Genomic DNA, 57,671 nt, shown 5'->3' with positions numbered 1-57,671 from the left:
TACGATCACTGAAGGAACTGGTACGAATGCGCAAATCGCTGGGTTATATCAAGCCGGTAAGACTGGAACATCCAATTACACAGATGACGAGTATGCAAAACTTGGTATTTCTTCTGGGGTGTATCCAGATATCTTATTTGCGGGCTATACGCCAAATTATTCGATTTCCGTGTGGACAGGTTACAATAAAAAAATGACACCTGTCACTTCAGAATCGTCACACGTAGCCTCTGATGTTTATCGCGAGCTTATGCAGTATGTTTCAGCTAACGTGACAAATACAGACTGGGAGATGCCAAGCGGATTAATTCGTGTGGGCGGTGAACTGTACTACAAAGATCAATATACAGCTAGATCGAATGCAGTTACACCATCAACAACTATTCCATCTTCCAGCTATGTCCAGACTCCTGGAAGCTCAACAACAGAGACAACGACTCAAAGCTCTAGCTCTACTAGTCAAAGTGAATCAACTGCTGAGTCCTCAAAAGAAAGCACGACAGCAGAAACAAGCGAGCCAGCGTCTTCAACAACGGTTCCTTCTTCTTCATCCGAAGAAAGCTCGACACCGTCTTCATCTGCTCCTCCTGCTTCTTCCAGTGAGCCAGCAACTAGCGGAGCGGATGCTGCAAATGACCATACACCATCCAGTAGCACCTCAGCTTCTGGAAACAGATAGTAAAAAAGAAACCACACTTTTAGACGTGGTTTCTTTTTTGTGTCTATGTAAAAAACAGCTACAAATAAAAATCATGTACCAAGCTGTATTACATGATTTTTTTATAAGACTATCCAGCGTATACATGTGTGATCTAACATTTAGCTTAAAATTAGAAAATCCATTTTTCTTTTATCATTTACATATACTTTATCCATTTACTTGTTTATAATTAAATTGGCTAAATACACACTAGTCTTTTATTTAGCGCCACTTCTTAATAATTCCATTGTTATTATCAAATAAAAAATACAATATATGGTTTTGAATAATTTTTTGAAAGAAGGCTTCATTTTGAGTTATCTAATAGTATGCTTAATTATCATAATTTGTCTGCACCATCTTTTTTTATCGAAAACAATACCTCGTTATTCCAAGAATAAAAAAGCTGAAAAATTTAGTTTATTATTAAATAAATTTACTTTAATTGCACCTATCCTTGCATTTATTATTTTTTCTGTACTTTTAAGCACTACTCTTAAAGGAAAATTTATGGAAAGAAGCTCTCATGCAATGATTCTCACTTTTTTATGGTTGTTGTTCACCAGAATCTATATTTTTCTGATGAGCCTGAAACCGCCCAAATCCATTAGTTTATGTTTAGTTATAAATGGTATTTTTTTATTATCACTTATCATTTTTATTACACCTTTAGATAGATACGTCACTTATTTATATAATCCTTTGGAATACTGGACTTATTTTATAGGTATATTGGAAGGCATTATTTTCTACATCGGGTATTTTCCCAAGAAAAATAACAACATTTATTTTTATCGCAATAAATTGTAATAAGTTACCATCCTAGCTACTGAGTATGTACATTTACTTTTTCATGCAAAAAAGATAAACGAAACAGCTTTTCTCCATAATAACAAGATAATTCATACATTTATTTGCAATTAAAGAAACCACGTCTACAGGCGTGGTTTCTTTTTTAGCGCCTTTTCTTTTAGACGCATCCGATTTTTCCCATCTTGACATATTGATAGCAAAGGACATACCTCGCACTTGGGATTTCTTGCCGTGCAATGATATCTACCGAAAAAAATCAGTGTATGATGTGTCTTTACCCATAATTCTTGTGGTACTTTCCGCATCAGTGTTTCTTCTACTTCCATGACCGTAGCATCTAGTTTGCAGATCCTCAGGCGTTTTGAGACACGTTCCACGTGGGTATCTACTGCGATTGCTGGTATCCCGAATGCATCCCCCAATACGACATTTGCTGTCTTTCTGCCTACACCAGGAAGAGACATCAATTCTTCTCTTGACGTTGGCACTTGCCCATCGAAACGTTCAATCAGCTGCTGTGCACACGCTTTGATGTTTTTTGCTTTATTTCGATACAAACCAATCGTTTTTATTTTAAGAATGATTTCATCGATTGAAGCTTCTGCTAACGCATCGGGTGTCGGAAAAGAGGCAAACAAATCTGGCGTTGCTTTATTCACTGATACATCTGTCGCCTGGGCACTTAAGATCACTGCAATCAATAACTCAAATGGATTATTGTGCTTGAGTTCTCCATGTGCTTCGGGAAACATTCCATACATCGTTTCTAGAGCTTCCATTGTTTTTTGTTTGCTTAACATATTCCGCTACTCCTCCAACCAATTTTTCAGTGAGACTTTCGGCAATTCTTCTTGTTGAGCTGACTGTTCTACTTCTCTTTGAAGAAGCTGTTGTTTTCTTCGTTTTTGGTCTTCTTCCACTTGTTGTTTTGTACGTAGATTTTTTCTTTCCCACGATAGCAAAATGCGGTCAACGTAATTAAAACTATAAGCCTGATTTAATACGGCTTCCCGCAGTGCTAGCTTCAAAATTTCCGGCTGATAATGGTCTTCTTCTAGCCATTGACCGATTCGCTGGAACTCGATCGAAGAAAGCGGGCGTCCAAATTCTTGTTCAAATAATTGATACACTGACTGGATTTCTTTTTCTTGTGTTTTTTCTTCGTATTTTTTTTCTTGTGTTTTTAAATACTCACCTAATAGATCATAGATGGGGTAAAGATTATATCGATCTGCTTTTTTACCGTTGACAATCGTCGTTTCTATCTTGATAAACCCATTTGTTACGAGACGATCCAGTATTTGAAAAATCTGATCTTGCTTGATTCCCATATCCATAGCAATCATCTGCAAATCAGGGAAAGTATCTCCTTCAAGCTGTGCCATATGCAACTGTAGAACAAATAAAAATTCTTCAGATTGTAGACCGATCCTATGGTAATTTTTAAGTAAAAGATTAGATATAACTGTTTGTCCAGCGCTTAAGTAATTTTCTAAATTCAACATGATTTCTCCTCCGCTCAATCACAGTATACGTAAAAAAAACATGGGAAGCAAGAACAGGTTTCTTTTCTATTTACTTCACTGATCGGTCAGATTTACAATGTCGTCTACTTGATTTTTGTTTGTTCATGTTTTTGATGCGCATCTTCACTTTTCGGAATAAATAAATTAAGTAGATTTCGCTGTTCCTTAGAATGTTGACAAGGAAACAAAATTACCATACACTATTTTTGTTTCCTTGTCAACATTATTGCATAAAGGAGTTTTTACATGTACAGTTTCACAAATAAACATTCTAAAGTTTTTGGATACGTCTCTGTCTTATTCACTGGATTAGGATTTACTATCGTCAGTCCTGTACTTCCGTTTTTAACGCTGCCTTATTCTCACTCCATACATCAGCAAGCTTTCTATATCACTTTGCTCATGTCTGTTTATGCTCTAGCTGCCTTCTTATCTGCCCCCATTCTCGGTAGCTTAAGTGATCATTTTGGGCGTCGTCCGATCCTTATTATCAGTTTATTAGGATCAAGTATCGGATATTTGCTTTTTGGTTTAGGAAATTCGATATGGATGTTGTTCCTTGGTCGTATCATTGAAGGATTGACGGCAGGAGAAATCTCCACCTTATATGCTTACTTTGCCGACATCACGGAACCTAATGAAAGAACCAAAGTTTTTGGATGGATGGGTGCTTTAGTCGGTATAGGAACAACGCTGGGTCCTATTATAGGGGGTCTATTAGCTGAGTTGGGGAATTCTGTTCCTATATTTATTGGAGCACTCTTTACTTTCTTAAATGCCGTTTATGGCTACACATTTATGCTAGAAAGCCTTCCAATAAAAAAACGTTCAGTAGATTTAAGTTTCTCCCATGTAAGACCTTTTCACCAATTACAACAATTATTCAAGATTTCATCCGTTATTCCTTTATTGACAGCAGGTTTTGCTGTTTGGTTGGCAGCTGGCTCTCTTCAATCTATCTTTTCTCAATTTTCGATTGACGCCTTTCAGTGGAAGGCTGGGTTGGTTGATTTAAGCTTCTCTTTGATTGGAATCTTGGATATTGTCTCGCAATTGTTCATTATGCCTCGATTGCTCAAAAAATTTTCAGAACAGCAGATCACAAGAATAGGGATGTTCAGTAAAATCCTCGCCTATCTATTCATCACATTATCTGGAATTCTTCTACTGCCGATTTTGTTTTTATTTAGGATTATCTGTTATGGTTTCGGTGATTCTATTTTTACTCCTGTATTCAATGGCCAACTATCCAATTCTGTCTCAGATAACCAGCAAGGTCTTGTAATGGGCGGTACCCAAAGTATACAATCTCTATCGCGCGTCATCGGCCCGCTAATCGCAGGACAGCTTTATGCTGCAGCACCATTTCTTCCAACGGTATTCGGATTTTTGCTTATGATTTTTGCCTATTATCACTACAATAAAAAATAGTAGCTTCATTTGCTACTTCGTATAAATTCTCTGTATCGACCGATAAAACGAAATACTGTGTCAAATTCTTCTTTTGACATATTTTCAAATACAGCAGCATCTCGCTGTACCCATTTTTGATGGAGTTGCTCGTGTCTATTCCTTATTTTTTGTCCGATTGGCGTCAATTGAAAATAGATTTCTTTTTTATTCTCTTCGCTTTGATAAGTATTTATGATCCCTCTAGCTATCAGTTTTTTTGTTAGCTTACTGATGGCTCCTCTAGTCATATAACTAGCATTCGCTAATTTTGTCACGTTAGGATCAGGGATTTTCCCGATATGTTCAATCACTTCTAGTTCATTTAGAGTAAATCCTGCAAATTCTTTTTCCATTTCTGGTTTATTACGATGAATAATCTCATTAGCTAAATCCAGATATTCTTCTATTAGCAGCTGTCTTTTATCCATTTCTACACCTTCTTTTTCTTTCATTATATTGTTTTTTTGTTTCCTATTCAACAAAGATAAAAATATTTTGCAGGAAAACCCAATCTGAAACCAAGAAAAAAAGGGGTTGACAAAGCTTGTCATAACCCCTTTTTCTGATTAAAAGATAGTAAAGAGACAGTCATCGGTAATTGTGATGATTTTTTGTCATCACTTAAGGATGAGCAGCCTTTTCAAAAACTGTCTTTAAAGATCATCATCAGTTTCTAGCACATACGGCTGACCTTCATATGTGTACTCTGTATTCAATGTGCCGTCATTTTCATCTGAGTAGATGCGTCTACTGAAAGGAAAACGATGAGAAACATTATCTTTGGCGTCTTTTGCTGGCATCGTGTAATATTCCTCTTGCGTTTCATTCAACTGAGAGAGTACTTGATCTGCCAACTCATCAATATTGATCGTTGATTTCTTCGAAGCACTTTTATAATCTTCTAAAAATGCATCTTGTTGGACAAAATATTCTTTATTCATCTTCTTTCTCACCTTTCTTTTCAAAATCAAATAAAGCTGCTTGTTCTTTTATGTAACAGCTTTATCTTTGCTGCTTATTGTGACAAAAAATGCGAAGAAAGACAACTAATTGTACTTTTCACAAAAAAAGACAGAGGGTCGTGACAAAATTGTGTCACAACCCTTTTTCTTTATTGTGCAGTTTCGATTTCGCCTAGCGCTGCTTGTGCAAGTAGGTTCAAGTAATTCCAAGGGCGGTCAAAATGTGGTTGGAAGAAGAAATCTGAAAGTGCGAGGTCTTCTACAGTCATTTTATTTTGAACAGCTAAAGACATGGTATTTGCTGATTGTGTAATGTCGTATTTGGACATGAACTGAGCACCTACGATACGATTCGTTCCTTTTTCATAGACTAGCTCCATCATTACTTTTTCAGTAGTTGGCATGAACTCTGGACGATAATTATCTTCAAATACAGTCGCTTGGACTTCTAAATCGTTCAAAGTTGCGCTTTCTTTGGTCACACCTGTCGAACCGATCGTCCAGCCAAATAGGTAAAGTCCTGAAGTTCCTTGAGTACCACGATACGCCATTTTATGATCTGTCAAGTTATTTCCTACAAGCAAACCTTGACGCACGGCATTTGTTGCCAAAGGAATATAGTTTTGCGTGCCACTTGGATTGTAGTTGACTACTGCAGAGTCTCCAGCTGCAAAAATGTCTGGATTACTTGTCTGCATGTATTCATTCACTTTGATTGCCCCGTTTGGCAGTGTATCTACTTTTCCTTCGATCAGTTTTGTATTTGGACGGAAGCCCACACATAAAATGACCATATCTGTATCAAATGTATCTGTTGGTGTAGCTACTTGTTTCACTTTTCCTTCTTCATCTGTGATAAATTCAGTAACATTTTCGCCTAGCGCAAGAGTAACACCGCGGTCTGTCAATTCTTTTTCTAAGATATCTGTGAATGGTTTATCTAGATATTTATTCAAGATGCGATCTAATCCATCAATCAATGTCACTTGTTTTCCAGATTCGACAAAAGCTTCTACTAATTCAATACCGATATATCCACCACCAACAATTACTACACGTTTTGCTTCTTTCGCTTGTGCAATAATTTCATTTGCTTGATTGTAGTTTTTGCATAGGAGTACATTTTTCGCATCGATTCCACTAATCGGTGGGATAATAGGCCATGAACCAGTTGTCATCACTAATTTATCATAAGAAACCGTTTCTGTTTCTCCTGTTTTCAGATCTTTTGCCGTTACTGTTTTATTTTCTGTATCGACGTCTGTTACATCGTGTTCCATTTTAACTGTTGCTCCTAATGAAGATAATTCTTCAGGATTTGAGTAGAACAAGCCTGCTGGGTCCTTTACTACTCCGCCGACATAAAGTGCGATACCGCAAGATAAGAAAGAAATATTGTCATTTCTTTCATATACTGTCACTTCTGCTTCTGGATGATTTTTTAAAATACTTTTTACAGCTGCAGTACCTGCATGAGTACAGCCAATTACTACTACTTTCATTTATGGTCCCTCCGATTAACATTTTGTCCTTCGACAAAACTACTATAACAGAAATAAAACGGATACAACAGTTTAATGCTTGTGAATTCACAAAGGTTTGTTTGTAGTTTCATTCCTTTTCAAGCATAAGAACCCAATATCTACAAGATTCTTATTGTGATAATATTCACTTTGATATCTAAGATTGTGAATAAAAGACAAAAAAAATAAAAAAGCTAGCGTTTTTTTTACACAGCTAGCTTTTTTTAGGTATAACACTTGTAGAAACTGTTTTTACATTTGCGCCTTTTTTGCTGACTCTTTACAATCCGGACAGAGTCCATACAATTCCAACCGATGTTCATTAATCTCAAAATCAGTCAGTCTGCTCGCAGCCATTTCTATATCTTCAAGCCCTGGGTAATGAAAATCAACAATCTTACCGCAGTTTTCACAAATTACATGATAATGACGCTTTGAACTGAAATCAAATCGGCTAGAAGCATCGCCGTACTTCATTTCTTGAACAAATCCAATCGAAGTAAATAAGCGAAGGTTATTGTAAACAGTCGCAACACTCATATTTGGAAACCGATGTTCAAGTGCTTTATAAATCTCATCAGCCGTTGGATGGGAATGATGTTCAATCAAATATTCTAAAACTGCGTACCGTTGAGGTGTGATTCGAATGTTCTCTTTTTTTAACTTTTCGATAACCTCTTCGACTAACTTATTTTCCATGTAAACACCCCACGTTGTTATTCTCGTCTTATCATACTATTTTTACATTTTAAAATCCACTTAACATGAAAAGAAAATTCAATTTTATTGTATTTTAATGAAAAAAGACGTAAAACAGTCGCGTTCACTATTCTACGTCTCTATTCAAATAATTTTTCTCATCATAAATTTTTGTGTGTTCTTTTCATCTTTAAAAGTTTTTTACATAAACCTATCTGGAGAAAAACCAAGTGCCTTATATCTCTTGGTAAAGGGCTGTAGATAAATAACGTTCACCATTGTCGGGAACCACAGCTAATACCTTCTTGCCTTTTCCTAATTCTTTTGCGACTTTTAGCGCGGCAGCAATTGCAGCGCCAGATGAGATGCCTACTAAAATCCCTTCTTTTCGCCCAACTTCTCTAGCTGTTTCCATCGCTTCGTCTCCACTAATAGAAAGGACTTTATCATACACAGAAGTATCCAGTGTTTTAGGAACAAAACCTGTACCGATTCCTTGGATTTTGTGAGGTCCCGCTTCTTTCCCTTCTAAAATAGCAGATTCTGCTGGTTCTACCCCGATTAATTCGATTTTCGGATACACACGTTTTAATTCTCGGCCAGCGCCAGTGATCGTTCCTCCTGTACCGATACCTGCAACAAACGCGTCCAAGCCATTTACTCCAAATGCTTGATGTATCTCAGGACCAGTCGTCTTCTCATGCACAAGAGGATTTGCTTCATTTTCAAATTGTAATGGTAAAAAGTAGCCGTTTTCTTTTGCCAAACGTTCTGCTTCTCTGATTGATCCAGAAATACCATCCGCACCAGGAGTCAAAATCAACTCTGCGCCGTACCCTTTCATCAATAAACGTCTTTCGATACTCATCGTCTCAGGCATCACGATGATTACTTTATATCCTTTTGCAACTCCTACCATCGACAATCCGATTCCTGTATTTCCAGAAGTAGGTTCAATGATAGTATCACCTGGTTTCAGTAGACCATCGTGTTCTGCTTTTTCTATCATACTTAAAGCAATACGATCTTTTACACTTCCTCCTGGATTAAAAAACTCAAGCTTTACAAAAACATCTGCTGAATCTTCTGGTACGATTTTATTTAATTTGACGATTGGCGTTTTGCCAATCAATTCGGTGACTGAGTTATAGATAGCTGTCATCTTCAATTCCTCCTTGTCTTTGCTCTTCTTACTTATCATAATACAATCTGTTCATTTATGGCGAGTGATTCGTCTTTGACTAGCAAAAAAAAGACAAAGATATACCATATATGGTAGTTTCTTTGCCTTTTTATCTAAATCAAACGTTTAGTTCTTGACCAACTAATAAAGAATAATTGGACATAGACATGCCATTTTTCGCCATTAGATCATCAACAGACATGCCAAATTTTTGTGCAATATCCCATAGCGTATCACCTGACACGACTGTATATGTCTGACCATTATTTGTATTTACATCTGTTGTTGAAGATGATGACGTTGAAGTCGTCGTAGTAGTCGTTGTTGTTGTACTTGTGGTTGTTGTAGCCGAACCTGTTGATGGCGTATCAAAACGGGTTAAATTATAAGTATTAATCAATGAGTTCAATTTGGCCCCATAATTTGGATCGGTAGCATAACGACCTGTCAAGTACGCTGTTGCATCATAAAAACTTGTTGTATTGCTTTTCCACACGCCAGCATAATGATAATCGCCCGTGGAAAAACTGGTTGAACGAAGAACATTCGCATGGTCTTGGAAGGATTCCCAATAAGAAGAATATTTTCGGAATGGTTCATTCATCGTTACCCATTGTCCGTTTACATATTCTTTGGTTGCCATATAAACGACCTGTCCGTTATAGCTTCCTTTCACACCGAATAGATTATAATTTGGCGCACTAGCTAATCCGGAAGTGCCATATGCACTTTCCAACAACGCTTGAGCGATCATGACTGAAGCATACAAGTCATTACTTGCAGCAACTTCTGACGCAGACCAGCCGATTTGATCGATAAACGCTTGAGGATCAGCGACTGTTTGAGATCCTTGTTCATCTGCATGAACATGTTGCGGTACCGCTGTAACCATCATCGGCCCAACTAAAAGACTCGTTCCAATTAAAGGAGCAATCGCTTTTTTATTGATCACCATTTTTCTTTTAGGTCTATGGTGTCGGGCACTGCGGGTCTTCAGCTCTTGCATTCAAATTCCTCCTCAAAATAAAAAAACTTAATAAAAAGTTCTCTTCTTAAAACAAACTTAATTAATTAAATTATACTTTTAATTCTCAAGAAACACAAACTAATCCGAAGAATTCTTTGTTTTGTCATTTAAATGTAACATAGCCGAAAACGAAAAGTAATATTGATTTATTCTTCTAACACATAAAGAACAGCTGTCTCCAACTTGCAGACAGCTGTTCTTATCAGTCAAACAATTGCTTGGATCTATGATAGTTGATTGTACGTATTCACGACATTTTCTACTGTAAATCCAAATTCTTCTAAAATTTTAGTGCCAGGGGCAGATGCACCGAAATGATCGATTGTAATCGTTGCGCCCTCTGTTCCTACGTAGCGTTCCCATCCAAATGATGCAGCAGCTTCGATAGCCACACGTTTCTTCACTGATTTAGGAAGTACGCTTTCTTTATATTCAGAAGATTGTTTTTCAAAGAGGTCAAAGCTTGGCATAGAAACAACAGAAACATCTTTGCCTTTTTCAGCCAATTCTTTTTGAGCTTTCACAGCCAAATCAACTTCAGAACCTGTTGCAATCAAAATACCTTCTGGTGTTTCTCCTTGTGATGGAGAAAGAACATACGCGCCTTTTTTCACCATTTCATCTGCTACTTCTTTTGTAGAAGGCAATACTGGAAGGTTTTGGCGACTCAATACAAGGATAGTAGGCGCATCTGTTGTCTCCATCGCTACTTTCCAAGCAGCACGTGTTTCATTTCCGTCTGCCGGACGAATCACTTGAACACCAGGCATGCAGCGAACAGATGCTAGTTGTTCAATCGGTTCGTGCGTTGGTCCGTCTTCTCCGACAGCAACCGAGTCATGTGTTAAGACGTAAACAACAGGAGTATGTTGGATTGCTGCTAAACGAACTGCTGGTCTTAGATAATCGACAAAGACAAAGAATGTTCCACCGTAGATACGAGTTCCTCCATGAAGTTGGATACCATTCATAGCCGAAGCCATTGCAAATTCGCGGACACCGAACCAGATGTTGCGTCCTTCATAATGTTCAGGAGTGAAATCTTTATCTGCAGCCACCATTGTATTATTGGAACCTGACAAGTCCGCTGAACCACCCCAGAAGCTTGGTATAGCTTTCGATAATTCTTGGATGACTTCTTTACTTGAAACACGGCTTGCTTGACTGCTTCCAACTTCATAAGTTGGCAATTCTGCATCCCAGTTTTCTGGTAGTTTGCCATCAAAAGCATCTTCAAATTGTTGTGCTAATTCAGGATAAGCTTTTTTATAATTGGCAAACATTTCATTCCATGCATCTTCAGCTTTTTGTCCTTCTTCTATCATCGTTTGATGGAAGCGGGCAGCTACTTCTTCTGGAACAGTGAAATCTGGATACTCCCAACCATAAACTTCTTTAGCCATCTTGATGCCATCTTCACCAAGAGGAGCACCATGAACAGCAGATGTTCCTTCTTTAGGAGCACCATAGCCGATGACTGTTTTTACTTCGATCAATGTTGGTTTGTCTGTTTCAGCTTTTGCTTCTTCAATCGCTTTAGAGATTGCTTCTAGGTCATTTCCGTCTTTCACTAAGATATGTTGCCAGCCATATGCTTCATAGCGAGCACCAACGTTTTCTGTGAAAGCTTTTGAAGTTGGACCATCTAGTGAAATATCGTTTGAATCGTATAAAACGATCAATTTCCCTAGTTTCATATGACCTGCCATCGAACTTGCTTCTTGAGATACCCCTTCCATCAAGTCTCCGTCACCGCATATTGCATACGTATAGTGATCCATCACATTAAAGTTTTCTTTGTTATACGTTGCTGCAAGGTGCGCTTCTGCCATTGCCATACCGACAGCCATTGCAATCCCTTGTCCTAATGGCCCTGTAGTGGCTTCTACACCATCTGTATGATGTACTTCAGGATGTCCTGGTGTTTTAGAATTCCATTGACGGAATTGTTTCAAATCATCGATTGTCACTTGATAGCCAGCTAAATGAAGCAAGCTATACAACATTGCTGACCCATGTCCTGCCGAAAGAACGAAACGGTCGCGGTCAGCCCAGTTTTTTGATGTCGTTGGATTTACTTTCAGGTGTTTTGTCCATAACGCATATGCCATAGGTGCTGCGCCCATCGGCAATCCAGGATGTCCTGAGTTTGCTTTTTGGACTGCTTCAATACTTAATGTACGAATTGTGTTAACGCCAAGTTGGTCAATTTTGTCAAACAAAATAACCCCTCCTATTAATTTAGGTTTTTTTTACCTTTATTTCTTACACTTTCATTCTATAAGATGTCACACGAAAAAGCAATCTTTTTCAGTATTTTTTACTAAAAGTTGTCATTTCGGTTGTGTAAGCCTTTTTTCTTTTGAATTTCTTTTAATTTTTCCGGGGTCACGTCATTGCCCTCGGGATCGACGACTTTCATTCCTTCGATATGATGACGCATACCGGAACGAAAAGCTTCCAAATACTCTTTGCGCAAGTTGATTTGTTCTTGTTCTTCGGCTTTTGAGAGACCATTTTCCTTCTTTTTACGTGCAAGTTCATTGATCCGCTCTATTTTTTCAGGTGACAGCATGCTCAGCCCTCCTTTTACTCTCCTTCATATTATATAAAAACTGAAAAAAAAACAACTAGATAAACTAAATAAAACACGAACATTCGTTTGATTTAGCGCTTTTTATATGGTACTATTTATTTATCAAGTGAAAGAAGGTGTACCTTGTGGCCCGACAAACTGAATCAAGACAAATCGAAGTCTTACGATATATCCATGAACAAGTAACCCAAAAAGGATACCCGCCGACTGTCCGTGAAATCGGGGAAGCTGTTCAGCTTTCTTCTACTTCTACTGTTCACGGTCATCTTGCACGGCTTGAAAAAAAGGGGTTTATCCAAAGAGATCCGACGAAACCTCGTGCAATCGAGTTGACAAAACAAGGTTTAGAAAAGATTGGGATTCGTCCAACAACTATTCCAGTACTTGGCGTCGTAACAGCTGGAGAACCCATTTTAGCAGTAGAGGATGCTTCAGACTTCTTTCCAATCCCTCCTAATCTTTCTTCCGAAGAAGGCAGTCTCTTTATGCTGACAATTCGTGGAGATAGTATGATCAATGCTGGAATCTTGGATGGTGACAACGTGATCGTTCGGAAGCAAGAAACTGCTCAAAATGGCGATATTGTCATTGCAATGACTGCCGAGGACGAAGCGACTTGCAAACGATTCTATAAAGAAAAAAACTTTTTCCGTCTGCAGCCTGAAAACGACTTGCTCGAACCAATCATCTTAGATCAAGTATCTATATTAGGACGAGTAGTAGGACTTTATCGTAGTCATATCTATTAATTGCTACTAATAAAAGAAAACTTTTTAAAAAGAGTTTGAGACGATGGTCTCAAACTCTTTTTTCGCCCAGGTTCTTCTTCTTTCAAATTTTTATCACTTCCCTCTTTACAAACCGAACAAATATTCGTATACTAAATATACGAACAATTGTTCGCATAAATTAACGAGGTGAGAATTCATGAAATCAATGAGACGTCTTGGCTTAGTATTAACTGTTTTGTTTTTAGGTATTATTATTGGTAATTTCGGCATACGTCCAGCTTTACTTGTGTTTGTTCCGTTATTTACTTTGTGGTTCATGTTGTGGGATGAAAAGAAGTACCGTCAATCTGAGCGGCGCAGAATTCATGAAGATCATTTCTATCATGAGCCCTACTACAGATCCAGGCAATCATAATAAGGATTGACTGCTAATTATTTAAAAGACAAGAAGTTAAACTTTTACGGGGGTGTGACAAAAATCGGTCACATCCTTTTTTCGAATAAAGGGTGTTCTAAAGTCAGTTTTTCGGTATTAAGTCAAATTGCGGAAAAAGTGATTTTTTAAACTTCTACTGGTCTTTGCTTGTTTCCATTTATAAAAAAATAGCGACCCTCAAAAGTCAGATTCTCTATCTGACTTTTGAGGGTCGCTTTAAAATCGCTTCTTTAAGAATAACATCAAGAATAGCTTCTTTTTTCTGCTTAATATTCCATTAATGTAATGATGTCATATCCTTTGATTTTGTCGCGTCCATGGAGATCCATCAATTCGATCAAAAATGCGCAGCCTACGACTACACCGCCTAATTGTTCGATCAGTTCGATCGTCGCTTTGATTGTTCCTCCAGTAGCTAGCAAATCGTCACAAATCAGCACACGTTGACCTGGTTTAATGGCATCCTTATGCAATGTCAATGTATCTGTTCCATATTCTAATCCATAAGTCACTTCGATGGTTTCTCGAGGTAACTTTCCTTTTTTTCGGACTGGGGCAAAACCGACTCCTAACTCATAAGCAACAGGACATCCTACGATGAATCCACGGGCTTCTGGCCCAACTACCATATCAATTCGTTTTTCTTTTGCATAATTTACGATTTGTTTAGTAGCTTCCCGATAAGCGTCACCATCTGCCATCAGTGGGGAAATATCTCGAAACACAATTCCTTTTGACGGATAGTCGGGAATACTGGCAATATAATCTTTTAAATCCACTCTTTGTTTCCTCCTAGGTTGTTAACCATTTCTTTATGGTAGGAATATCGCTCAAAAGCAAAAATTCCTCAACTTTGATTTTATTGAGCCGCCGCTGGTATAATCTGCTCTCAGTCAAAGGATGACTTTCTGGGCTAGCGACTTTTTGTAAAACACCGTTCTCTATTGTAACAAATTTCAATTCAAAAAACACCTGTATCATAAAAATTAATAATTTTTCAGGGATACGCAAATATTGAGCTATTGCTTTTATTTTATGACGTATATCAATTCGTTCTTGAGAATGGATCAATTTAAACAATTTTGCGTACTGTTCTCTTGTGCCTACCCCATTCAAATAGGCCTCATCAGGTGAAATCCCCATCAGACAAACACGATTGAATGAATAAGACCGAAAAACTTCTTTCAGATCCGCTAAATCATCTGGACAATCCATAATAACTAGAGAGTTCGGTTTTCTTTTTTCAATTATTGCCTTTACAGAATCTAGTCCTTCGAAAACAATCGCAGCTTCCTGGATAATCTCAGGCACGAATTTCAACGTCGAAGAATCAAATGCTAAATAAAGGCTACCTTCCGACGTTCGGCTCTGTTCACGGAAACGTTTTGCCCGCCAATCAAATACTTGCAGACCACCCACAGAAAAATCAGATACCATCAGCTGCGGTTTCTTACGCCCGTTCCATTCATTGATCGAAAGCTTTCCTACCACATCTACCTGATTATTCAGCAGTTCTTCTTCTTGAGTACCAAAACCAAAAGCGACCGCATCAAGCTGACTCGATGCATCGGAAAGGACAAATTTCAGATGCTGTTGGTTTGCTCCGATTCTTTTGATATTTTCTGCTTGGACTTGTCGAAATAAAAACTGAGGCAAAGGATTATCCGTACCAAATGGCGCCAATAGTTTCAGCTCATCAATTCGCTCTACTGTTACTTCATTTGGCAGCAATACTTCATCAATTCTCAACTCAGGCCCTCTCATCAAATCAATTTGATGATCGACTATATATTGGTTCATCTTCTCCTGTAGTATAGTTACATTTTCACTTGGCATCGTTAAACCGACTGCTGCATGATGTCCTCCGAAGTAAGTAAATAAATCTCGCATCTGGTCAAGCATTTCAAAAAGATTCAAGGCTTCAATACTACGTCCAGATCCTTTAGCTGATCCATCTTCTTTTAAAGTAAGGACAAGCGTTGGTTTACCCGTTTCATTCATTATTTTCCCAGCAACAATGCCCAAAACGCCTTCATGCCATCCTCGGTTTACCAATAGATGGATATGATTCTCCTTATTGACCATCGCTAATGCTTCTTGTGTTATCTGCTCTACGATTGCCTTTCTTTCTTCATTGATCTCATTCAATTTTTTTGCTTGAACGGATGCTTCCTCTTCATCAAACGTCGCAAGTAACGAGACGGCAGGACGTGGATCGCCCATCCGACCGATTGCATTTAGTCTGGGAGCAATCGAAAAACCGATCGTTGTTTCGTCTGCGTCCCTCATTTTTACGCCGCTTTCTTCAAATAGCGCCTGAAGTCCTATCCGTTCTGAATGATGAATGGCATCGATTCCTAATGAAACAAGGATTCGATTCTCATCAGTCAATGAAACTAAATCGGCGATCGTTCCTATCGCTACTAAATCCAAAAATTCTACAGGCGGTTCTTCCAATAATGCAGAAGCTACTTTGAATGCTACTCCGACTCCTGCCAAATCTGGAAATGGATAGTGCCCCGCTGGATGACGAGGGTGAACAATCGCATAAGCGTCTGGTAAATTCTCAGGTAGTTCGTGATGATCTGTAATGATCACGTCTACACCAGCTTGCTGAGCGTATGCTACCGCATCATTTCCTGCTACCCCGTTATCAACAGTGATGATCAACTGGATTCCTTCTTCGATCTTTTCTTGGTATACCGATTGGTTTGGTCCATACCCATGCTCAAATCGATTTGGCAGGAATACTTCTACTTCTGCACCAAGTAATTCCAGTGTTTCTTTCATTACCGTTGCACTGGTGATCCCATCTGCGTCATAATCACCGTAAACGAGGATTTTTTCTCCACTGATTACAGCTTCTTGGATTCTGCTGATTGCTTTATCCATATCGTGCATCAGATACGGATCATGTAATTCTTGTTCCTTTGGATGTAAAAATCGGTTGATATCCTTTTCCTCATGGTAACCTCTTTGCCACAGTAACTTACCGACAAATGGAGATAATTTCAGTTCACGGATCATTTGGAGAAAGGATTCAGAAGGCTCTGTCTCGCTTAACTTCCAATCAAAATTTGCTTGTCTCACTTTCTCACTCCTAACTTAGTTATTATAGCAAAGGAAATCAGCAAAAAAAAGCAGAAAGAAAGAATAAAAACAGATCAGATCCGCTAGACAGATGTTCAGCAGGACCTGATCTTTTGTACGACCATTTATGAAATATCCCTATTAGTCAAAATAATTGAAGCTTTGTTTGGGCGATTGAGTTTTTTGTTCTTCCGGTGCTTTCAATTGACTGATTTGTGCGGTTTTCGCTTGTAACTCCGCCTGATAAGCAGCTTCCAACTCCGCACGTTCGTTTCTAAACTCGCGTTGCTGTTCTTCTTTTGCTTCTTCAATTTTCTTTTGAAGTTCTGTTTGATATTCTGACATTTCCTGAGTCAGCTGTTTGATTTGCTTTTTTTGCTGCCATAGTGTTGCCGAAGCAGTCAAAAATACAATCAGCGCACCAATCAGCGCAGAACCGATGATCACTAAGATCAACGGCGCAGAAAAGGAAGTGAAGCCAAAACTTACAGGAACATTTTTATTGTTCAATACAGCAAAAAGAACAATAATCAAAACTAAAACAAATCCAAGAATCACATTGGTTTGCTTTTTCAATTCCTTCACCTACTTTTTGTTAAAAATTCCGCTGGCTAAATAATCACCAATCGTTGGAAACAGCGTATAAAATTTTGATGCAACTTCTAAAATAAACGGTTGATTGATTTCCCGTTTTGGATGTCTCATATTGCGGACGATCATTTTTGCCAACTTGGCAGGTTCTAAAACGATTTGTCCGACTTTTTCCAAATAGCTTCCGCTTGGATCAGCCTTATCGAAGAAATCTGTCTCGATTGGACCTGGATTCACTGTCGTAACAGCTACGCCAAGTGGTTTCAATTCTAATCGCAAAGCGTTGGAGAAGCCAAGGACTGCAAATTTCGTGGCAGAATAAACCGTTGATTTTGCAGTTGCCATCTTTCCAGCCATAGAGGCGATATTAATGATATGACCTTGTCTTCTTTCTGCCATATCGATCGCAAATTTTTGTGTCAAAACCATCATTCCTAAGATGTTGACTTCAAACATATCGTATGCTTTTCCAAGGTCGAATGTAAGGAAGTCTTCGAAAATCCCAAAGCCCGCATTGTTTACCAGAATATCGACGCGCCCGACTTCTTCCATCACCTTTTCATATAATTCGTCCACGCTTTCAGGATTGCTGACGTCTACCTTGAAAGCATAAGCCTCTTTGCCGCTCAAGCGTCTGCACTCGTCTCTGACACCTTCTACAAATGCCATTCTTCGTGCGCAACTTATAACGATTGCTCCTTGCTTTGCTGCTTCATAACAGATTTGTGCGCCCAGACCGCCTGAACTACCTGTTACTAAAACAACTTTATCTTCTAAATTCATGCCTCTTCCTCCTCGCGAAATGGAATCTCAATGCTATCAAAATCTTTCATGATCGTCGTGTTTTCAAACACTTCTTGTGCTTCTTTTTCAAGCTCTAAAGCTGCTTTTCCTAAATATCTCGCACTGATATGAGTAAGTAGCAGCCGTTTTGCCTGCGCTTCTTTTGCAACTTCAGCAGCTTGATGAGTCGTGGAATGGAAATAGTTGTGCGCCATTCTTGCTTCATCTTTATTAAATGTGCTTTCATGTACCAGAATATCGCTATTTTCCGCAAGCACAACGGAATTATGTGTTTTTCTCGTATCGCCTAAAATAGTCACGATTCGTCCTTTTTTATCTGGACCTACGAAATCTTTTCCATTGATCGTCCGCCCATCTTCTAGTTGGATCGTTTCACCTTTCTTCAGTTTGCCGTACAGTGGTCCAGCTGGAATACCTAATTCTTTTAGACGATCCACCTGCAATTCTCCTTTATGATCATGTTCAACCACACGATAACCAAAACTGTCGATCCCATGATTTAGTTTTTTTGTATAAACAGAAAATTGCTGATCAGTAAAAATCGGGGCTGTTTCATTTAGCTCAATGAATTTCAGCGGATAACTTAAACGCGTTTGCGAAATACCTAAAGAGACTTTTATGTATTCCTCTATCCCTTTTGGCCCGTAAATCTCTAATGGCGTATCCCCACCTTGAAATGACCGGCTGCTGATGAGCCCGGGAAGTCCAAAAATATGATCGCCGTGTAAATGTGTAATGAAAATTTTACCGATTTTTCTCGGACGGATAGTCGTTCGCAAAATCTGCATTTGCGTGCCTTCGCCACAGTCGAACAACCAAACTTCATTGCGCTCGTCTAAAAGTTTCAATGCTATACTTGTCACATTTCTATGTTTTGCAGGAACACCTGCACCTGTTCCTAAAAATTGTAATTCCATAATCTACCTGACTTTCTTTAAGTTCCTCTTTAATTTTAGGGTAAAAAGAAGGGATAATCAACCGTAAGTCGAGAATGGGTTCAAATTAAAAATAACGTTCTAAAGCGATAGCGTTTTCTTTGAAAATTACTATAAAAACAGCAGCGAACCCGTTTGAGATCCTCTGCTGTTTTTTATTAATTTGAAGATCCAGAACTTTCATTGTCGTTGGAAGTTTGCGGATGTTTGTCCTTCCAAGTCTTTTGTGCAGCTTCTTTCGCATGATTTTCAGCTTCTTTCGCATCATGCACATCTTTTTCGACATCTTCATAATCCAAGCGGGTAATTTCTCCGCCTAATTCCATCATTACCAATTGATTCAGTGGGCGATTGTCCTCTTCATCAGCAATCAAGATCAGTCCTGTAGCTCCTTCACCGATTTTATTTCCTACAAAGTCGAACACGGTCTGGGCATCTTTTATTTCTTTGGCATCTTGTGTCGCACCGATCATTCCTCCGGCAAACCATCCTAATAAAATCCCTAGCGGACCACCTAATACACCAACCAGCATTCCGATTAATCCACCCGTAGAAGATTTGTTATTACCGGTAAAGTCGATAAAATCTTCTATTTTGAATTGATGTGTCCCATTAGGATCATGGCTGACAACTGCCATCTGTTCTCCTTTAATCGAACGAACAGCATGTAACTTTTTGATTTCTGAAAATGCCTGATATGCCTGGCTTTCTACTTGAAAATTTAAAATGATTACTCGTTTGCTCATTAAAAACGCCCCTTTCATACCTTCTTGTTATTTATTTTACCTTTAATTGTAAAATAAGAAAAGAAAAGCACTCTTTTTTTTCCAATAAAATAGGGCTGTGACAAAAGTCGTGTCACAGCTCCTTTTTCCGAATAAACGGCGTTCTTGAAGCTGACCACTTCTGTCACAACCTCCCTTAAATCTGAATCTATATTTTTTGGTATTTGTTTTTATTTGCTTGCCTATTCGACAAATTCAAATTCAAACTCACCGATACGTACAAGGTCGCCATCTTTCGCACCGCGTGCCCGAAGAGCTTCATCCACACCCATACCACGTAATTGACGAGCAAAACGCATCACTGTTTCATCATGATCGAAATTTGTCATTTGGAATAATTTTTCGATCTTCTCACCAGATAAGATCCACGTTGCATCTGAATCACGATCGATTTGGAACTCAGGACCTTCTGGATTGAATCCATAGTGTACAGTTTCTTCTTCCAGTTCTTCTTCGTACAATGGGAATTCTGGCGTTACTTCTAACAAATCTGCTGTAGCATTCAATAACGCGTCCAATCCTTGTCGAGTCACTCCAGAAATTGGAAATACTGGGATGTCATCAGCAAATTCATCTTCTTTTTCCTTGTTCAGCTGTTCTTTGAATTTCACTAGATTTTCCTGTGCATCCGGCATATCCATTTTGTTTGCCACGATGATTTGCGGACGCTCTAGCAAGCGTAAGTTATAAGTAGATAATTCTTTGTTGATGGCAAGATAGTCTTCATAAGGATCTCGTCCTTCCATCCCACTCATATCGATCACATGTAAAATTACTCGTGTTCTTTCGATATGACGAAGAAATTGTGTACCCAGCCCAACACCTTGCGAAGCTCCTTCAATCAAACCTGGCAAGTCTGCTGCGGCAAAACTTCTGCCATCACTTGTAGTAACCATTCCTAGATTAGGGACGAGCGTCGTAAAATGATAAGCGCCGATTTTTGGACGAGCAGATGAAATAACGGATAGTAAAGTCGATTTCCCGACAGATGGAAAACCTACAAGTCCAACGTCTGCCAATACTTTCAATTCTAGTTCGATTTTTCGCTCTTGTCCTGGTTCACCGTTTTCAGCAATTTCCGGTGCAGGATTCCGAGGAGAGGCAAAACGGATATTCCCTCGTCCACCGCGTCCACCTTTTGCCACAACTAGTGTTTGACCATTTTCAATCAAATCTCCTAAAAGAGCACCAGTCTCCGCATCTCGGACAGTGGTTCCTTGTGGTACTTTAACATAGGTATCTTCTGAACCACGACCGTGCATCCCTTTACTCATCCCATTTTCACCTGGCTGCGCTTTGAAATGGCGATTGAACCGAAAATCCATCAATGTACGTAACCCTTCATCGACGATCAAGATGACATCGCCGCCACGACCACCGTCTCCGCCAGCCGGTCCGCCGTCAGGAACGTATTTTTCGCGACGAAATGCAACCATTCCGTCTCCGCCCTTGCCAGCTTTCACATCGATCGTTACTTGATCTAAAAACATGGACATAATTAAGTCCTCCTATTATTCATTTATTTATTTGACTGCCTGAATTTCCACAATAAACAAAAGTCTTACTTATTTTATCGGTGAAATCTGATTTTGTCTATCATTTCAGCAAAAAGATTGTTTACCTTCTTCTTTTTTTATCATTTGGTAAGGTTTCCAACCTTTTTTCTGCTACCAAGTATAATTTTTTGACAAAATATTCTTTGCGTAGCAGAATAACAGTGTATTAATTGTATTAATTGAGGATGCCGTTTCACAGCACCCCTAATAAAGGAGGAACTTTTGATATGACAGTAAAAGTAGGTATTAACGGATTTGGGCGTATTGGCCGTCTGGCTTTCCGCCGCATCAAAGAAGTCTCAGATGATATTGAAGTAGTAGCAATCAACGACTTAACAAGTCCAACTATGTTAGCACAATTATTGCAATTTGACTCTACTCATGGTACTTATCCTGGCACAGTTACTGCAACAGAAGACTCAATCGTAGTGGATGGCGAAGCAACTCGTGTTTATGCAGAACCCGACGCAAGCAAAATCCCTTGGGCAAAAGAAAACGGTGTAGATATCGTACTAGAATGTACTGGTTTTTATACATCTGAAGAAAAAGCAAAAGCGCATTTAGATGCTGGTGTCAAACGAGTAGTTATTTCTGCCCCAGCTGGTGCTATGAAAACCATCGTCTATAACGTCAATGATGATACATTAGATGAAAACGACAAAATCATCTCAGCAGGTTCATGTACAACAAACTGTTTAGCACCTATGGCTTATTTCTTAAATAATGAATTTGGGATCGAAGTTGGTACAATGACAACAGTTCATGCCTACACTTCCACACAAATGCTCTTAGATGGACCTGTAAAAGGCGGTAATTTGCGTGCTGCTCGTTCAGCTGCTGACAATACTATCCCACATTCTACTGGTGCTGCGAAAGCAATCGGCTTAGTTATCCCAGAGCTACAAGGAAAATTACAAGGACACGCACAACGTGTTCCAGTCGTTGATGGTTCATTAACTGAATTGGTTTCAGTGTTGAAAACAAAAGTAACTGCTGATCAAGTAAACGAAGCAATCAAAAAACACACAGTTGACAATCCTTCATTCGGGTATGATGACCGTCAAATCGTTTCTAGTGATGTCATTGGAACAACTCAAGGTTCGATCTTTGACCCAACGCAAACAGAAGTAACAACTGCTGGTGATTTCCAACTTGTTAAAACTGTTGCATGGTATGACAATGAGTATGGATTTACTTGCCAAATGATTCGCTTACTAGAAAAATTCGCTAACTTGTAATTTGATAGATCAATCGATAAAAGAAGCCTTTGACTGGATCCAGTCAAAGGCTTCTTTCTTTTCATCCCCTACTTTTAAACTCGTTCAATGAACATATTGGCTTAAAAATTGTTGGACTACTTGCTGATATTTTTCAGGATCTGTCTTGTATGCTTCCGCATGCTCGGCTCCTTTTACAACATACTTTTCTTTTGGCCCCTTCGTTGCACGATAGACCTTATCTAACATTTCAAATGGTACAAATGTATCTTCGTCTCCATGTATAAAGAGCATTGGGCGCTGGTTTTTCTTCAATTGTTCCACTGCATTTGCTTCACCGAAAAAGTAGCCAGCACGGACTTTTGTCACTAGACTTGTTACTTGCATAAGCGGAAATGCTGGAAGACTAAACATATCGTCTAGCTGATAGGCAAGCTCATCATGGACGGAAGAATAACCGCAATCTTCAATGATTGCTTTCACATTATCTGGTAGTTTTTCTCCGCTAGTCATCATAACTGTTGCTGCTCCCATGCTGACACCGTATAGAACGATTTCTTGCGATTTTCCATTGTTTTCTAGCACTTTGTTTATCCACTGTACATAGTCTTTACGCTCTGGCCATCCAAATCCAATGTAATCCCCTTCGCTTTTTCCATGTCCTCTTGCATCAGGAACAAGGACATTGTAACCCATATCATGAAACATCTTTGCGTAATTGGTCATCGTTTCAGCGTTTCCCATATAGCCATGAGCCACAAGAGCTGTTTTTTCACTTTTCGTTTCAGCAGGAAGATAAATCGCTGATAATTTCAGACCGTCTTTTGAAGTGATGGTCCAATCGCTTCGGTTTTCTTTTGAACTAAACCATTTATGTGCATCCGTTTCTTTGGATGTCTGTGTTGTACCAGGTGTATCTTCGTCTAAAAAGTCTTTCTCAGAAGGCACAACAGCATAATTATAAAAATAATTCCCTGCAAACACTAACGCAACAATCAGAGCTAAAGCGACGCCTAAAAGGATTTTCATCCAAAGTTTCATAAATCATCCATCTCATTTCTCTTTTTTCATATAACCTTGAATTAGTATAATCAAAGAATCTCTACTATGCAATGTTCATTTTTATAACCTATAAAAAAACAAAATAAAAAAGCAGAAATAACTGGCTATTTCTAGCGGATTATTTCTGCAATAACTAATTATCTATTTTTTATTTTCAATTAATTTAAAGCTTGACCATGGTTTCAAAAAGTCAAGGAGGAATAATTCGTCATCGGAGATTCTTCCTACAACATTGACACGTCCGTCGTTTTTCATATCCTTCAAGGCGATTTGTGTTTCTCCTTTGTATTGACCGTACCCTTCATTGTCAATCAGTACATCCCCATGATGCATATCTCGCGTATTATGAGGCGGGAAATCTTTATCTTTGTAGTATACACGAGTCATCGTTGAACGAAGGATATATTCTGAGCGATCCCCTCGATAACTATGAAGGTTATCAAACAAGCAGATTCGTTCGTTTTCTGTAATACCTTCTTCCGTATCTACTTTCAATGTTGGATAATCCGCGTTAAATGCTTCTGCCATTTCTTTCAATTCTTCTTCACTTGCGTACGCATTTCCAATAGAAATATCATCAATCAATCCTGTAAGGATTAAATGCTTCACTTGTGTCGCAATTTCAAGATCTCGGTGGTCTTCCAGCGTGCACAAGCCATCTTGCGTAGGCCAAGGGCCAAACTCAGCAGATTGCGAATTGACGAATGCCATCGTATTCAAATTATATTTTCTCAATTTTTCTGAACAAAAAACAAAGTGTTCGTATCCTAAACCAGAGTATCGATGAGGATAAAAATTATGAGAACCTAATAAATTATCCGTGTTTGGCGAATAACTCATGATGTTGTCAACGTAATTCGTGCCCGAACTCATATTAATCTCGATTTTGATACCAAAAGGATTGCGCGTCATTTTTGCTTCTTCTGCTCCTGTGAATCCGATATCTAAGCGGACCCCGTAGGCACCCATCTTATGGAAAAAAGATAAGTCATCGTAAGAAATCTCCAACTGTTCAAATAACGCTGGATTGATATCAACCATTACTTCCATGCCTAGGCTATTCGCGTAATCAACTACTTCTTTAAATTCTGAAAGAACTTTTTCTTTATCATCATTGATCTGCAGCAAACTGGTAAAAACCCGTTTATACCCATACTTATGAGCTAAATCCAAGTACGCTTTGTCCTTTTCAAATGTTGACCGTTCTGGATAAATCGAGATTCCTAATTTTCCCATATTACCATTTCCTCCTGCATCTTTTCGTTTTTGTATCCACTTACATTATAGCAAACACAAAGTAAATGGTCTACACCTTTTCTTTTTCTTTTTCTTTTAAAATAAATGATAAATTCCAATAATTTAAGTAGGTATTTTCCCTCTATTTTGTTATCATTAAAGATAACAAAATAGTAAATTGGAAAGGAACAGTTATGAAGAAAAATAAAGTTATTTTAAGTATTAGTTTAGCAGCAGCATTGCTGTTTGCTGCTGGTTGTTCTGCAAACAACACGACTTCTTCTAGTTCGTCTACAGAAAGTTCAAAAAGTACATCTACTGCGGAAAGCACGACTGCCAGTAGCGTCGATTTGAACGCATTGGAATTACCACAATTGACGAAAGATGTCGCCGAAAATGAAGATCTGGTCGAAATGGTGACGAATAAAGGCACAATCAAAATCAAATTATTTCCCGAATACGCACCAAAAGCGGTTGAAAACTTTATGACACATGCAAAAGACGGTTACTACAACGGACTAACTTTCCATCGCGTCATCAAAGATTTCATGATCCAAGGTGGCGATCCTAAAGGCGATGGCACTGGAGGGGAAAGCATTTGGGGAGAAGGATTTGAAACAGAGATCAACAACCACCTTTACAATATAAGAGGTGCGTTATCTATGGCTCGCTCACAAGATCCTAACAGTAACGGCAGCCAGTTCTTTATCGTTCAAAATACAGATGATATGCATGATGGTCTTTTAAAAGACGACTATCCTCAAGCAATCATCGACGCTTATAAAAACGGCGGTTATCCTTCACTAGATGGCCATTATACTGTCTTCGGCCAAGTGATCGAAGGAATGGATGTCGTAGATGCTATTGCAAATATCGAAACAGATAGTTCAGACAAACCAAAAGAAGAAGTAAAAATCGATAAAATCAATATACTGCAAGAAGCAAAACAAAAATAAAAAAATAACGTCTGAATCCCGCATAGATGACAACGTATGCTAGGATTCAGGCGTCTTCTTTTTACATAAAAAGCAAGTAAGCTTCCTTTTGTTTTGCTATATCAGGTTTTATAGTCAAGCATTTTGGTTGACGATGAACGTGAACTCGCACTCACAGACTTTTTTATCATCTACATATGCTGCAGATAACGCTGTACCGACTGATCCCTTCATTTTGGTGATTTCAAAATGACATTTCAGCACATCTCCTGGAACAACTTTTTGACGGAATTTGGCCTTATTGATCCCACCGATATAAGCTCTTTTTCCTAGAAACTCTTCTGATTTTAGGATAAGTATCGAACCTGCTTGTGCCAGTGTTTCTAGAATCAACGCACCCGGCATCACTGGATTGTCAGGAAAGTGACCTTGGAAAAAATCTTCATTGATTGTTACATTTTTTGTCGCAACGATCTTTTTTCCTGGTTCTAAAGTATCTACATAATCAATATAACAAATAGGATAACGATTAGGGATCAAGTCCATTACTTCAGTAGCAGATAATACGTAAGACATAATTAAACTCCTTCTTTCAGGCAATTGCCATTTTCATTACTTTGACTATCAAAGTATCATATTCCTAAATATTTGGCAATCTTTTTTTAATTTAAGAAAAAATAGTTTGACAATCAAAACATTTTGACTAATAATTAAGAAATCAAGAAGTTATTTTAGCTATTATTCTCTATTTTTTACGACTATCAAATTTTTATCAGAAACAAAGGAGAGTCATTATGTCATTTCTAGAAGGAAAAAAAATCGTCATTATGGGCGTCGCTAACAAAAAAAGCATTGCTTGGGGTTGTGCTGAAGCAATGTTGAAACAAGGGGCAGAAATTATCTATACTTACCAAAATGAACGAATGAAAAAATCATTAGTCAAATTGGTCGGCGAAGAAGCATTCACTGTAGAATGTGATGTTTCTAGCGACGAAAGCATCGAAAAAGCAATGAATGCCATCGGTGAATATGCTGGGGAGATCCACGGCCTTGTCCATGCAGTTGCTTACGCCAACAAAGAAGAATTGTCCGGAAATGTGTCTGATATTTCCAGAGACGGCTATCAATTAGCTCAAGATATCAGCAGCTACTCTTTAATTGCTGTATCAAAATACGCACAACCGTTTCTTGCACCAAATAGCGGAATCGTTAGCATGACTTATCTAGGTTCAGAGCGCGCAATCCCGAATTATAACATGATGGGTATCGCGAAAGCTTCTCTTGAAGCAGCTATCCGTTATTTGGCAGCTGAGTTTTCACCTAAAGGCATCCGAGTCAATGGTATTTCAGCTGGAGCAATCAAAACATTAGCTGTTACAGGGGTTAAGGACTATCAAAAACTGATCCAGTTATCTGAATCTCGTACGCCTGATCAGCAAGGTGTAACGATCGAAGAAGTCGGTAATGCTTGTGCTTTCTTGATCAGTCCTCTTTCCAGCGGAATCATCGGTGATATTATCTACGTTGACAAAGGTGTCCATCTTTCATAAACTTTTGTTGCATTCTTTAAAGTAAAACATATAAAAATCAGGAAAAAACTTTTTAAAGTCTCTTCCTGATTTTTTCTTTTTACGTTTTTTTCAACTCATTACTTTGAAATTATTCCACGACTTCAATCCAGCCTTCTGGTGCTTCTATGTCTCCAAATTGAATACCTGTCAATTCATCATACAACCGTTTTGTTACTGGTCCTACTTCCGTTTCACTATAAAATACATGAAGATTGTTATTGTGATAAATCCCACCGATTGGAGAAATAACAGCCGCTGTACCACATGCACCAGCTTCTGCAAATTGATCTAGATCATCAATGAAAATATCTCCTTCTATTGCTTGAAGTCCTAGTCGCTCTTCGGCTAATTGCAGCAAAGAGTATTTCGTGATACTTGGCAAGATAGATGGCGATTGTGGAGTGATGAATTTTCCGTCTTTCGTAATCCCAAAGAAATTTGCTGCCCCTACTTCTTCGATTTTCGTGTGTGTGGCTGGATCAAGATAAACACAATCTGAGTAATCCAGTTCTTTTGCTTCTGTTCCTGGAAGTAAACTCGCTGCGTAATTTCCGCCGACTTTTGCTGCGCCTGTTCCCTTAGGAGCAGCACGATCGTAATCAGATACAATAAAGTTCGTTGGTTTTAGCCCACCTTTGAAATACGCTCCTACTGGCGTACAGAAGACGACAAATAAGTATTCTGGAGCAGGATGGACACCAATGTTTTCACCGACCCCAATCAGTAAAGGGCGCAAGTATAATGTAGCGCCTGTTCCATAGGGCGGCACAAAATCTTCATTTGCTTTTACTACTTGCTTGACAGCATCAACGAACATTTTTTCAGGGACCATTGGCATCAGCAATCGTCTAGCACTTTGATTCATCCGTCGACTATTTTGTTCAGGTCGAAAGAGATTGACCTTGCCGTCTTTTCGACGATAAGCTTTTAGACCTTCAAAACATTGCTGACCATAATGAAGCGCTGGAGAGCCTTCATGAATCGTCAGGTAATTATCTTCTGTCAATTCTCCTTCTTCCCATTGTCCGTCTTTCCATTTGGCAATAAAACGCCAAGGAGTTTTGATATAAGAAAAACCTAGATTGTTCCAATCGATTTGCATATACTTACCACCTTCGTTATTTTCTCCACATTTTATCATTATCCATATTATTTGTCATTTTATTTTCAGCTTTTTTCCTTCATTATAGTTATTTTTGCTATTTCCTTTTTTGAAAACTTCTTGGTACAATACAGAAAGAATCAAATTTTAGAAAAGAGGATTTTATGTTTTCATTATTAGCAACTGCCGGTACGACAGACTCTTCTGGCGAGACATTGACAGATCAAGCTGTCAGCAAAGTAAATGCGTTTCAGCGGTTTTGGGACGGGATTGATTGGGACGCCATTTTGGCTGCCTTTATCCAAAAAAGTTTATATCTGGTTTTTTTGATCGTCCTTTTTTGGATTCTTCACCGTGTAGGAAAATATCTGATTGATAAGTCTTTCAATCAATATTCTAAAAAAGCCATTCTAAACGAGAGCCGCTTAAAGACTTTACATAGTCTTTTAAATACTATTTTTCATTATACTCTTGGTTTCTTCTTTATCTATGCAATTTTATCTGCTATCGGTGTGCCGATCGGATCACTTTTGGCTGGTGCCGGAATTGCAGGTGTGGCAATCGGTCTTGGTGCCCAAGGGTTCATGAGTGATGTTATTACCGGATTTTTTATTATCATGGAACAACAGATGGATGTTGGGGACTACATCAAGCTAGCAAACTTAACGATTGAAGGAACCGTCGTATCTGTTGGTATCCGTACCCTTCAGCTGAAAGCAACGGATGGTACTGTCCATTTCATCCCGAATCGAAACATCACCACGATCAGCAACCTCTCTCGTGCAAATATGCAAGTACTTTTAGATATTCGGATTGTTCCTGAAGAAGGATATGACAAAATCTATGAGATCATTGATCGAGTAAATCGTACATTAGCTGAAAAATACCAAGAAGAGCTCCAAACTGAACCTTCTATCTTTGGATTAGTGGATCTTGGAAACAGCAATTTTGCGATTCGTACGGTCTGCTACGCATTGAACGGAAAACAATATGCCTTAAAAGAAGAGTTCTTGAGCTCCTATGTCAAAGAATTGACAGCTTCTGGTTTCACGATTCCGAACAGTCCAATTGCTGTCGGAAAATAATTTGGACAAACGATGCAACGAATCTCACTAAAAAGAGCGTGGGACAAAAGTAAAGAACACTTTTGTCCCACGCTCTAAACACGTATAAACGGCGGAAGCAGAAGCAACTCCTTCGGAAATAAGCTGAAATTCACAAAAATTTGAAAAGCAATTTTCGTGAATTCCTTCTTATTTCTTGGAGTTAAACGCTTTTGTCCCAGCCTCTTTTTCAAGATAAAGTCAAAACTGGTACGCTGTTTTTTCTACTTATTTTTTGATTATCTTTTAGTTTCTCGTTCTTTAGCTCACGATATCGATTTGTTCTTTTAATTCTTCGATTTTCGGAGACAATATATTACGACGTTCTAATTCATGCACCATGAAGTTTACGGCTTTAAGCAGCTCTTTTCTTGTAATGATTCCTTTGAAAATCCGATCTTCTGTGACAACCGGTAAAAAAGGCGAATCGACTAACAAATGGAGTACTTCTTCTAGTTCCCAATTTTCATCAATTGTCGGAACATCTGTTTCTGTCACATCAGCAACCGTTAGTCCTTCTAACGGGTCCATGCTGATTGTTTGCAAGTCAATCATTTTATTGACCACATCTGATAAACTTACTAGTCCTACAAAGTGATCATCTTTTCCTAATACAGGAATTTTGGAATAACCGACCTTCGATAACACAAGTAAACCATGGGATAATGGATGATGATACATAACATTTGCCACATTTTCTGCAGGAATCAAAAACGTTTCCTGATTTTCCAGCAGCATTTCTCTTACTATAGGTCCAATCATCTGATGGCCTCCATTTCTATTTCATTCAACACTACTATTTTACCGAAACCGGATGCAAAATTCATAAAATAAAGCTTATTTTTATTAAAAATTAGAGTTTTTTTATTCAGCGCTCTCTCGAAAAAGAAAAGGCCAACTCTTCAACTGCCTGATGGGCACGGTTATAGTATTGAACAGAAATTTGGTCATCTAAACTTTCGATAAGAGCATATGATGGGATTTGGATCGGGCCTCTAGGCTGAGAAATGCTACCAGGATTCAAAAACAGGATTTTCTGATCCATCTCACAGCCTATTTGATGGGTATGACCAAAAAACACCATATCGGCAGTTGCAGCTCGAGCTTCGATTGCTAACTGTGTCAAACCAAATCGGACATTCGATAAATGACCATGAGTTATAAATACTGTATCCTGACCAGTTTGGATCACTTTTTTCTGTTCGAATCCTGGTCCATAATCACAATTACCTTGAACCACTTGGAATGTATCCCATAATGGGTCAGAAGCTTCTAATTCCGAATCACCACAATGGAAAAAGATATCCACTTCAGAACGATAACGATCTACTAAGTCAACGAGGATATCTCTGTCTCCATGATTATCACTTACTACTAAATACCGCATCTATCTCTCTCCTTCCAGCCATTGTTTCCACTCGGCACTCAATTTTTTCATTGCTTGAGCCCGATGACTGATCTTGTTTTTTTCTTCGCTCGATAATTCTGCTGCTGTTTGTTTCTTACCTTCTGGGATAAATAAAGGATCATACCCAAAGCCATTTTCGCCAGATGGTATACGGGCTACTCGACCGGGCCATTCCGCTTCTACTACAAGGCTGTCTTTTTTGGGTGCCGCGAATACTAACGTACAATGGAATTGTGCTGTTCTTTTTTCATCCGGCACATCTGTCAATTCATATAATAATTTTGCGTTATTCCCCGCATCACTTTTTTGTTCCCCCGCAAAACGTGCAGAATAGATTCCTGGCATACCGCCTAACGCATCCACTTTCAAACCTGAATCATCTGCTAAGACTGGTTGATCAAGCAATTGTGCAATCGTTTCTGCTTTTAATCGGGCATTTTCTTCAAACGTGCTGCCAGTTTCTTCTACATCTGGCAATTCAGGATAATCAAGTAATGTTTTTACATGATATCCAGCTTCTTTAAACATATTTCGAAACTCTTCTGCTTTTCCTGGATTTCTTGTCGCAATGATAATCGTTTTTGTTTCTTCTGTCCGCTCATCATTTTGAGCAAACTCTGTTAGCAAAGCATGTTTTTGCTCTTTGATCAAATCTTCAATCGCGTTTTTTCCAAAAAAGAGCATTTCATTCAACTGTTCACCATCAAACGTTGCTTCTTCTCCAGTTCCTTGAATCTCCACGAATTTTCCAGATTCTGTCATTACAAGATTCATGTCTACAAGTGCTGCGGAATCTTCTTGGTAATCCAAATCTGTGACGCAAGTCCCATCTGGTAAGATTCCTACGCTAACTGCAGCAAGATGTTCTTTGATTGGATCTTCTGACAATTCTTTTTCTCTTAAAAGTTTTTCAATGGCTAATTTCAATGCCACGAATGCTCCAGTGATACTTGCTGTTCTAGTACCGCCATCCGCTTGGATCACATCACAGTCTACGATGATACTACGTTCTCCTAATTTTTCCAAGTCTACTACTGCACGCAAGGAACGACCAATAAGACGCTGGATTTCCATTGTTCTACCAGAAAGTTTTCCTTTGCTGCTTTCTCTACGATTTCTCGTACTCGTTGCTCGAGGCAGCATACTATATTCTGCTGTCACCCATCCTGTTCCTGTTTCTCTCAAAAAAGGGGGAACAGAATCTTCTATTGTTGCAGAACAAATAACTGTTGTATCACCAAAACGGATCACAACCGATCCTTCTGGATATTTGAAAACATTTGTTTGAAGCTCCAGTTTGCGAAGCTCTTGGGCTTTTCTCCCGTCATGACGCATCCTTATTTTCCTCCCAATTCAATATGATCTACATTTAGGTGTCCGATTCCAAGCCAGTCTTCAGCTATTTCCTCGAAAAGTTTGGCAGAGCCTGTTGTATAAAACTGACATAATGTCCGTCCATTTTGCGGTGAATTGCTCAGATTGAAATAATCTAACAGCATAGATACTTCACCTACTGTTTCTGCTCCAGAATCGATCAGTTGAACATTTTCACCCACTACATTTTGAATGATGGGGCGTAATAATGGATAATGGGTGCATCCTAAAATCAATGTATCGATTTTTTTAGTCGTTAACGGAGCTAATGTTTCTGCTACGATTTTTTTCGCCACCGATGAATGGTATTCATTACTTTCGACAACTGAAACAAATTTTGGACAAGCAAGACTTGTCACAGTCAATTCTGGTACTTTCTCTTTCAGTGCTTTTTCATAAGCTCGACTTTTTACCGTACCAATCGTACCAATAATGCCAACTTGTTTATTTTGTGTTTTTTTTACTGCCGCTCTAGTACCGGGAAGGATCACACCGATGACTGGAATAGAAAGAGCAGCTTTGATTTCTTCTAAAGCCACCGCAGTTGCGGTATTGCAGGCGATCACCAGCATCTTGATTCCTTGCTCCACCAGATAATCCGTCATTTCCCAAGTATACTGGATTACCTGTTCCGCAGGTCTCGGGCCATATGGGCAGCGTGCCGTGTCTCCTACAAATAAAATATTTTCATTCGGTAATTGTTTCAGGGCTTCTTTTACTACAGTCAAGCCACCGACACCTGAATCAATAAATCCGATAGGGCGATTATCTGTCAATCGTATCATCCTTTTTTTCAATAAATTCTATCCTCCCTATTGTGTACTTTTTAGCGTGATTTTTCAAGTGCTCTCCCTTTTTTAAAATAATCAAAACCTCTGCTTTTCTAATTTTAAAGAAAAAAAGCCGGTTGTGACTTTAGTTTGCCACAACCGCTAAAAGAATCATCTATTAATAACTGTACCGTCTCTTTTCCAAGTAACCGGAAAGCAGAGAAAGCGCGTAACATACCACGAAGTACATAAGTGTCATGATGATGAACATCGGAAGCACATAATTGGTGTTCTGTCCATAAATAATACGTGCCTGATGAGAAAGTTCAGGTAAAGAAATGATTACTGCTAATGAAGTATCTTTGATCAGTGAAATCAATTGGCTCACAATTGCCGGGATCATTGATTTAAATGCTTGCGGTAACACGATCGTTCGCATCGTTTCTACATAAGTCAGTCCCGTTGATAATCCTGCTTCCATCTGTCCTTTTGGAACAGCATTGAGTCCAGCTCGGAAAATTTCCGACAACATAGCTGACTCAAAAATCGTTAATGCTGCAACAGCAGAGCAAAAGATGTTCATCTGAATGCCGATTTGAGGTAAGGCAAAGTAAGTGAAGAAAATGATCAATAATAATGGAAGATTCCGTATAATGTCAATCACTACACCAAGGATTTTGGAGAAGAAAGGGATATTCGCAAAACGAATCACACCTGTCAGACCACCGATCAAGAAACTAAAAATGATCGAAAACAATGAAACTTCAACAGTAACCTTTAATCCTTCCAATAAAAAACGGATATTCATCCATGAAAAAGCGCCGCTAAAATCCATGTATTTCCCCTCCTTCTATGAACGAACCGCCCATTTTTTCTCAAGATAAACCATTAAGTAAGATAACGGTAGCGTGATAACTAAGTAAAATAACCCAACGATGATATACGTATCGAAGGTATTGAATGTTTCACTGGCGATCAAGTCTCCTTGATACATCAAATCTAAACCAGCTACGATTGCTAAAATAGATGAGTTTTTCACGAGGTTGATAAATTGGTTGCCTAATGGCGGAATAACAATTTTGAATGCTTGCGGTAAAACAATATAACGCATGATTTCTGAATAGGTAAAGCCAGAAGATAGTCCTGCTTCTGTTTGACCTTTTGGTACGGTTTGAATCCCTGAACGTACTGTTTCAGCAATAAAAGCAGATGTATAGATCGTTAATCCAATCGTACCTGCTTGGAATCCATCTAGATTAAACCAATAAATCGGTACGACAACATAAAAAAACATCACGATGATTAATAATGGAATGTTTCTAAAAAATTCTACATATGCCTTTGCTAAGGCGCTCACTACTTTATTCTTTGATAATTGGAAGATTGCCATTAACGTTCCGATAATCAAACTAAACACAAGTGCTAAGACACTCGAAAACAATGTGATCTTGAACCCGTCGACAAAGATTGGTCCATAAGTCTGTATCAATTCGCTCATTGCCTCTCCCCCTTACTCTACTTTTCCTTCAGTTTCATTTGGAAACCATTTTTGATAGATTTTATCGTATGTGCCATCTGCATGCATTTCCTCTAGCGCTTGGTTAACAGCTTTCAAGAAGTTTTCTTGCCCTTTGTTGATCGCAATCCCGTAAGGCTCATTAGTAAATGTTCCACCAACTAACTCATACTCTGGATTTTCATCTGCAATCCCTAACAAAATCGCATTATCTGTAGTCATCGCGTCTCCCTGACCAGATTGTAAAGCAGTGAATGCTTCTGCATAGTTTTCTAATTCTAAAATTTTTGCATCTGGTGCATGCTGTCGGATATTCGCAGCCGATGTAGAACCTTTGACTGCTAGAACCGTTGTAGAAGCATTCAAATCATCTACACTTTTGATTTGACTTCCCTTCTTTACCAACAAAGCTTGGCCAGCATCGAAATAGACATCTGAAAAGTCGACCTGTTTTTTTCGTTCATCTGTGATCGTCATCGTTGCAATAATTGCATCGATATTTCCGTTTTTCAATAATGGAATCCGAGTTTTAGAAGTGACTTCAACAAATTCTGTTTTTCCATTGTCACCAAGGATCTTTTTAGTGATTGCTTTTGCAATATCTACATCAAATCCTTGTACAGTTCTGCTCTCAATATCCATCATTCCAAATAATCGAGTATCATACTTGACACCCCAGATGATTTCATTGGTAGATTTGCTTCTCTCTAAAATATCTTCATTTGCCAACCCATTTCCTTTACATCCGGCTAGTGCAAGAAAAGCAATGCCTAAAAGGAAAATCAGGCGTATTTTTTTTAACCTGCGCATCTTTTTCCTCCTATCAATGATTGATAACTTTACTGATAAATTGCTGTGCTCGGACTTCATTTGGATTTTCGAAAAAGTCTCTCACATTTCTGCTGTCTTCCAATACTTCTCCATCAGCCATGAAGATGACACGATCCGCAACTTCTTTGGCAAATCCCATTTCATGTGTCACGACAATCATTGACATACCGTCATGAGCCAATTTTTTCATAACGTCTAATACATCACCAATCATTTCTGGATCCAAAGCAGAAGTAGGCTCATCAAACAGCAGCATCTCAGGATTCATTGCTAAACCTCTGGCGATTGCCACCCGTTGCTGTTGTCCACCGGATAACATGGAAGGATAAGAATCTTTCTTATCTAACATATTGACAGTTTTCAGAAATTTCTCAGCATTTTTGACTGCAGTTGCCTGGTCTTGCTTCAACACTTTGATTGGTGCTAATGTGATGTTTTCCAGAACGGTTTTATTTGGGTACAAATTGAAATGCTGGAAAACCATACCGATGTTTTTTCGGACTTCTGTCAGTTTTGTCTTTTTATCATGCAAGTCAGTATCATTAATCAGCAGCTTACCTGAAGAGATCGTCTCTAATCCATTGATACAGCGAAGCATCGTGCTCTTTCCTGAACCAGAAGGACCAATGACAACGACAACTTCTCCTTTCTCGAATTCGAGATTGATATTTTTTAATGCGTGGAACTTGCCATAATATTTATCCACGTGATCAAATTTAATCATTGCCATAGAATTACACTCCCATTATTATTTAGTAAGATTTCTTTTAAAGATGTATAATAAAATACATTATATCTGATAGTTTAGTAATTTGTAAAGTTTCTTAGAACGTTTATTCTCCCATAAATATTTCTTCCATTTCTAATCTATTAGTTATTTTATCCTCTTTCCTTGTTTTTTCCTTAGGAACTGTTGTTTCTTTTCAGGAAAAACGGTAAGATATTAAGTGCTCAGACTTACAAATCGTAAAGAGGTGTCTTTTTTGAAAAATATTATTTTAACGGGAGATCGACCAACTGGAAAGTTGCATTTAGGGCATTACGTCGGTTCTCTAAAAACCCGAGTGGCTATGCAGGCAGATGAAGACAACCAACTGTTTGTCATGATTGCTGACATGCAAGCACTGACAGATAATGCTAAAAATCCTGAGAAGGTTTCATCAAATGTCTTGCAAGTTGCTTTAGACTATTTAGCCGTGGGATTAGATCCTGCAAAATCTACTTTATTTATCCAATCACAAATTCCGGAATTAGCTGAATTAACCATGTATTATTTGAACTTAGTCAGCGTAGGACGTGTTCGGCGCAATCCGACTGTCAAAACAGAAATCGAACAAAAAAAATTCGGTGAAAGCGTGCCTACAGGATTCTTTATCTATCCTGTTTCTCAAGCAGCAGATATCACTGCATTCAAAGCGAATCTTGTACCTGTTGGTGAGGATCAAAAACCAATGCTAGAGCAGACACAGGAAATCGTACAAAGCTTCAATCATACATATGGTGAAGTCTTGGTGGAACCAAAAGGCGTATTCCCACCAAAAGGAATGGGTAGATTACCTGGAATCGATGGAAATGGCAAAATGAGTAAATCGTTAGGAAACGGTATTTATATCTCCGATCCTGCCGATGTCTTACAGAAAAAAGTCATGAGTATGTATACTGATCCAAACCACATCCATGTACAAGATCCTGGACAAGTAGAAGGGAATATGGTCTTCACCTACTTGGATGTATTCGGAACAGATAAAGAAGCAATTGAAGAAATGAAAGCTCATTACCGCCGCGGCGGACTTGGTGATGTAAAGATCAAACGATACCTCATTGATGTATTGGAAGCTGAATTTGCACCGATCCGTGCGCGCCGAGAAGAATTGGAAAAAGATCCTTCAGCTGTTATGGAAATCTTACGTAAAGGTAGTGAAGAAGCTGCTAAAGTAGCTGCACAAACACTTTCTGAAGTAAAATCAGCAATGGGAATCAATTACTTCCATTAATTCATTTACTCTAAAAAAACAGGCTGTAAAGGCCTGTTTTTTTATCTCGTCTCTGTGCTATTCCTTTTTTAAAATCAAAAAAAGAGATGTGACGAAGTTGTGTCACATCTCTTTTTCAAATGTATGGTCTTCAAAAGCTACTTGATCGTTACTTACTATATTTTCCCTCTTAGCGAATACTTGCCTTTAGGTTTTCTACCAACGCTTTTTCGACTTTTTCCATTGCTTTATTGATTTCTTCATCTGTCAATGTTGCTTCTGGGTTGACGAATGTCAGGCTATACGCCATGGATTTATGTCCTTTTTCAATGTTTTCTCCTTGATAGACATCAAATAATTGGATATCTGTTAAAAATCTTCCGGCAGCAGAACGGATAACTTCTGTTAATCCCTGATTTGTCACAGTTTCTTTTACAAGCAAAGCGATGTCCCGGCTGACTGCTGGGAATTTTGTCACTGCTTCGAAAACGATCCCTTTTTGAGCAGCTTCCACTACAGCAGATAAATCAAACTCAGCAACATATGTTTCTGGAATATCATAACTTTTTGCAATCGTTGGATGCACTTGACCGACAAAACCAATAAATTGTTCGCCAAGGTAAATCGCAGCAGTTCTTCCAGGATGCATTTCCTTCATTTCTGTCACTTTTTGATAATGGATATCTTCAGTGATACCTAGTTGTTCAAATAAGTTTTCTAAAAGACCCTTGATGGTGAAAAAGTCTACATTTTGAGCTTTCGTCTGCCAATCTTTTTCTTCCCAAATACCAGAAATAGCGATTGCTGCATGTTTTACTTCTTGCGGCAGATGTGTACGTGGATCATTTTCTTGGAAGAACACCCGACCAATTTCATATAAAGCAATCTCTGTATTTTTTCGGGCAGTGTTATAACTGATATCATCTAATAATCCGCTGATCAAATTCATTCGCAATACAGAACGCTCTTCACTCATTGGCCAGTCCAAACGTGTAATATTGCTTTCTTTTATAACAAACTGTCTTGATTTTTCTTCTGTTGTCAATGCATAACTGATTGCTTCGCTCAATCCGCTTCCTTCAAAGATCGTACGAATTTTACGAGTAGTTTCTTGTTCTTTTGACAAGCTTCCAGCAACCGTTTCTCCACTTGGAAGTGTAGATGGCAACTGGTCGTATCCATAAATACGAGCAATTTCTTCGATAATATCTGCTTCGATTTGGATATCCCAGCGTCTTGGTGGTACTACTACGGAATAAACATGATCCTTTTCTTCATAGTTAAATCCAAGTGCTTCAAAAATCTCATTTACTTCTTTAACGACAAGAGATGTTCCTAAATATTGATTGATGCGTTCAAGTGAAATCTTCACTGATACGTCTTCTGCTTTGATCTCTGAACCTTTGACCGCGCCTTGTAGAACTTCCCCACCCGCAAGAGAAACGATCATTGCTGCAGCAACCTCACTGGCTTCTCCAACAGTCGCATGGTTGATTCCTTTTTCAAAACGTGCAGAGGATTCACTACGCAAATTAAATTGTTTTGCTGTACGACGAATCGAAATTGGATCAAATAAAGCAGATTCTAGTGCAACTGTTGTTGTTTCATTCGTGATCTCTGAGTCTAACCCTCCCATGACACCAGCTAAAGCAACTGGTTCTTTGCCGTTAGTAATGACGAGATTGTCAGTTGTCAATTCCCGAGATTCTCCATCTAGTGTTACTAATGTTTCATTTTCTTTTGCACGGCGGACAAGGATCTCTTTTGATTTCAATTTGTCGTAGTCAAATGCATGTAGTGGTTGTCCGAATAAAAGCAAAATATAGTTCGTCACATCTACTACATTGTTGATTGGACGAATGCCTTCGTTCATCAAAAGATTTTGCAGCCATTGAGGACTTGGCTGGATTCTTACTCCTTCAATGATTCTGATTTGATAAGCAGGAACTGCTTCTTTATCTTCAACTTCCACTTGAATTTTATCGCTAGCAGGACGTGAGGATTCTATCAGCTTTTCGTCATCGAATGTAGGAGTCTGACGATAAATTGCCCCAACTTCATAAGCTACGCCACGCATTGACAATGCATCCGCACGATTCGGTGTGATAGACAATTCAATAATCGAATCATCCATATCCAAATAAGGAAAAACTGGATCGCCATTTACAGCTTCTTGTGGCATATAATAGATACCTTCAGCGTATTCTTTCGGTATAACACTATCTGAATAGCCAATTTCTTGTAATGAGCAAATCATGCCATTTGATACTTGGCCACGCATTTTTCCTTTTTTGATTTTTACATTACCAGCGATACGTGAGTTAGGAAGTGCAACAATCACTTTGATTCCAACCTTCACATTAGGCGCTCCACAAACGATTTGAGACAGTTCGTCTTCGCCAATATCGACTTGACAAATAGAAAGGTGATCAGAATCTGGATGTGGTACGCATTCCTTGACTTCACCGACAACGATTTTTTTCAAGCCTTCTTCTGGAACCGTTACTCCCTCTACTTCGATTCCTGTTACAGACATTTTATCCGCTAATTCTTTTGGTGTTACATTCGATAAATCTACATAACGATTAAGCCATTTATATGAAACTAACATTTTCTTACTCCCCCTTGAACTGACTTAAGAAACGTAAGTCATTTTGATAGAAATTACGGATATCATTCACTCCATACCGCAACATAGCTACGCGGTCTGGTCCAAGGCCGAAAGCAAAGCCTGAATATTCTTCTGGATCGATTCCTGACATCTTCAACACATTCGGGTGCACCATGCCAGCTCCTAAAATCTCGATCCAGCCAGTGTATTTACATACGTTACAACCGGCACCCCCACATTTGAAACAGCTGACATCTACTTCTACTGATGGCTCCGTAAATGGGAAATAACTTGGACGCAAACGGATTTCACGATCTTCCCCAAACATTTTTTTCATTACGACTTCTAATGTTCCTTTAAGGTCGCCCATCGTGATGTTTTTATCAACAACTAGCCCTTCAATTTGATGGAACTGATGACTGTGGGTCGCATCATCTGTATCTCTGCGGAAAACTTTTCCTGGCGAGATCATTCGTAGAGCACCCTTAGAGAAATCATGTTTTTCCATTGTCCGTGCTTGGACTGGTGAAGTATGTGTCCGAATCAATATCTCGTCTGAAATATAGAAAGTATCTTGCATGTCCCTTGCCGGATGGTCTTTTGGCAGGTTCATCCGTTCGAAATTGTAATGGTCAGACTCTACTTCGTAACCTTCTACGATCTGATACCCCATACCCACAAAAATATCTTCAATTTCTTCCATGATTTGTGTCACGATATGACGTGTACCATGTTTTACTTTTCTACCAGGTAGTGTCACGTCTATTGTTTCTTTTGCCAAAGCTGCATTTAACGCTTCTTCTTCTAATACTTGTTTTTTTCGCTCGATCTCTTCTGTCAAAAGATCTCGGATCTCATTTGCGAAACTTCCGACTTTTGGTCGCTCTTCTGGACTTAGATCTTTCATCCCACGTAATACTTCTGTGATCGGTCCTTTTTTTCCTAACGTTTCAACACGTATTTGATTTAATTCATTTAAATCTTGTGCCGCTGTGATTTTGACGAGCGTTGCTTCTTTCAAGCTCTCTAATTGTGCTTGTAGAGACATGTGCTTGTTCCTCCTTTAAATTCCAAATACAAAACAAAAAGACCTCATTCCTGTTAAGGAACGAGGTCTTCGCGTTACCATCCTAATTTGCGGATAAATGACTTACACCGCACTCTTACTTCGTTAACGACAATTGCCGGTCTGATTTTATCAGACGAACTCGGAAAGTGAACTTCATTTTTCAAACACAGGATCTGCTTTCAGTCTGCGACAGATCTCCCTGAACTGGTTTAGCCAAACTACTCTTTTTCGTCATCGTTCTTTACTTATTCGTATGGACTATAGTTTACAAGATTTTTTTTACAAAATCAACCGCATTCTTCCTCTGTGACCCATTTTTCGCTCCAAACTTGTATTTGACGCATCGCTTTTTGCAAGTCTGCTCCTTTTTCAGTCAAGAGATATTCTGAACGGCTCTTTTCGCTACAGGCAAAGTTTCGAGTGACTATTCCTTCTTTTTCTAATTCCTTCAAGCGTTCGACTAATACTCGATCACTGACCATCGGGATTTTTGCCGCAAGCTCAACAAAGCGTTGCGGACCGTTTTCGAGTAGTACATCGATAATCAATCCGTTCCATTTTTTTCCTAAAATAGAGAATGTTTTTTCAAATTTAGGGCATAAAACGAATTCTGTCTGTGTTAGCTCCATCATACTCACCTCTTCCCAGAGTATAGCATAATCCTTACAAAACATAAGTCAAGTTTGCTCAATTATAATTATTTGTTAATGTTTATAATTTGTTTCACTCGAAGCAAAATTAGGAAAACATTTTCTACTGGCTTATTCAAAGCTTCTGACATTGCTTGTTGGTAAAGTCTTAGCTGTCCTTGATATTTTTGGACGATTGCATCTATTTCTGCTGGATCATCCGGATGTAAAATAAAATCTGTTTTAAAATCATAGATATTGAGATGATCTTTTTCTTCTAGGTATCCATCGACGATTCCGTGGATTAATAGTTCATCTTCTTGATTTGGATAGTCTTGAAATACTTCGTCAGCAGGAAGCAGCATGGAAAAAGGTTGTTCTCGTTTTACGTTTTCTTTGTTGGCAATCAGCTGTTGACCAAGTTCTGTTTGAAAGAACCATATAATAGAAGAAACATCTACTTTTTTCGCGACTTTTTCGTCTACTAACCGTTTCCTTACCAATTCCTGTAATTTTTGATGGATACTCTCTGTAGTTGGCATCTCTAATGGCAATAATTGTAACAAAGCATGCGTAGCAGTTCCAACAGCAGCTGCTGACACTTGCCGATCTTTTTGCAAAAATTTTGGTTCTGCTAGTTGTTCTTGCGTATAACGAAATTGACGGGATGCTGCTTTGTTCTGACTGCTTTCCAGAGTCAAACGTGATTCTTGTGTATCATCTGGATCTTCGAATAATCGTTTGATTTCAGATACAGATTGATAACTTGTGGTTTGTGAAGAAGCTTGATAAGGATATTCATATGCCAGACGTTTTTGTAACGAATCTGCTAATACAGTTTCATCTTCTTTCATCTGCTGATCTAAGTTAACCAGTTCTTTTTCAGCAAGCAACTGTCTTTGTTCAATGATCGATTGCTGATTCATCCATGAAATAGAAAACTGTGCATTTGAATGTTGAAGAAGAGAAGTCGAAATTTCTTCCTCTAAGTATTTCTGCATTTCAGGATGACGGATCAATCCGTAACCAATCCAATTCATCAAGCTGCTTCTGCCCTTCAAACGTAGCGCAGGATCAAAAACCAACTCCTCATGATCAGCTGCTTCAGACCACGTTTGGATCATTTGCTCTTTATTTTTACAGGAACCGACAATGAAAAGCTTTTGTTCTGCCCGAGTCAATCCTACATACAATTTACGCATTTCTTCCGACAACAATTTGTTTTGCTTTGCCAATTTGATGGCTTGAAACGGTAACGTATCATATAACACTCGTGTTTCAGGATCCATATAGCGAATTCCTGCTCCAAGTTTTTCTTCAAAAGCATACCGATTGCGCAAGTCTTGTAAGTTGAACTCCTTTGTCATATCTAACAAAAATACAACTGGGAATTCCAAGCCTTTACTTGCATGGATCGTCATAACGCGAACAGCATTATCTTCTATTGAAATGACTGGTTCTGCTAAGTCTTTATCTTTTTCTTGCATTTTTTCAATGAAACGCACAAACTGGTATAATCCTCTGAAAGAACTTTGCTCGTAAGCTTTGGCACGATCAACCAATGCATAAAGATTGGCTTGTCTCTGTGCCCCTGCTGGCAGACCGACCACATACTCTAGATATCCCGTCTCATAATAGATATCCCATAACAAGTCAGTGATCGAAGAACGGCGAGCAAGTTCTCGCCAATGCTCTAGTTGCTTGCCAAAATGTTCCAGCTTAGCTGCTAATTCATCTTCGTTTGATGCTTGATAAGCAAGCACAGCATCATAGTAAGTATGTGCACGGTCAGCTAATCGAATGCTGGCTAATTCTGGTTCAATCAGACCCACGATCGGTGAGCGCAATACAGCCGCAAGCGGAATATCTTGATAGGGATTATCGATTAATTGTAGCAGCGAGATCATCGTGCGAATTTCTGTCGCTTGAAAATAGTTTTGAGCATCATTCATCTCTAATGGAATATCCAATGTTTTGAAAATCTCTAAAATCGTTAAGTTGTTCTTCTTTGTAGGTGTCAAGAGAACAATGTCTTTGTACTCTATCGGACGACTTTTTTTTGATTTTTTATCATAAATCATAAAGGAGGAATCAATTAATTGACGAATTTTTAGTCCTGTCATAAAAAGTTCGCCTTCTGTTTTGTCTTCCAGTATATCATCCGTCGGAATCTCAATCTCTGATTCTTCCTGTTCTTTTTCATAGATCATGATTTCTGGCTCAAACTGTTCATTCTCTGGAAAGTCTGAAAATCCTTGGATCAGTTTGGCTGCTTCGTCATAATTGATTTGACCCACTGCTGGATCCATTAGTTGTTCAAAAATAAGATTCGTAAAAGAAAGGACTTCTTTTCTAGAGCGGAAGTTCTCAGCCAAAACGATTCGACGTCCGCCTTCTTTCTTTGAGAAATTCTCGTATTTCCCGATAAATAAACTAGGATCTGCTAAACGGAAAGAGTAGATGGATTGTTTGACATCCCCAACCATGAACATATTTCCTTTTGTATCATCAGGTTCTCTTAGCCAGTATAAAATGGCTTCTTGTAATTGGTTCACGTCTTGATATTCATCTACCATTACTTCTTTGAATTTTTTTCGATAATGTTTTGAAGCTTCACTTGGTAGCCATACATCTTTCGTTTTTTCTGTGAGAATCTGCAACGCTAAATGTTCCAGATCATTGAAATCCAGCACACCTTTTTCCCGTTTACGCATACTGAAACCGTCCATGAAGCTTTGCGTGACTTTTGTCATTTCTTCGACTAACGGTAGTGCTTTGTCCGTTAATTCTTCCATTTGGCTTGGGGAAACAGGAAAATAACTTTTACTTATCTGCTGAATCAGTTTTTTTGCTTTATCCCTCATGCCCTTGACTTCATTGGAAATTTCTTTCAATTCTGCTTTCCGACTGCTCTTAAAAGTTGAAAAAGTTAGTTGTTCCAAACCAGCATAAGCTTCTTTTAACCGATCTTGCGAGAACGCTTCATAGATATTCTTGATCTGCTGTTGTTCTCCAGCTACTTGCTCATGCATTTTTTCTAATCCTTCACCTTGTGCTAACTGAGTCATCTGTTCATATAACTGTACACATTGGTATATATCTGCCAAAACTAAAGGACGGATTTGTTCTTGATATAATCGAGATTTCGCTAGCCCCTCAGGCAAACGATAATTATCGCTTAACTGTTCTAGCCATTTTTGGGGGTCAGGGTTGGCACGGGCAAACTCATAAAGAGAAAACACCAGATTCGTCAAGCCGTCATCTGAACGATCATTAGAAAAATTCATTGTTAATTGGAAAAATCGTTCATCATTTTCTGCATAAAGTGCTTCTCTCAGCTCGTCCCACACATCCTCTTTCATCAAGATCGTTTCTGTTTCATCTGTTAACATGCGAAAGACTGGATCAATATCAATTAAGTAATAATAACGTCGAATAACTGTCAGGCAAAAAGCATGTAAGGTTGAGATATTCGCTGTGGGCAATAAAACTAACTGCTTAGTAAAATGCTGTCTACGTACAGGGTCACTTTCGCTATTGACGGCTTCTTGTAATGCCTCTTGAATTCTTTCTTTCATTTCTCTTGCGGCAGCTTCAGTAAATGTCACAATCAATAATTCATCGATATCAAAACCCATTTTTAGTTTTTCAATCACTCTTCGAACAAGCACTGTAGTTTTACCTGATCCGGCAGACGCAGAGACTAATAGATTATCTCCTTGATCAAAAATCGCTTGCCACTGATCATCTGTGAATCGTTCATTTTGCGGTTTTAAAGGAATTTGATTCACTCTTCTTCACTCCTTTTCAATATTCTACGCAGTGCTTCTTCCTTATCTATTTTCTCCAGACGGTGGTAATTATTTTCTTTCAGCATCACATCAAACGTACAGATGCTTCTGAATGGACAAAATTCGCAGGCAATCCGCTGTTTATCTTTATAAGCTGGATTTAGTTTGATTTCTCCGGAAGTAATCGCATCTCCAGCTAACCGCATATTTTCCCGATTATGCGCCATGAATAGTTGCAGTTCTTCTTCCGTAAAAAACTTATCTTTGCTAAAACTGCCTTTTTGGTATTCATCTTTCGCATTTTTCTTCACTGGATAGATCAGTGATTGTTCTTTTGCTTCCAATGAATGGTCTAATACCTCTAAAAGAGCGGGGTCATCGACAAAAACACCATCATAACTAAATTTTTTCAATGTATTCTTCTCTACATCATCTGTCTCCGTCAATACAGGATTATGAACATGTAAATAATATGATCCTGCTGGTTTAACAGCCGCTTTTCCTGTTAAACGCACTGCATCCATCAATGCTACGTCCAGGTACGTCAATAATTGCATAGCCATGCCATAATAAGCTTCTGTGACATCGAATGAACGTCCGCTAGATTTGTAATCAACGACGCTTAGCCAAGTATCTTCTTGTTCAGAAGCTACATCGATTCGATCGATTTTCCCTCGAACATGGAGTTTTCCACCATTACTCAACGGTAATTCCAGACCTGTGATACCTTTTGCTCCAGCAATCTGACCAAATAAGATCTCCGTCTGAAGAGGATGCATGCCTGTATTTTTGCTCTGTTTTTGCAAAGCCCATGCCACTTTTTGAATCGTCTGTCCTAACTGGTAGCGAATATAGTTCATTCTTGCAGAACTATCCAATATCTCAAACCGAAGTTCTCCGAATACTTCCTGCAGCACTTTTTCAGTAAAGTCTCTACGCTGCGCATCGGACATATTCACTAAGGATAATTGGTTTGAAAACAGTAGCTTGAAGAAACGATCCAATGATTCATGATAAAAATCACCTGTTGCTGCTGGAGTTAAACCATAAACAGTTCGTTCTTTCAATTTCAAACCAAATTGCATGAAGTATTTGTATTCACAATTATAAAAATTCTCCATACGTGAAATTGAAGTATAGATTTCTTTTCCATAAAGCTCTTCCGCCATTTTTTCTGGCATCGAAACAGGAACATTTAAATGTTCCTGACTTTCAAAAATCTGTAAAGCAAAATTTCGCCATGACGAATTCAGTACTAATTCTTTGAGCTTTTGCCAGTGCTTTGGTACAGGTTTCTTTTCATCTAAAGCTAATCGATAAATCCTATTGACTGTATTGATTCCGCTTCTGTAAGTCCCTACATAACAATTAGGGTCGCTTTCGATCGTCAAATGCTCTTTTCTCTCGACGGGAACAGATAAATATTCTGTGATTCTACGCAAATAAGGAGACATCTTCAGCGAACCATCTGTGTCATAGCTTTGTGCATAACTAAGATATAATCGATCTGTTCCGGAAAGAAAAACAAGATAGGCTTGGAAAGGCTCAAAAGAGATACTTTCCTTTGATGGGTCAAATAAAAACTGTCCATCTGGCAAGGCCTGGTTTAATACTTCTCGTTCTTCACTAGACAACAATCCTTTTGTTTCTTTTCGGTCTGGAAACACTTGATCATTCAACCCTAATGCAAAAGTGACGGCAGCTTGATTTGGTCGAACTAATTCCAAACGATTGATTCGCACTTGGTCGATTGCGGTAGGGATTTTACCATAACTTAGATTTTCTAGACCACTCGTAATGATTTCTTGGAACAGTGACCAGTCAAAAGCCGATTCACCATAAATTACTACATATTCATCCAACAGATCAATCAGCGCTCCCCATGTCTGCTCATGGTTTCTTGCCGCTTCTAAGTTTCCTCTGTCTACTTCCTGATTACGCCAAAACAATAATTGTTGCTGTACGCCACTTTGGATCAAAAATTGATAAAAAACATTTGCGGCCTCTTGTCCTGTTTTGCTTTTCTTTATTTTTTTCAAAAATACTGGTACAGCTTTCTGAAATAATCGTCTAATCGTATTTGACTGTTCTTCCAAATACTGTACGTCTTCAATCTGTTCTGCTTCAAAATCATACGCCACAAACTGCCAGTCTTTTTCACGAGTCCAATAAGTTCCTTGATAATTGTAAGCAAGTGCTACATTTTCAGTGATGTCCAGTTTTTTCCTGAATTCATCTCGCTCTTGTTTCCATTCATCAAGTTCGGTTTCTGCTTCCGTCGACAGAAATAATTCAGTTTTGAAAAAACGCATAATATCACTTAGCCGATAAGAATAGCGGTCAAGAGCGAACAGACTGTTGATCCATTCGATCAGCGGATGATTTTCCATCATTTGTTCTTCATCGATATAAAAAGGAATCGCCATTTCTTGAAAGATCGGCCGAAGGATATTTCCATATAAAGACATATTTTTTGTCAGCACTTGGATATCACGATAACGGTAGTTTTCTTCACTGACTAGTCGTCTGATTTCAACAGCTAATTGTCGGACTTCTTCAGTTGGATTTTCAGCTTCCCACAAATGGAGATGCTCTTGTCCCCCTAATTTGTGTACTGCCGCTTTCTTTTGGCTAGATGTCTCTTCCCACATTGTTTGCAGCAGTTGAAGCTCTGTCGGACGAGTCTGCTCTGGTGCAAATCGGTCCACTAATATAGGGACTTTCCGTTCTCTTGCATTTTGAAAAAGACGGAAATAAAGCTTTCCAGTCTCATGAAAGAGCGTAAGTACTTCTGGAAGATCCGCTGTATAAGGACGATCCAGCAATAAATCGACAACCAATTGCCCCTTTTCCATCATTGCCTGCAGTAATTGATACTCTTGACCATTGATTCGAGAAAAACCACTGACAATAAATTTGACGTTGTTGAAATCTTGTGTCTGCATATAATTTGCTAGTATAGATAGTGCATCTTCATTTGTTAGTGCACGTTGAGTCAATTCGCTGTCATAAGCTGAAAAAATCAGCTTCAAGTCTTTCATTTTAAGTTGCTGGTCTTCTGCATTAGGTGAATCACCAAATAAAAGCATCAGGTCTTCTGGTTGAATATTTCCTGTACGCAATTCACTGTAGAGTTCTTGTAATTGACGAATAAACCCTCTTTTATTGATTTCTCCGCGAAAGATTGTTAATTCTTCCTCATTTTTTTCTAAAATCTGTCGCAAGATCATTGCAGATCCTGATTCTGATAATTCATTTCCTGTAAGAAGAGTTGTCTGTTGCAGCAAATACCAAGCCAGACGATAAAAACTAAATACTTGAACGTTTGTTGTGCTGAAAGCTTTTTTTCCGCTTCTTCTTCGCATCTCCGCTAAAATTTCTTGTTCCTGTTCGAATTTGCTGTAGTTGGGAACAAGGAAAAATACTTGGTTACTTGCATCCTGGTCGAGCCAAGCGGATGCTTCGTCGATCAAGACTTGACGGTGATCTTTTTTCCCGTTTCCAAGAATAAATTGTAAAGACATGCTTTTCCTCCTTCAACACATGATACGGTGCTCCTTTATTATATCAAAAAACACTGAACATTTGTTCTATATTCTTCAAATTATATCCTTTTAAGGTTCTGATATTTCTACTTTTTTAAGTATACGCAAAAAACAGGAACTGCTGCAAATAAGCAATTCCTGTCTTTATGTTCATTGATTAATGAATAGATCCCATTAGTTTTTTGATTGGTTCTTTCACAGTAAATAGCAAGATACCACCGACGATTGCTACTGCACCGATAATACCGAAGTAGGCAGATTCTGTTCCCGGTGTGTAGAAGCGTGCAATTTGTGCATTGATTGCTTGTGAAGAAGCATCAGCTAAGAACCAAATAGCGATTGTTTGTGATTCAAATGCTCGTGGTGCTAATTTTGTTGTCACAGACAAACCAACTGGGGAAAGACACAATTCAGCAATAACCACGATGAAGAAACTTCCCAACAACCACAATGGACTTACTTTTCCACTTGTTCCATAAAGCATACCCGGCAACATCAATAGCAAGTACGATAATCCTGCAAATAAAAGTCCAAGAGAGAATTTTACTACTGTAGATGGTTGACGTTCACCAAGTTTCGTCCACATCGTTACGAATACTGGTGTCAAAATAAAGATGAAAATTGGATTCAATGATTGATACCAGCTTGCTTGGATCGTTACACCAAATAGCGTAGATTGTGTACGTTCACTAGCAAATAAAGCTAAGATAGATGAACCTTGTTCTTGTAATGACCAGAAAATGATTGCTGCAAGGAATAATGGGATATAAGCCCATACTCTTGGTTTTTCTTCAGCAGTTACATCTTTTGAAGTCAGCATTTTGATAAAGTAATACAACGGTAAGATAATCCCCAATACACTGATTGTATTGACAAAAAAGTCAATTGTCAGATGACCAGTTAGTTGTGCCCCGCCGAATACTGCAGCGATAACAACAAGTGCGATGATCAAGTTACGGATGAATCCTTTACGTTCTTCAGTTGTCAAAGGATTCGGCGGTGTTGTACCCACTCCGTCTAATGTCTTACGTCCTTGGATGATGTATTGTAATAATCCAAAGAACATCCCAATAGCAGCTAAAGAGAACCCTAAATGATAGTTATATTCTTGACCGATTGTCCCAACGATTAGTGGTGCTAATAATGCCCCTAAGTTGACACCCATGTAAAAAATCGAAAATCCTGCATCTCTTCGCAAGTCAGTCTTTGAATAAAGATGTCCGACCATGCCAGAAACATTTGGTTTCAAAAAGGCGGTTCCGATAATAATCAATGCCATCGAAACAAACAATGTACTTACACCAAATGGTAAAGCCAAGACGATGTGGCCAAGCATAATGAAAACTCCACCGAAGAACACAGTGCGTTTTGCTCCTAACACTCGGTCAGATACCCATCCGCCGACGATACTAGACATGTAGATCAAAGATCCGTAGATCGACATGATAGCTAATGCTGTTGCTCGTGGTAATCCAAGTCCCCCGTTGGCAACTGTATCGTACATATAATAGATAAGTAATGCACGCATACCGTAATAACTAAATCGTTCCCACATCTCAGTGAAGAACAAAGTTGACAATCCCTTCGGCTGCCCGAAGAAGCCCTTGTCTTGCTGTTTTTCCATAATCTATACCCCAATTCTTTAAATTTTCAGAAAATATTATACATCTTTACCGAAAAATTTAACTAAAAAACTTATTTAAGAAATATAAACTAATTTTCTATAAAAACAAGTAATTTTTAATGGCAATATCATAAAAAAAAGAAGATAGAGATTTAATAATTATATATCAGCTGTTTTTTTCAAATAAGCAAAAATTCCTAAAACACAACAATGAAAGCGATAACTAAGAAAATCCTTACATAACGATTTTTCTTATTAAAATTGTTTTTTGAACTTCGCTTATTTTTTGTGAGCATATCTGTTTACTTACTTTTTGTAAGGTGCTATACTTCATTTTGTAATCAATTAAAAAAATGCAAAACGCAAATCAAAGGAGAAATTTTATTATGACAACTTTTACTGACACTTTGAAAAACCGCCGTTCAATCTATCATCTAGGACGTAATGTTTCACTTTCTAATGAAGAATTAACAACTTTGATCAAAGAAGCAATTAAAGAAAGCCCAACTGCTTTCAATGCTCAATCAACACGTGCAGTTATCCTTTTCGGAGATGCACATGAAAAACTTTGGGAAATCACTGAAGAAGCACTTCGCCCATTGACTCCAGCAGAAGCTTTCCCAAATACACAAAACAAATTAGCTGGTTTCAAAAATGGTTATGGTACAGTATTATTATTCAAAGATACTGACGTGGTAAAAGGTCTACAAGAACAATTTGAATTATATGCAGACAACTTCCCAGATTGGTCAGAACAATCAAACGGAATCGCAACAGCTAATACTTGGGTAGCATTAGTTGATAAAGGATTGGGCGCAAACTTGCAACATTACAACCCAGTTATTGACGAAGCAGTTGCAAAAGAATGGAATATCCCTTCAAACTGGAAACTACGTTCGCAATTAGTATTCGGTTCACCAGAAACACCGGCTGGGGAAAAAGAATACATGAACGATGCCGATCGCTTCCGCGTATTCGGATAATTTGATTTGAAATAAAAAACAGAGGTTGTGACAAACATCTTGTCGCAACCTCTGTTTTTATTCTGGATCAATCATAATATCAATCTCTGCCTCATCGTTTAAGCGTTGGGACAAAAATGGAACTAATTCTTCTAATGATGCAGAAAATTTCAGCATCGGTCCTCGCCATCCGTTTCGGAAAAAATTCATTTTTACGATTTTAGAACCTTTTGGCTGATATAATACAATTTTATTGATCTCAGAAAAAGGAACACCTTTTTTGTCAAAGCTATTCAAAACAAGTCCTTCTTCTGTGATTCCTCTACTGTCCAACAAAAAACTAATAAAAATCATTGCTGACAAGATCCCTTTTGCCAATTCATCTGCTGTAGGATGACTGATGAGTGTATACCAAATGACTAGTGACACTAAGAAGGGTATCACCAAGTAGACCCATCGATTTCGCACAGTCCGATAAATAATTTCTTTTCGAACCAGCCAAAGAAATAAAAACATCACAACAACGAATAAAAACAATAGAACCGTAAAGAATGTTACCATGACAACTCGCCTCGCTTTTTCTTCTCCAGAAAATAGGAAAAGAATACTGATTTACCTTCTCAAAGAAATTGGACTTGCAGCACGCCGCACGTCCAATTGTTTTCTTTATTCAAATGTATCATATTTTGCAACAACCATGCTTGCTTTTTCATCTAATAATTCTTGGTCCTCTGCAGCACATTGGGCAACTTTGACCACGGCGCAGTTTGTCATTTTTGATACAACTTCACCAATGACCGTTTTTGTAAAACCAATTGGTTTGCATGCATATTGTTCTCCTAAATTAATCATTTCTTCCGTCATCAAAATCCTCCTAAACTGCTGGAACTTTTCTCCACATTACCACTGCTATTTCTTTGGAGATTTAACTCATTGATTTTTATTTACAGTTAAAAATCAACCTTACAGGCATTATAGCGTACTGTTTTCGTTTTCACAATTAAAACAGCTGTTGTATTTAGAAGAATTTTTTTCAAAAAATTAAAACATATTCCTTAAAAACTAATTATTTCCTACATATTAAAATATAATACTTCCATTTCCAATAAAAATACATTTATAATAGGAAAGATAAACAGCTGAAAAGGGAGATTTCAAATGAAGAAAAAAACGTTCAAAAAACTATTGTTTCTAGGGGGCACAGCTGCTCTTTTATTAAGCGGTACAAGTTATTACCTACATATCCATTCTCCAGAACATACAATGAACACTGCACAAAAAAGCTCAACACAAAAAACGAAAAAGACAAAAGAGAAAGCAGAAGTTTTACTAGATGTTCCATTAGAGAGCCAGTTTGATTCTCCTTCTTTAGAAAATGGCTGTGAAGTCACTTCGCTTTCTATGCTTTTATCTTTTTATGGTTATGAAACAACTAAAAACCAGTTAGCTGAGCAATTGGATTACGTCCCTGTTTTCAATGCAGATGGGACTCATGGCGATCCTAATGAAGGATTTGTTGGTGATATCAGTGGCGGAGACTGGGCTATGGGCGTCTATGTTCCCCCAGTTGCCTCCCTTGCTCAGCAAATCGTCCAAACGGATTATCACACTTTTCCAAAAACCGATGCTCAACTCGATGATATCAAAAAAGCACTATCTAAAGGAAATCCTGTCTGGACTTCTGTGACTATCAATTTTGAAGTCCCAGATGAAACTGATTTTATGACTTGGACCACAAATAATGGAGAAGTAAGAGTCACTCCTCTTGTTCATGCTTGTGTAGTCACTGGATATGACAAAGAAAATATTTATGTCAACGATCCCTATGGTGTAAAAAATCGAGCAGTACCGATCAACGATTTTTCGGCGATTTTCACTGCAATGGGTGGGCAGATGCTAACTTTGGAGAAAAGCTAGTAATTCAAACAAAAATCCCTTATACTCAAGATACCAAACCTTTGAAGGGAGCGTAGATAATGGAAAAATTCACACATAAAAAAATGGATCCAAATGAAATTCCGATTATTTTTGTCCGTGACTGCAAGGGAAATGTTCAAGGTAAAGTTTCTATTAATGAGTGGAACGAGCGTCGCAGACCTGCTACCCTCAATGAACTGGAAATCAAATTGTATCGTCAATCTCTTGTTTATTACGCAGATCAAGAGTACGAGAAAGCCACCGATTTATTGAAATTTCTGATTGCTCGAACAGAGTATACTCGCTTTGAATATATTGAACGTTTAGCAAACATTTATCATATTATGAATGAACCTGTCAAAGAATATCAGTTATTGGACACCGTCTTGTCAGTAGCAGAACTGATTGCCCTTCCTGCTGGATTAGAAAAGAAACTAGTACGCCGCCTTTTACGAGTAAAGCAACAACTATCCGATCAAGAAAAATAACTTGCGTTTTTTTAGGAAAGTGCTATGATTATTTTGTTGAATAAATGGGATGTAGCCAAACTGGTAAGGCACTTGACTCTGAATCAAGCAATTGTAGGTTCGAACCCTGCCATCCCAATTTGATGTGCTTGCTGAAAAAATGAACCCCCCTGTAAAAGAACAATCTTTTTGCAGGGGGATTATTGTATTATTTTTACTACTTCTATTTAGTTTACATAATTAAATTATGAATAATAAAATCGGGCGTATTCTTAATACAAAAACTGATTTACCCAATAATTGCTAATGCTTTCTCCGGAACTTTTTCTCTAGGAACTTCCTCATACGTTTCTATGTGTGCTCCTTTATTGCTGATTTTCAAATAATGATTTTCTTTTAACACAGAAAGACCATTAAATTCAACCGTTCGTTCTTTCCCATTGGCATCAGCAGCTTTCTGCACATACCTTGCTGTACCATATTCATTTACTTCCTCTGGTTTTTGTGTCTTTACATAGACCTCCCCTTTTTCAACTAATGGATTTAGCTGATCAAGTATACCAGGGATTTCTCCATAACTTCCTTCAGTATAATATTTCAGTCCAAATAACAAAATACCACTAATCGCCGCCAGTCCAATCAAATATTTAATCACTTTCATCTTTCTACCTCCTTGTTATATATTCAGTATATGGGTCAGCTAAAGAAATTCCATCCGTCCCAAGTTGGAGATTTTTCTCCTACTTTAGAAGCGAGAATTGAGTGTTTTTTTAGTAAAAATGATCGTTATTTGATATTATTGACGTGTGGATAAATCAGTTTTTCTCGTTTTGTCCATTTAAAAAATCACGTTGATAGCAAAGGATGTGTTCAAAATGAATCAAGAAGAATTATTTCAAAAAGTCAAGGAAATGATTAAGAACGGCAATTTCGATGGCGCAAAACGATTTATCGAAGAACATAAAGAACAATTAGGACCTTATAAAGAGAAAGCCCAAAATCTTTTAAAAGATGTAAATATCGACAGTGTCAAAAACAAATTTAAAAATCTATTCAAATAAGTAAAACTTTCACTTTTGTAAAATCAAAGGAGGACAATGCTGCTGCATCGTCCTCCTTTGGTTCTTTTCTGAATACTTCATACTAAAATAAACGTGTCGGATCGTAATGATAAGTCACATTGCCGTTCAGTGAGGCTTTTCCCACCACATATTTACGATTCTCCAACTTCAGCCACGCTTCTCGAAAAGCCATTAATTCTTCTCTTTTTACATCGATCTTTTCGATTTTTCCATCGATCAAATCTTGAATAAGTTGTTCATATGGATTCATTTTTTTCCTCCATCTGCTGTCAATCAATAAGTTGTAAAAATAGGTTCATATGCTTTTTTGGTATCTAGATCTTCTCTGACTTTGACTGTCGTATAAATAATTTTTTCTACTGGGATACTATAATAACTTCCTTCACCATTATTGAATCGGTGAACGTCTTTCTTTGCTAAAATACCATTTATTTTATTCGTCAGTACACGTTGTTCGACACTGTTACTTACAACATAGTAAATCACCCGAATATTATTGATTAAATGCAAATCGATTTCTAACACTACATGATCCATGAAAATCCCACTCCTTCTTTCACTTTGATTATAGCAAGTTTCTCCTCTAATTTCAAAATCGATACAGATTTTACCGGATAAATCCACAAAACTGCTTGCGCCATTTCGCACAAAGTGTTATTTTGTATCATGGACTTTATTTATTGGAGGCAATAGTATGATCGCGATCGGTCAATTTGTTTTTTATATTCCTTTTTTTATTATGATAAGCATTCTTTTCTATTACATAAAATGGACAAAAAAGAAGTTTTCAGTTTTACTGGCCTCTTTACCTGCTGTATATTTTACTTATCAAATTTTTTCTTTTAGGCATTGGGAAACAACGTCTGTATTAATAACACACATCATCGAATTGACGCTTTCAGTAATTTTTCTTATTATTTGGATCTATTTTTTATATAAGAATCAGAATTGAATCCCTCGCATGTTTAAAAAGAAAACGATTAAAGATGCAGCAAATTTCTGCCGATCTTTAATCGTTTTTTCTATTCTGTTATACCAAAAAAATGTTTGAATCGGTGAAGGATCGTTCCTTGTTTTAATTCTATAAATTCTTGTGCGATCGGGTACTTTTCTTCCAAATTTTCTTTGTTCTTTTCGATCAGGCTTTTCGCTTCTTCATATTTTTTATCTGCACATAGTGCTTTTACTTCCTGTAATACTTTTCCTGCTTCCATTTGCCTCACCCTCTTGCCATTTTATTGCTTTAAGTTTTATTTAAGTTATACGCATTATTCTAGTTTCATCCCAAATAACCTTTTTTCATTTTTACTCCTCGAACTAATCAGTTTTCTAAAGGCTGATTGGTTCGTCTTTTTTATTTTTCCTCCATTTCATTTTGCTCTTCTGTTAATTTATCTAATGCTTTGATTGATGCTGCGGCTCTTGCATAATCATAGCTGTATAATTCCATAAATTTATCAGGCAGAACAAACCACGCTGGATGATAACCGTTAGCTGTGACAGGGAATCCTTTATCTTGTTGGTTATCTCCATCCCATCTCAGAGCAACACCTTTTTTTCCTTTCCACTTTACTAAAGCGATCGAGTATCCCTTTTTTGTTTGTGTGCCGTCTTCAATAATTGCTAAAATTTCTATTTTTTCTTTTGGCGCACGGACTTCTTGAGGACGAACCATCTTCTATTCCTCCCTTATCTCATTACTTCACGACCAACACACTGCAAGGGGCATGTGAAACGACATAAGAAGCGGTCGATCCAACTAATGCTTGTTGTATAGCACCTTTTCCTGTCGCTCCCATAACGATCAAATCAATATTTTCTTGTCCAGGGATGACATTGGCAATCAAATTTCTTGGATCTCCAGTTTCAACTATTGCGTGGATCTCAGCAATGCCGAACTCTTTGGCATCATTGATTTTTTTCAGCATGGCTACTTCTGTTCTTTGTTTTTCATCTGCATAGATTTTTGAAAAGGCATAGGCACTATGGGTCAGCTCAACTTTGTTGATGATTGACACGATAAATAAGTGGGCTTCATTGTCCTTTGCTAAGTCAAGGGCTTCAGCGAACGCTTTGATCGATTGTCTTGATCCGTCAACTGCTACCATGATGTTCTGGTATCTTTTACTCATTGGAACCGCCTCCTTTTTCTTTTATTGTAACATCTCAAGCAAAAATACAAAAAATATACGCAATATGTAAATAAAATGATGAACAAAAACAATTTCTTTCAAGTTATTTATACATTTCTTTTCTCATCAGAACACCTGTTCTAATCCCATTATTTCTGCATTATGTGAAATTCCTCATCATTTTTCACATCGAGCGAACATCATTCTGTTACAAAAAACGTGGATTTGTCATAAATTGTCATGCTTCTTTTACCTATGAAATATTTTCACGTGTTAAAGTATTCCTCGTTGAACACAACAAATAAAACTTTTTAACGAATAAAGGAGATTTTTCA

The 57,671-nt window shown here is 38.2% G+C and carries 58 protein-coding genes, 1 tRNA gene and 1 other annotated feature (1 of these 60 running past the window's edge); of the genes, 16 read left to right on the top strand and 43 right to left on the bottom strand.

The features are described from left to right. Positions 1-679 carry the 3' end of a PBP1A family penicillin-binding protein gene (locus OS138_RS08850; RefSeq protein WP_325070014.1) on the top strand. It extends 1,703 nt beyond the left edge of the window, so the window shows 679 of its 2,382 coding nt (coding positions 1,704-2,382); the start codon falls outside the window, past its left edge; it ends in the stop codon at positions 677-679. Between the two features lie 297 nt (positions 680-976). Continuing rightward, positions 977-1,510, top strand: a complete 534-nt coding sequence (locus OS138_RS08845; protein WP_016629411.1) for a hypothetical protein — start codon at positions 977-979, stop codon at positions 1,508-1,510. A 125-nt stretch (positions 1,511-1,635) separates the two neighbouring features. On the opposite strand, the gene nth is transcribed toward OS138_RS08845, so the two are convergent. Together nth and OS138_RS08835 are read right to left on the bottom strand one after the other, a co-directional pair. Further along, a complete protein-coding gene (gene nth, locus OS138_RS08840) occupies positions 1,636-2,313 on the bottom strand; it encodes an endonuclease III (RefSeq protein ID WP_002296097.1) in 678 nt (225 codons plus the stop codon). A gap of 6 nt (positions 2,314-2,319) precedes the next feature. Next, entirely contained in the window at positions 2,320-3,018 is a 699-nt protein-coding gene (locus tag OS138_RS08835) for a DnaD domain-containing protein (RefSeq protein WP_002289610.1), read from the bottom strand. A gap of 267 nt (positions 3,019-3,285) precedes the next feature. Here OS138_RS08835 and OS138_RS08830 point away from each other — a divergent pair, with 267 nt between their 5' ends. Next, entirely contained in the window at positions 3,286-4,470 is a 1,185-nt protein-coding gene (locus tag OS138_RS08830; RefSeq protein WP_325070013.1) for an MFS transporter, read from the top strand. Positions 4,471-4,475: 5 nt separating this feature from the next. On the opposite strand, the gene OS138_RS08825 is transcribed toward OS138_RS08830, so the two are convergent. The 8 genes from OS138_RS08825 to OS138_RS08790 all read right to left on the bottom strand — a co-directional run bounded on the left by OS138_RS08825 (position 4,476) and on the right by OS138_RS08790 (position 12,460). Continuing rightward, the gene (locus OS138_RS08825) at positions 4,476-4,919 is read right to left on the bottom strand and encodes a MarR family winged helix-turn-helix transcriptional regulator (protein WP_002329162.1); all 444 of its coding nucleotides are present in this window, start codon (positions 4,917-4,919) and stop codon (positions 4,476-4,478) included. 225 nt (positions 4,920-5,144) lie between these two features. Then, positions 5,145-5,432: a DUF5960 family protein gene (locus OS138_RS08820; protein WP_002289544.1), complete on the bottom strand. Its 288-nt coding sequence runs from the start codon at positions 5,430-5,432 to the stop codon at positions 5,145-5,147. A gap of 170 nt (positions 5,433-5,602) precedes the next feature. Continuing rightward, positions 5,603-6,955: an NADH oxidase gene (locus OS138_RS08815; protein WP_002289543.1), complete on the bottom strand. Its 1,353-nt coding sequence runs from the start codon at positions 6,953-6,955 to the stop codon at positions 5,603-5,605. A 273-nt stretch (positions 6,956-7,228) separates the two neighbouring features. Further along, entirely contained in the window at positions 7,229-7,675 is a 447-nt protein-coding gene (locus tag OS138_RS08810; protein WP_002289542.1) for a Fur family transcriptional regulator, read from the bottom strand. A gap of 235 nt (positions 7,676-7,910) precedes the next feature. Further along, positions 7,911-8,837, bottom strand: coding sequence for a cysteine synthase A (gene cysK / locus OS138_RS08805; protein WP_002296093.1), 927 nt, complete (start codon positions 8,835-8,837; stop codon positions 7,911-7,913). A 139-nt stretch (positions 8,838-8,976) separates the two neighbouring features. Continuing rightward, complete coding sequence (locus OS138_RS08800; protein ID WP_325070012.1) at positions 8,977-9,864, bottom strand: glucosaminidase domain-containing protein; 888 nt, start codon at positions 9,862-9,864, stop codon at positions 8,977-8,979. A 245-nt stretch (positions 9,865-10,109) separates the two neighbouring features. Further along, positions 10,110-12,107 carry a transketolase gene (gene tkt / locus OS138_RS08795; RefSeq protein WP_002318737.1) on the bottom strand — a complete coding sequence of 666 codons (1,998 nt, stop codon included), beginning with the start codon at positions 12,105-12,107 and terminating at the stop codon, positions 10,110-10,112. 101 nt (positions 12,108-12,208) lie between these two features. Continuing rightward, on the bottom strand, positions 12,209-12,460 hold the full coding sequence (locus OS138_RS08790; protein ID WP_002295816.1) for a DUF896 family protein: 252 nt from the start codon (positions 12,458-12,460) through the stop codon (positions 12,209-12,211). Positions 12,461-12,606: 146 nt separating this feature from the next. Between OS138_RS08790 and lexA the strand changes: the two genes are divergently transcribed. Both lexA and OS138_RS08780 read left to right on the top strand, forming a co-directional pair. Beyond that, positions 12,607-13,230 carry a transcriptional repressor LexA gene (lexA, locus tag OS138_RS08785; protein ID WP_002296572.1) on the top strand — a complete coding sequence of 208 codons (624 nt, stop codon included), beginning with the start codon at positions 12,607-12,609 and terminating at the stop codon, positions 13,228-13,230. 178 nt (positions 13,231-13,408) lie between these two features. Then, complete coding sequence (locus OS138_RS08780; protein ID WP_002297436.1) at positions 13,409-13,627, top strand: hypothetical protein; 219 nt, start codon at positions 13,409-13,411, stop codon at positions 13,625-13,627. 287 nt (positions 13,628-13,914) lie between these two features. Here OS138_RS08780 and OS138_RS08775 read toward each other — a convergent pair whose 3' ends face one another. The 7 genes from OS138_RS08775 to obgE form a co-directional block, all read right to left on the bottom strand. After that, a complete protein-coding gene (locus tag OS138_RS08775; protein WP_002295813.1) occupies positions 13,915-14,427 on the bottom strand; it encodes an adenine phosphoribosyltransferase in 513 nt (170 codons plus the stop codon). A 13-nt stretch (positions 14,428-14,440) separates the two neighbouring features. Beyond that, the gene (gene recJ, locus OS138_RS08770) at positions 14,441-16,738 is read right to left on the bottom strand and encodes a single-stranded-DNA-specific exonuclease RecJ (protein WP_325070010.1); all 2,298 of its coding nucleotides are present in this window, start codon (positions 16,736-16,738) and stop codon (positions 14,441-14,443) included. A 141-nt stretch (positions 16,739-16,879) separates the two neighbouring features. Then, positions 16,880-17,323, bottom strand: coding sequence for a LapA family protein (locus OS138_RS08765; protein WP_072538628.1), 444 nt, complete (start codon positions 17,321-17,323; stop codon positions 16,880-16,882). Further along, positions 17,324-18,112, bottom strand: a complete 789-nt coding sequence (locus OS138_RS08760; protein WP_002295810.1) for an SDR family NAD(P)-dependent oxidoreductase — start codon at positions 18,110-18,112, stop codon at positions 17,324-17,326. Then, positions 18,109-19,050 (bottom strand): ribonuclease Z, encoded by a 942-nt coding sequence (gene rnz / locus OS138_RS08755; protein ID WP_325070007.1) that lies wholly within the window; start codon positions 19,048-19,050, stop codon positions 18,109-18,111. The genes OS138_RS08760 and rnz overlap by 4 nt, the downstream gene beginning before the upstream one ends. Before the next feature lie 176 nt (positions 19,051-19,226). Then, positions 19,227-19,814 carry a hypothetical protein gene (locus tag OS138_RS08750; protein WP_002295807.1) on the bottom strand — a complete coding sequence of 196 codons (588 nt, stop codon included), beginning with the start codon at positions 19,812-19,814 and terminating at the stop codon, positions 19,227-19,229. Positions 19,815-20,035: 221 nt separating this feature from the next. Continuing rightward, positions 20,036-21,349, bottom strand: a complete 1,314-nt coding sequence (obgE, locus tag OS138_RS08745) for a GTPase ObgE (RefSeq protein WP_002295805.1) — start codon at positions 21,347-21,349, stop codon at positions 20,036-20,038. Positions 21,350-21,636: 287 nt separating this feature from the next. On the opposite strand from obgE, the gene gap reads away from it, so the two are divergent. Beyond that, a complete protein-coding gene (gene gap / locus OS138_RS08740; protein WP_002289734.1) occupies positions 21,637-22,647 on the top strand; it encodes a type I glyceraldehyde-3-phosphate dehydrogenase in 1,011 nt (336 codons plus the stop codon). Between the two features lie 84 nt (positions 22,648-22,731). Here gap and OS138_RS08735 read toward each other — a convergent pair whose 3' ends face one another. Together OS138_RS08735 and OS138_RS08730 are read right to left on the bottom strand one after the other, a co-directional pair. Further along, positions 22,732-23,667, bottom strand: coding sequence for an alpha/beta hydrolase (locus OS138_RS08735; RefSeq protein WP_002289735.1), 936 nt, complete (start codon positions 23,665-23,667; stop codon positions 22,732-22,734). Positions 23,668-23,829: 162 nt separating this feature from the next. After that, a complete protein-coding gene (locus OS138_RS08730; protein ID WP_325070006.1) occupies positions 23,830-24,924 on the bottom strand; it encodes a DUF871 domain-containing protein in 1,095 nt (364 codons plus the stop codon). A 194-nt stretch (positions 24,925-25,118) separates the two neighbouring features. On the opposite strand from OS138_RS08730, the gene OS138_RS08725 reads away from it, so the two are divergent. After that, on the top strand, positions 25,119-25,880 hold the full coding sequence (locus tag OS138_RS08725; protein WP_002295798.1) for a peptidylprolyl isomerase: 762 nt from the start codon (positions 25,119-25,121) through the stop codon (positions 25,878-25,880). A gap of 114 nt (positions 25,881-25,994) precedes the next feature. Here OS138_RS08725 and fabZ read toward each other — a convergent pair whose 3' ends face one another. Further along, positions 25,995-26,435, bottom strand: coding sequence for a 3-hydroxyacyl-ACP dehydratase FabZ (gene fabZ / locus OS138_RS08720; protein ID WP_002309395.1), 441 nt, complete (start codon positions 26,433-26,435; stop codon positions 25,995-25,997). Between the two features lie 218 nt (positions 26,436-26,653). On the opposite strand from fabZ, the gene fabI reads away from it, so the two are divergent. Continuing rightward, the gene (fabI, locus tag OS138_RS08715; RefSeq protein WP_002295795.1) at positions 26,654-27,409 is read left to right on the top strand and encodes an enoyl-ACP reductase FabI; all 756 of its coding nucleotides are present in this window, start codon (positions 26,654-26,656) and stop codon (positions 27,407-27,409) included. 109 nt (positions 27,410-27,518) lie between these two features. Here the strand turns inward: fabI and OS138_RS08710 are convergent, their stop codons facing one another. Beyond that, complete coding sequence (locus tag OS138_RS08710; RefSeq protein WP_002321517.1) at positions 27,519-28,571, bottom strand: branched-chain amino acid aminotransferase; 1,053 nt, start codon at positions 28,569-28,571, stop codon at positions 27,519-27,521. 125 nt (positions 28,572-28,696) lie between these two features. Here OS138_RS08710 and OS138_RS08705 point away from each other — a divergent pair, with 125 nt between their 5' ends. Beyond that, positions 28,697-29,617, top strand: coding sequence for a mechanosensitive ion channel family protein (locus OS138_RS08705; RefSeq protein WP_087625777.1), 921 nt, complete (start codon positions 28,697-28,699; stop codon positions 29,615-29,617). A gap of 279 nt (positions 29,618-29,896) precedes the next feature. On the opposite strand, the gene cbpB is transcribed toward OS138_RS08705, so the two are convergent. From cbpB to OS138_RS08665, 8 genes are all read right to left on the bottom strand, one after another. Then, complete coding sequence (gene cbpB / locus OS138_RS08700; RefSeq protein ID WP_002295789.1) at positions 29,897-30,397, bottom strand: cyclic-di-AMP-binding protein CbpB; 501 nt, start codon at positions 30,395-30,397, stop codon at positions 29,897-29,899. Between the two features lie 106 nt (positions 30,398-30,503). Then, entirely contained in the window at positions 30,504-31,022 is a 519-nt protein-coding gene (locus OS138_RS08695) for a metallophosphoesterase (protein WP_087625776.1), read from the bottom strand. Beyond that, positions 31,023-32,378 carry a ribonuclease PH gene (gene rph, locus OS138_RS08690; protein WP_325070005.1) on the bottom strand — a complete coding sequence of 452 codons (1,356 nt, stop codon included), beginning with the start codon at positions 32,376-32,378 and terminating at the stop codon, positions 31,023-31,025. A gap of 2 nt (positions 32,379-32,380) precedes the next feature. Beyond that, positions 32,381-33,202, bottom strand: coding sequence for a glutamate racemase (gene racE, locus OS138_RS08685; protein ID WP_038809683.1), 822 nt, complete (start codon positions 33,200-33,202; stop codon positions 32,381-32,383). Positions 33,203-33,365: 163 nt separating this feature from the next. Then, positions 33,366-34,022 carry an amino acid ABC transporter permease gene (locus tag OS138_RS08680; RefSeq protein ID WP_325070004.1) on the bottom strand — a complete coding sequence of 219 codons (657 nt, stop codon included), beginning with the start codon at positions 34,020-34,022 and terminating at the stop codon, positions 33,366-33,368. A gap of 15 nt (positions 34,023-34,037) precedes the next feature. Further along, a complete protein-coding gene (locus OS138_RS08675) occupies positions 34,038-34,685 on the bottom strand; it encodes an amino acid ABC transporter permease (RefSeq protein WP_002288038.1) in 648 nt (215 codons plus the stop codon). A 12-nt stretch (positions 34,686-34,697) separates the two neighbouring features. After that, complete coding sequence (locus OS138_RS08670; protein WP_002288041.1) at positions 34,698-35,513, bottom strand: transporter substrate-binding domain-containing protein; 816 nt, start codon at positions 35,511-35,513, stop codon at positions 34,698-34,700. 13 nt (positions 35,514-35,526) lie between these two features. Beyond that, a complete protein-coding gene (locus tag OS138_RS08665; RefSeq protein WP_002288042.1) occupies positions 35,527-36,264 on the bottom strand; it encodes an amino acid ABC transporter ATP-binding protein in 738 nt (245 codons plus the stop codon). 253 nt (positions 36,265-36,517) lie between these two features. Here OS138_RS08665 and trpS point away from each other — a divergent pair, with 253 nt between their 5' ends. Further along, a complete protein-coding gene (gene trpS, locus OS138_RS08660) occupies positions 36,518-37,528 on the top strand; it encodes a tryptophan--tRNA ligase (protein WP_002288045.1) in 1,011 nt (336 codons plus the stop codon). Positions 37,529-37,697: 169 nt separating this feature from the next. Here trpS and pheT read toward each other — a convergent pair whose 3' ends face one another. The 6 genes from pheT to OS138_RS08630 form a co-directional block, all read right to left on the bottom strand. Then, the gene (pheT, locus tag OS138_RS08655; RefSeq protein WP_325070003.1) at positions 37,698-40,118 is read right to left on the bottom strand and encodes a phenylalanine--tRNA ligase subunit beta; all 2,421 of its coding nucleotides are present in this window, start codon (positions 40,116-40,118) and stop codon (positions 37,698-37,700) included. A gap of 4 nt (positions 40,119-40,122) precedes the next feature. After that, complete coding sequence (pheS, locus tag OS138_RS08650; protein ID WP_002295783.1) at positions 40,123-41,166, bottom strand: phenylalanine--tRNA ligase subunit alpha; 1,044 nt, start codon at positions 41,164-41,166, stop codon at positions 40,123-40,125. A gap of 53 nt (positions 41,167-41,219) precedes the next feature. Beyond that, positions 41,220-41,431, bottom strand: a binding site (T-box leader). Positions 41,432-41,474: 43 nt separating this feature from the next. Then, positions 41,475-41,816 (bottom strand): winged helix-turn-helix transcriptional regulator, encoded by a 342-nt coding sequence (locus OS138_RS08645; protein ID WP_002295781.1) that lies wholly within the window; start codon positions 41,814-41,816, stop codon positions 41,475-41,477. 68 nt (positions 41,817-41,884) lie between these two features. Next, positions 41,885-45,607 (bottom strand): helicase-exonuclease AddAB subunit AddA, encoded by a 3,723-nt coding sequence (gene addA / locus OS138_RS08640; protein WP_325070002.1) that lies wholly within the window; start codon positions 45,605-45,607, stop codon positions 41,885-41,887. Continuing rightward, positions 45,604-49,131, bottom strand: a complete 3,528-nt coding sequence (locus OS138_RS08635; RefSeq protein WP_087625770.1) for a PD-(D/E)XK nuclease family protein — start codon at positions 49,129-49,131, stop codon at positions 45,604-45,606. The genes addA and OS138_RS08635 overlap by 4 nt, the downstream gene beginning before the upstream one ends. Before the next feature lie 178 nt (positions 49,132-49,309). Continuing rightward, positions 49,310-50,776: a peptide MFS transporter gene (locus OS138_RS08630; protein WP_002288052.1), complete on the bottom strand. Its 1,467-nt coding sequence runs from the start codon at positions 50,774-50,776 to the stop codon at positions 49,310-49,312. A 386-nt stretch (positions 50,777-51,162) separates the two neighbouring features. Here OS138_RS08630 and OS138_RS08625 point away from each other — a divergent pair, with 386 nt between their 5' ends. Continuing rightward, a complete protein-coding gene (locus tag OS138_RS08625; protein WP_087625769.1) occupies positions 51,163-51,759 on the top strand; it encodes a nitroreductase family protein in 597 nt (198 codons plus the stop codon). A gap of 57 nt (positions 51,760-51,816) precedes the next feature. Here the strand turns inward: OS138_RS08625 and OS138_RS08620 are convergent, their stop codons facing one another. Together OS138_RS08620 and OS138_RS08615 are read right to left on the bottom strand one after the other, a co-directional pair. Continuing rightward, positions 51,817-52,299, bottom strand: coding sequence for a hypothetical protein (locus tag OS138_RS08620; protein ID WP_002288056.1), 483 nt, complete (start codon positions 52,297-52,299; stop codon positions 51,817-51,819). Positions 52,300-52,404: 105 nt separating this feature from the next. After that, positions 52,405-52,602: a hypothetical protein gene (locus tag OS138_RS08615; protein WP_002288059.1), complete on the bottom strand. Its 198-nt coding sequence runs from the start codon at positions 52,600-52,602 to the stop codon at positions 52,405-52,407. A gap of 294 nt (positions 52,603-52,896) precedes the next feature. Between OS138_RS08615 and OS138_RS08610 the strand changes: the two genes are divergently transcribed. The 3 genes from OS138_RS08610 to OS138_RS08600 all read left to right on the top strand — a co-directional run bounded on the left by OS138_RS08610 (position 52,897) and on the right by OS138_RS08600 (position 54,261). Then, the gene (locus tag OS138_RS08610; protein ID WP_002297431.1) at positions 52,897-53,655 is read left to right on the top strand and encodes a C39 family peptidase; all 759 of its coding nucleotides are present in this window, start codon (positions 52,897-52,899) and stop codon (positions 53,653-53,655) included. 59 nt (positions 53,656-53,714) lie between these two features. Continuing rightward, positions 53,715-54,143: a hypothetical protein gene (locus OS138_RS08605; RefSeq protein ID WP_002295776.1), complete on the top strand. Its 429-nt coding sequence runs from the start codon at positions 53,715-53,717 to the stop codon at positions 54,141-54,143. Positions 54,144-54,188: 45 nt separating this feature from the next. Continuing rightward, positions 54,189-54,261 (top strand) — tRNA-Gln (locus tag OS138_RS08600). Positions 54,262-54,411: 150 nt separating this feature from the next. Here the strand turns inward: OS138_RS08600 and OS138_RS08595 are convergent. Continuing rightward, positions 54,412-54,783 carry a YxeA family protein gene (locus OS138_RS08595; RefSeq protein WP_002288062.1) on the bottom strand — a complete coding sequence of 124 codons (372 nt, stop codon included), beginning with the start codon at positions 54,781-54,783 and terminating at the stop codon, positions 54,412-54,414. Between the two features lie 214 nt (positions 54,784-54,997). On the opposite strand from OS138_RS08595, the gene OS138_RS08590 reads away from it, so the two are divergent. Continuing rightward, positions 54,998-55,183, top strand: coding sequence for a hypothetical protein (locus OS138_RS08590; RefSeq protein WP_002288064.1), 186 nt, complete (start codon positions 54,998-55,000; stop codon positions 55,181-55,183). 82 nt (positions 55,184-55,265) lie between these two features. Here OS138_RS08590 and OS138_RS08585 read toward each other — a convergent pair whose 3' ends face one another. Then, positions 55,266-55,454, bottom strand: a complete 189-nt coding sequence (locus OS138_RS08585; protein ID WP_002288067.1) for a hypothetical protein — start codon at positions 55,452-55,454, stop codon at positions 55,266-55,268. A gap of 23 nt (positions 55,455-55,477) precedes the next feature. Then, positions 55,478-55,741: a hypothetical protein gene (locus tag OS138_RS08580; protein ID WP_002292935.1), complete on the bottom strand. Its 264-nt coding sequence runs from the start codon at positions 55,739-55,741 to the stop codon at positions 55,478-55,480. A gap of 157 nt (positions 55,742-55,898) precedes the next feature. Here OS138_RS08580 and OS138_RS08575 point away from each other — a divergent pair, with 157 nt between their 5' ends. Beyond that, the gene (locus tag OS138_RS08575; RefSeq protein WP_002321369.1) at positions 55,899-56,156 is read left to right on the top strand and encodes a glucose uptake protein; all 258 of its coding nucleotides are present in this window, start codon (positions 55,899-55,901) and stop codon (positions 56,154-56,156) included. Between the two features lie 70 nt (positions 56,157-56,226). Here the strand turns inward: OS138_RS08575 and OS138_RS08570 are convergent, their stop codons facing one another. The 3 genes from OS138_RS08570 to OS138_RS08560 form a co-directional block, all read right to left on the bottom strand. Beyond that, positions 56,227-56,418 carry a hypothetical protein gene (locus OS138_RS08570; RefSeq protein ID WP_002296424.1) on the bottom strand — a complete coding sequence of 64 codons (192 nt, stop codon included), beginning with the start codon at positions 56,416-56,418 and terminating at the stop codon, positions 56,227-56,229. A gap of 140 nt (positions 56,419-56,558) precedes the next feature. After that, entirely contained in the window at positions 56,559-56,879 is a 321-nt protein-coding gene (locus tag OS138_RS08565) for a hypothetical protein (RefSeq protein ID WP_002295768.1), read from the bottom strand. Between the two features lie 22 nt (positions 56,880-56,901). Further along, positions 56,902-57,336, bottom strand: coding sequence for a universal stress protein (locus OS138_RS08560; protein ID WP_002292929.1), 435 nt, complete (start codon positions 57,334-57,336; stop codon positions 56,902-56,904). Positions 57,337-57,671: the final 335 nt, after the last annotated feature.

This window comes from Enterococcus sp. E5-37, from assembly GCF_035726925.1.
GTDB lineage: Bacteria > Bacillota > Bacilli > Lactobacillales > Enterococcaceae > Enterococcus_B > Enterococcus_B faecium.
The sequence above is the reverse complement of the archived record's forward strand: the minus strand, read 5'-3'. Positions and strand labels throughout refer to the sequence as shown.

Excerpts from the sequence above, each read along its gene's own strand:
- OS138_RS08845 (WP_016629411.1), top strand. The coding sequence starts at position 977 with ATGGTTTTGAATAATTTTTTGAAAGAAGGCTTCATTTTGAGTTATCTA.
- nth (WP_002296097.1), bottom strand. The coding sequence starts at position 2,313 with ATGTTAAGCAAACAAAAAACAATGGAAGCTCTAGAAACGATGTATGGA.
- OS138_RS08835 (WP_002289610.1), bottom strand. The coding sequence starts at position 3,018 with ATGTTGAATTTAGAAAATTACTTAAGCGCTGGACAAACAGTTATATCT.
- OS138_RS08830 (WP_325070013.1), top strand. The coding sequence starts at position 3,286 with ATGTACAGTTTCACAAATAAACATTCTAAAGTTTTTGGATACGTCTCT.
- OS138_RS08825 (WP_002329162.1), bottom strand. The coding sequence starts at position 4,919 with ATGGATAAAAGACAGCTGCTAATAGAAGAATATCTGGATTTAGCTAAT.
- OS138_RS08820 (WP_002289544.1), bottom strand. The coding sequence starts at position 5,432 with ATGAATAAAGAATATTTTGTCCAACAAGATGCATTTTTAGAAGATTAT.
- OS138_RS08815 (WP_002289543.1), bottom strand. The coding sequence starts at position 6,955 with ATGAAAGTAGTAGTAATTGGCTGTACTCATGCAGGTACTGCAGCTGTA.
- OS138_RS08810 (WP_002289542.1), bottom strand. The coding sequence starts at position 7,675 with ATGGAAAATAAGTTAGTCGAAGAGGTTATCGAAAAGTTAAAAAAAGAG.
- cysK (WP_002296093.1), bottom strand. The coding sequence starts at position 8,837 with ATGACAGCTATCTATAACTCAGTCACCGAATTGATTGGCAAAACGCCA.
- OS138_RS08800 (WP_325070012.1), bottom strand. The coding sequence starts at position 9,864 with ATGCAAGAGCTGAAGACCCGCAGTGCCCGACACCATAGACCTAAAAGA.
- OS138_RS08790 (WP_002295816.1), bottom strand. The coding sequence starts at position 12,460 with ATGCTGTCACCTGAAAAAATAGAGCGGATCAATGAACTTGCACGTAAA.
- OS138_RS08780 (WP_002297436.1), top strand. The coding sequence starts at position 13,409 with ATGAAATCAATGAGACGTCTTGGCTTAGTATTAACTGTTTTGTTTTTA.
- OS138_RS08760 (WP_002295810.1), bottom strand. The coding sequence starts at position 18,112 with ATGAATTTAGAAGATAAAGTTGTTTTAGTAACAGGTAGTTCAGGCGGT.
- rnz (WP_325070007.1), bottom strand. The coding sequence starts at position 19,050 with ATGGAATTACAATTTTTAGGAACAGGTGCAGGTGTTCCTGCAAAACAT.
- OS138_RS08750 (WP_002295807.1), bottom strand. The coding sequence starts at position 19,814 with ATGAGCAAACGAGTAATCATTTTAAATTTTCAAGTAGAAAGCCAGGCA.
- obgE (WP_002295805.1), bottom strand. The coding sequence starts at position 21,349 with ATGTCCATGTTTTTAGATCAAGTAACGATCGATGTGAAAGCTGGCAAG.
- gap (WP_002289734.1), top strand. The coding sequence starts at position 21,637 with ATGACAGTAAAAGTAGGTATTAACGGATTTGGGCGTATTGGCCGTCTG.
- OS138_RS08735 (WP_002289735.1), bottom strand. The coding sequence starts at position 23,667 with ATGAAACTTTGGATGAAAATCCTTTTAGGCGTCGCTTTAGCTCTGATT.
- OS138_RS08730 (WP_325070006.1), bottom strand. The coding sequence starts at position 24,924 with ATGGGAAAATTAGGAATCTCGATTTATCCAGAACGGTCAACATTTGAA.
- OS138_RS08725 (WP_002295798.1), top strand. The coding sequence starts at position 25,119 with ATGAAGAAAAATAAAGTTATTTTAAGTATTAGTTTAGCAGCAGCATTG.
- fabZ (WP_002309395.1), bottom strand. The coding sequence starts at position 26,435 with ATGTCTTACGTATTATCTGCTACTGAAGTAATGGACTTGATCCCTAAT.
- fabI (WP_002295795.1), top strand. The coding sequence starts at position 26,654 with ATGTCATTTCTAGAAGGAAAAAAAATCGTCATTATGGGCGTCGCTAAC.
- OS138_RS08710 (WP_002321517.1), bottom strand. The coding sequence starts at position 28,571 with ATGATAAAATGTGGAGAAAATAACGAAGGTGGTAAGTATATGCAAATC.
- OS138_RS08705 (WP_087625777.1), top strand. The coding sequence starts at position 28,697 with ATGTTTTCATTATTAGCAACTGCCGGTACGACAGACTCTTCTGGCGAG.
- cbpB (WP_002295789.1), bottom strand. The coding sequence starts at position 30,397 with ATGATTGGACCTATAGTAAGAGAAATGCTGCTGGAAAATCAGGAAACG.
- OS138_RS08695 (WP_087625776.1), bottom strand. The coding sequence starts at position 31,022 with ATGCGGTATTTAGTAGTAAGTGATAATCATGGAGACAGAGATATCCTC.
- rph (WP_325070005.1), bottom strand. The coding sequence starts at position 32,378 with ATGCGTCATGACGGGAGAAAAGCCCAAGAGCTTCGCAAACTGGAGCTT.
- racE (WP_038809683.1), bottom strand. The coding sequence starts at position 33,202 with ATGATACGATTGACAGATAATCGCCCTATCGGATTTATTGATTCAGGT.
- OS138_RS08680 (WP_325070004.1), bottom strand. The coding sequence starts at position 34,022 with ATGGATTTTAGCGGCGCTTTTTCATGGATGAATATCCGTTTTTTATTG.
- OS138_RS08675 (WP_002288038.1), bottom strand. The coding sequence starts at position 34,685 with ATGAGCGAATTGATACAGACTTATGGACCAATCTTTGTCGACGGGTTC.
- OS138_RS08670 (WP_002288041.1), bottom strand. The coding sequence starts at position 35,513 with ATGCGCAGGTTAAAAAAAATACGCCTGATTTTCCTTTTAGGCATTGCT.
- OS138_RS08665 (WP_002288042.1), bottom strand. The coding sequence starts at position 36,264 with ATGGCAATGATTAAATTTGATCACGTGGATAAATATTATGGCAAGTTC.
- pheT (WP_325070003.1), bottom strand. The coding sequence starts at position 40,118 with ATGTTAGTTTCATATAAATGGCTTAATCGTTATGTAGATTTATCGAAT.
- pheS (WP_002295783.1), bottom strand. The coding sequence starts at position 41,166 with ATGTCTCTACAAGCACAATTAGAGAGCTTGAAAGAAGCAACGCTCGTC.
- OS138_RS08645 (WP_002295781.1), bottom strand. The coding sequence starts at position 41,816 with ATGGAGCTAACACAGACAGAATTCGTTTTATGCCCTAAATTTGAAAAA.
- OS138_RS08635 (WP_087625770.1), bottom strand. The coding sequence starts at position 49,131 with ATGTCTTTACAATTTATTCTTGGAAACGGGAAAAAAGATCACCGTCAA.
- OS138_RS08630 (WP_002288052.1), bottom strand. The coding sequence starts at position 50,776 with ATGGAAAAACAGCAAGACAAGGGCTTCTTCGGGCAGCCGAAGGGATTG.
- OS138_RS08625 (WP_087625769.1), top strand. The coding sequence starts at position 51,163 with ATGACAACTTTTACTGACACTTTGAAAAACCGCCGTTCAATCTATCAT.
- OS138_RS08620 (WP_002288056.1), bottom strand. The coding sequence starts at position 52,299 with ATGGTAACATTCTTTACGGTTCTATTGTTTTTATTCGTTGTTGTGATG.
- OS138_RS08615 (WP_002288059.1), bottom strand. The coding sequence starts at position 52,602 with ATGACGGAAGAAATGATTAATTTAGGAGAACAATATGCATGCAAACCA.
- OS138_RS08610 (WP_002297431.1), top strand. The coding sequence starts at position 52,897 with ATGAAGAAAAAAACGTTCAAAAAACTATTGTTTCTAGGGGGCACAGCT.
- OS138_RS08605 (WP_002295776.1), top strand. The coding sequence starts at position 53,715 with ATGGAAAAATTCACACATAAAAAAATGGATCCAAATGAAATTCCGATT.
- OS138_RS08595 (WP_002288062.1), bottom strand. The coding sequence starts at position 54,783 with ATGAAAGTGATTAAATATTTGATTGGACTGGCGGCGATTAGTGGTATT.
- OS138_RS08590 (WP_002288064.1), top strand. The coding sequence starts at position 54,998 with ATGAATCAAGAAGAATTATTTCAAAAAGTCAAGGAAATGATTAAGAAC.
- OS138_RS08585 (WP_002288067.1), bottom strand. The coding sequence starts at position 55,454 with ATGAATCCATATGAACAACTTATTCAAGATTTGATCGATGGAAAAATC.
- OS138_RS08580 (WP_002292935.1), bottom strand. The coding sequence starts at position 55,741 with ATGGATCATGTAGTGTTAGAAATCGATTTGCATTTAATCAATAATATT.
- OS138_RS08575 (WP_002321369.1), top strand. The coding sequence starts at position 55,899 with ATGATCGCGATCGGTCAATTTGTTTTTTATATTCCTTTTTTTATTATG.
- OS138_RS08570 (WP_002296424.1), bottom strand. The coding sequence starts at position 56,418 with ATGGAAGCAGGAAAAGTATTACAGGAAGTAAAAGCACTATGTGCAGAT.
- OS138_RS08565 (WP_002295768.1), bottom strand. The coding sequence starts at position 56,879 with ATGGTTCGTCCTCAAGAAGTCCGTGCGCCAAAAGAAAAAATAGAAATT.
- OS138_RS08560 (WP_002292929.1), bottom strand. The coding sequence starts at position 57,336 with ATGAGTAAAAGATACCAGAACATCATGGTAGCAGTTGACGGATCAAGA.